Below are 57,671 nucleotides of genomic sequence, written 5' to 3'. Positions count from 1 at the left end.
ATAAGCGGGCTCGTTCCCGCAAGCATTACTGGGTCCAGTTCGAGATCAATCTGTGTTCCGCGACACAAAGACACCATGCCATCCACCTGAACGGGCGACGTAACGGGCTTAGTATGAATCGCAGCAATCGCGTCGATCATATTGCGTGTACTGGCGGAGTCTCTGAAATCGTACAAGCGCAGAATCTCTTTAAGCGCTTCTACGGAGCCTCCCCCCTGACTCAGGGACAGGTGGTTAAGATTGAGGTGAGAAATCAAACGCCAGTAACCGCGTTCCCGCAGAGGCGGGCGGATGGTCGCAGACGGAACAACCACACACTGGATACGCTCGGTCGGATATTCATCATCAACCACTTCAAAATATGGTCGCCCTTGCCCCGTGGTCAGCTTTCTCGGCACATTACGATTTGTGCACAAAAGCTTCATCTCGAGGTTCTGATTTTTCACCTGATGCGGATTAAAATTCATATCCACAAGACTGATATCGACCTCAGATGCCAGTTCATTGCGATGGTCGCCTTCAAGCACCTCGCGGCGATGCGTTAGCCAGAACGCAGGTTTAGCATCGGTGTTACGGCTGTGGTTCATGCCATAAAACGGACGGTATGGAGTGTAATAGCCATCACTGTCGGTCGCGCCAACATCCGTAATGCTATACACCTCCAGACCATCGCGACGACGGGAATCCGGAACAACGGGATAACGCGACTCGGTGTGCGTTAAGGCCACAGGGTCAGCCGTCGTCTCGAATATATTCACAATCGGCGTACAGCCAAGTGCAAACATTCCGGCATTCACCTGATGCTCCAGTTCTGAGTCACTCTCACGCAGATAAAAATAGACGTTGAGCGTATTGGTGTACGACTCGTTCATCGCCACATCAAGCTGAGTAAGATCAATAAACTGGAACTTCTCCTGAAACGCAAAAAACTCAGTTAATAGTCGATAACCCGCAAATGAATTCGGTGGGTACGGAAGCATCCCTTCGTCGGTACCAAAACCTACCTGTTCCAGACAATCAGAGTTAAGGAACACCGGGGCTACGTCTGACTCACCGTTAGCGACAACAACTTTAAAGCACTTGGTTAACAGCAAATCATAGAGTGGATGAACGTGCTGCAGCTGACCTTTAAGAAACAAACGAATCTTTGAAAAATCCATTTCATTCATAACCAGGTCTTCGCTCAGCGTTCTGAAAGAGACCTTAAGCACGGCAGCAGCCCCCTGCACCTCCAGGCTGCCTGGCGCAACAAAAGGCCGTGGCATTAACTGAGCTGTTTCTACTTTCAAGGGCAGCAGTTCAACCGGGTAAGAAGTCGTGAATCGACACTCTTCACCATCAGAATCTGTATCAAGCAAGGTACCTGCCGGTATCTGTACGGGCGCATCCAGGTCATCAAGTGGAGCAAACTGGGTGATCGCCATCGATGGCACTGGGCGCAGGTAGTGCGGATACAGAGTCTCCAGCATGGCATCCGTCAGTTCAGGAAAGTCATCACTCAACTTCTGCTGAATACGCGCATTCAGAAAGGCAAAGCCGGAAAGCAGACGCGACACCAACGGATCATCCACAGAGTCACTGCCTAGCTTAAGGCTTTCAGCGACGGAAGGATGCTGGCGTGCAAAATCACTGGCCGATTGCTTAATAAACGCCAGTTCTTTTTCGTAATGATATAAGAGCCTGTCGCTCATAATCAGAAAATCTCCGAGACATTTACCGTCTGATTGACGGGGTTTAACGCCGATTCAAATATAATCATTTCTTGTAGCGGGTTGACGTTGAGCGTTGCCTCAACCCGGAAACGGATTGTGGGGTCTTCATTATCAATCGCCACGTCCGTCTTCACTTTGACGGAGCGAATCCGTGGCTCAAAACGCTTCACAGCTTTTTCAATCCGGCGACAGAATTCATTGCGACTATCGAACGATGTCATATTGATTGTCGATAAATCAGGCAAGCCGTAGTTGAGAACGCAGTCGTCCAGATGGCTATATCCCGCAGGCGGTGACACACAGCAGTAACGGGTATTAAACAGATTCTCGAGGTCGCGACGTATGCTCTCGCGAAGGCTGCGCACAATCTGATGACTCTGGCGAAAATCTGTGCCCTTGTTCTGTTCCAGGAAACGATCAAGCAAAGGGGCAACGAGTGGTTTATCTTTCAGTTCAGACATACATCACACCTTGCCAATATCAATCTGACTTAATGACGTCGTCAGCCTGAGCTCTGACACCAGATGGTCAACCGAGTAATGCGTTTTTAAATGCACCAGGCTTGAGTAATAACCTGGCTGCGCGGGATCTTCATCCACCACAACTCTGGCCTCACGCAATGGATAACGTGCCATCATTTCCCATGAAAGGTCGTCCCGGCCGGTCGTGTATTGATCGAGCCAGTTCTGCAAAAAACGCTCACAGGATTCGGCGGTCGTATAGGAGCCCACCTTATCCCGAACAATAACCTTGATGTACTGCGCCACCCGGGAGCCACACAATATCTGCTGCAACATAGAGCTTATACGTGCGTTCGCTGTTGCTGATTTTTTCGCATACACCTTAGGGATCTGCAGCGATGGGCAGTTATTAAACACGGCATACGGCGTCTGAAAACAGTGACACAGGGCGATCATTCCATAGTCGCTCAGTTCACGTTCTAACTGATCAGTCACAGTGACAGACGTCGACATTTTCACCATCGCGCGGGATGAATCGGTGCGATAGGCCGGCGTCGGAAACTGAGTAACCAGGCCACCACCATAATGATCCCGAGGCACGCCGCGTATATGACTGAACCAACCGACCTCAGAAAATTCCCGGATCAGTACTGTCCCAAGTGCGAAACAGGCGTTACCCCACAAGTATTTGCGGTTATCTTTACCTGCGACGCTTTCATTAAATCGCAGACCACGGCGGGAACGGCGATTATCCTGATAAGGCTCACGCATCAGCACCTGAGGCAGAGTCAACGCAAGGAAACGACTGTCATCGTGTTCACGCATCGAACGCCAGCGCACGTAATCATGCGAGCGGAAAATTTCGTCGACATTGATATGCAGACCAAGGTTATCGAAATCATCCAGACCAAAAAGCTGAGGGGCCGCACTGCAGACAAACGGACAAAACGCCGCAGCTGCAGCCCGGCTGATGCCCTGCAAGGTAAACACATCATCAATGCGATGGTCTTCATAAGGCCTGTGCGCAACGTAGTAGTCACCCAGCAGAACACTGAAAGGCTCCCCACCGGGCGTACCAAACTCTTCGTTGTAGATCAGATGAAACAAGCCGCTTTGATCGAAGTCTGGCGCACGCTCCATATCACGAGCGAGATCCTTCCAGCTGACATCCAACAATCTGATTTTAGTATTTTCGGGATTAACAACGGCGTCGATCAGAAACCAGAGGCCGCGCCAGGAAGCTTCGAGCGCCTGAAAGCGCTTATTGTGCAGAACGGCATCAATCTGCTCAGAAATCAGCTCATCAATAAATGCGACTTGTTGAGCCAGCCAACGACAAGGCTCCAGACGTGACGTATCGGCGGGTGACGATAGTTCGACCCAACGGCGAAACGCCTCCACATCATCGTTTTCAGAAAGGAATGAATAAATATCCGCGAGGGGTATTTCGTCCGATGAAAGGGTTGGCGAAGGATTCTCTGACATGACAGCCATGCCTGCGGAATCGTTCAGCACGGAAAACCTCTGAAGAAGAAATTATAAAGGGGGCCTGAGGCCCCCGATATCTGCTTACTTAGGCTGCGGAATATTCGCAACCATACGCAGAGAAGTTGTCAGCTCTTCCATTTGCAGCCAAGGCTTCAGGTAAGCAACGGCGCTGTATGCACCTGGAGAACCTGGAATTTCCTTAACTTCAACGCGAGCTTCAGCCAGTGGGTACTTGGCTTTCATTTCAGCAGACGCATCTGGGTTGCCGTTGGTGTACTGGGCAATCCACTGGTTCAACCAACGCTCGCAGTTTTCTGCCTGCATGAAAGAACCTACCTTGTCACGCGCCATTACTTTCAGGTAATGAGCAATACGTGAAGTCGCCATCAGGTATGGCAGGCGAGCAGAGATAGACGCGTTTGCAGTAGCATCCGGGTCATCAAATACTTTCTGCTTCTGAGTAGACTGAGCGCCAAAGAACACAGAGTAATCTGTATTTTTGTAGTGACACAGTGGCAGGAAGCCCTGGTTAGACAGCTCAGCTTCACGACGGTCAGTGATACCCACTTCGGTAGGACACTTCTGGTCAGTATCGCCATCATCACTCTTGAAGATGTGCGTCGGCAGACCATCAACACGACCACCTTCGGCACCACGGATAGCAGTACACCAGGAGTTTTCAGAGAACGCACGCGTCAGGGTAGTACCCATCACATAAGACGCGTTCATCCAGCAGTAATCGTCGTGCTCAGTTGCTTTCGACATACCAGACTCGTCCAGATCAAACTCTTCAAAATTGAAGGCTTCAACTGGCTTAGACGCAGCGCCGTATGGTGTACGTGCAAGAACACGAGGCATAACCAGAGTGACAAAGCGTGAATCTTCGCTGTCACGGAAGCTGCGCCATTTAATGTATTCCTGAGATTCGAAAATACCGCCCAGATCACGTGGCTTAGACAGCTCAGTGAAATCGTCAAAACCGAACATGCCTGAACCAGCCGCTGAAATAAACGGACAGAAGCCAGCAGCAGCAACGTTAGACATATTGCTCAGCAGGTCGATATCTTCAGGGTGATTAGTGAACTCAAAGTCACCGATCATACAGCCGTATGGCTCACCACCAGCAGTACCGAATTCTTCTTCGTAGATTTTCTTGAAGATCTGGCTCTGATCGAACTCAACCGCTTTATCAAGGTCACGGAAAAGCTCACGCTTGCTCAGGTTAAGCATGCGGATTTTCAGAGTAGCGCCAGTTTCGCTGTTCATAACGAGGTGGTTCAGACCGCGCCATGAGCCTTCCAGCTTCTGGAATTTTTCGTCATGCAATACAGCGCTGAGCTGTTTTGACATCGCCTGATCAATCGCAGTAATTGCCTGCTTAATTGTATTGGTCAGGTTACGATCCCAGGTAACGGTACCTTTCAGAACCTGCTCGGTCAGGTTTGCCAGCAGGTCTTCAGTTTCTTCACGGCCAGTTTGCTTAGTGTAGGTAATTGCCTGTTCAAGCAGACTGACCGACTGTTCTTCCGCTTCTGCGCCTACCGCAGCTTCGACTTCAGTACTCATTACTCAGCTCCTTCTTTGCTTTCGCCAACACCCAGCTGCTGAGAAATCTCAGTGATGTTGTCAGTATTTTTCAGAATTTGTTCAAGAACCGTTTCCAGCTCTTCAGAGCGATCCGCTTTACTCAGCAGGTCACGCAGTTTGTTACGCGCGTCCAGAAGCTGCTTCAGAGGCTCAACCTGTTCTACGATAGCTTCTGGCGTAAAGTCGTCCATCTTACGGAAATCCAGATCCACAGCCATGGTGTTGCCATCGCCTGCCAGAGTGTTTTCAACCTGCAGGTTCAGCTTCGGATTAACTTTAGCCATCACTTCATTGAAGTTATCGCGATCAATCTGAACGAACTTACGCTCTTTCAGCGCTTTGCGGTTTTCAGCGTTATCACCTGAGTAGTCACCCATGACACCTGCAACAAACGGCAGTTCTTTTTTAACTTCAGCGCCATTCGTTTCAACATCATATGTGATGTGTACGCGAGGCTTACGCACGCGCTTCAGCTTATTGTGGATACTTTCGGACATGAGTAACTCCTTTTCCTTTGAGTAACGGTGTTTACCGTAATTCTGTTAATTCTTACCAGCTGGTCTCAGACTTTGGTTCAGGCTCAGCTTGCGGCGCAGGCGCGGCAGCCGGAGCAGCGGCTTCTTCGCTCGCCGCCGGTGCGGCAGGCGGCGCAACATAGGTCGACTCATCTGAGCCGTCCATTTTCACGCCTGTAAACTGCGAGAACAGACCGCGAGCATTGCTGTCTGGAATCAGCTCCATCATCAACTCGGCGACCGTCATCCGGCCCCAGCTGATCAGGCGCTCAAGACCCGGCGCCAGTGGTGTATGTGGTTCGTACTGACGGAAGTACTTAGCGACCTCTTCAAGGCGCTTAAGTGCTTCTTCGCGATTGGTAATCGGCCCTGTGGTTCCATTCACTAAACGCACAACCTGCCCTCCCTGTATGGCGCTGGCGTCTGCTGCGGCATCCTCAGCGGCTGCAGCACTTTCTTCGGCTTCTACAGCAGCGCTTGCAGCATCGGCTTCATCAAGCTTCGGCTTATAGATAAAACGGGTGGTACGTACGATTTCGGCAAGCAGTTCAGTGATTTTTGAACTTGGCGGTGCTTCAGCGCCGCACTTCTCACGCAAGGTCGAACTGATGTTTTTATAGAGTTCGGCACACTCTTCAAGTGTGGTTACAAAATTCTGGCAGGTAAGCAGGTCAGTGGCGGCTATCGTATCGGTAATTTCAGCCAGACTATAACCCAGTGACGCAATTCGCTCTGATTTCTTGTCGTCATCGTCAATCTTATCAGCGTCACGAGCCTGCAAATACTGATAGTAGCTGAATGCGCCTTTGTCACCGTAAACCGTGATTTCGATATTACGCAGCGGCGCCAGAAGAGTGCCTTCACCGCCATCACCATTAAGACCAGTCAGAGGCGCAACGCGCGTTTCAATACCGTCTTCATCAGGCAATGGATACACATCGTCCCAGAAGTTATCGATAAGCTGATTAATCACTGAGAGGCCATCACGCAGACCCGAGATACCATGGCTACGGACTAAGCTTTCGAGGTACCAGGACGCCACTTCCAGATCTTTTGAGGACTCTGTCAGGATCTTACTGGCAGTACGCTGCACAATATCCCAGGGGCCTGCCACATCCACTTCATCGTCACCACCGAACATGGCCGAGCGTTCAGCGGCGCGAGCGGCATTACGGGCGTCTTTAATGGTGTAGTAATCGGACGTTGGGGAGCGGTCTTCACGAATATCAATGCCCTGCGGAGTATCTTCATTAACAGGGGCGACGAGGCTTTCGATATCGACAACTTGACCAAATGGCATGGCAGAGTCCTTTCAATTTTGGTGTTTCTGGTCCAGTAGGAAAATGATACTACACCAGCCGTAGGGTGTTAACACCCATTAAATTATGACCACTGACCCGTCAGCATGTGGGTATATTCTTCCGGAGAGGGAAAACCAGATGCGACAAAAGATACCGACGGCGTATTTTCATTCGCACTCATTCCCCAAAGGCTGACACTGCCGGGCACGGGCTGCGTCATGCTATGCAGAGAACCAAATTCAGGATTGGCACCTCCCACAGAAACCTGGCTGCCCGAAGCGCTTACAAAGCAATGTCTCGTGCACGCAGGTATGGCGACATGACTCAGCTTTTCACAAAGGTCATCAACAGTCAGTTGCTCCTGAAGCCCGGATATGGCTACCTGTTGCAGCTCTGCAAACCAACCGTCGCCATCCGCCATCAACGCATACAGGTTTTCACCCTGAGCGAAAGGCACAGCAATCGACAAGGGGAAATAACGGCCAACGCTATCTACACTCGGCACCAGAATGCCAGCCCAGCGTTGCTGATCAACAACGCCGGCATCAAGACCAAAGCGCCAGACAGAACTGGTTAAGTAAAAGTCTAACCAGTCATCAGCAAGAATATTGCGTGAGCCTGCCACGACGCACTGCAGCCATTCATCCCAGACATCGATAAATGTCTGCGGTAGATTACGAACCAGAAAATCGCCGTGCGCGGGTAACTTACCGTAGATGCCGTAGTTCATAAAAATTCCTTACAGCGACTGTGGGCAACGGAAGTTACGAAGCAATGACAGGTCGAATGGATTTACATTCGTGCTCGCTGCCAGTCGATACTGCGCTTGATACCCAGACTCAGTAAACGTAATTACCTTTTCAGATTTATTTACGGTGGAGTGCAGCTGAGCATCATCAAGCATTCTCAGCAGCGACCAGTCACCATCGTACTGATCGTTGGACACCCGCTCTCCAAGGTCTTCGAACACAATACGAGAACGCCCACTTTCACCGGCGATCCAGTTCAGCGATTTTTCAATTCGAGGGCCATGAGAATAACTGATCCGATTCTCACCAATTTCCATCGTAAACAGACGGACATTAGAGTGGAGTTTCTCAGGCGTCGCACGGAAGTTAATCGCAGCAGCTTCACCTTCTGAGAACCAGGCGCGGCGAATATCGTCAGCACGTTGGAACTGGCGCAACGCTTCGCTGCTTAAGCCTAAAGAGAAACCACCATAACCTTTCTGCTTCCAGCGGTAGGTATCGACAAACGGAGACACATATTCATCGACGAATGCCTGCTGGATACCCCCCGGCTTGAAGAACTCATTAAATGCGACCACTGAGGCCTCTGACTGACGCCCTGCAACCAGTGGGTAGCGGTCGCCCAGCGTATTACGGAAAGTCTCATAGACCTGATAACGCCATACGGTATTAAGATGCACACCGGCTTTACCCATGACAGCGCCCCAGGTCTGATCGGCCAGTTTATTCAGCCAGTCGGCAGGTTGTTCAGGTGCGGTTGCCGCCAGGTTTTTAAGTTGCTGAATGGCGTCAGCACCGCCACCAGAGAAACGTTTTTTCGCCGCTTCAAAAGCCGCCGCATTTGAATCTGGAGCACCATCAATCTGACCGAGGTATTCAGCCAGTGCTCCGATCGCTTCAAGATAACCCGCAAACTTAGAAGGCGTGCCTTTCTCGGCCGCCAGCATGCGCTGGATATCACGGAAGCGAAGATCAACCAGCGTCGGGTCGTACACCATACCCGCCGCTTTTTCGACGAGACCGCCAGCAGCACCGGAGGCCGTAGGCATTTCAATTTCTGGCGTAAGAGTCGTGTTTTTTACAACCAGCTCTGTCACCTGAGAGAGTGGCGATGAAAGCTGATCTGCCAACTTAAGTAGGTGGGTGACAGACTGACTACCACCCGGTAAATTCGCGAGGCTGAATTTCTGGTAGAAGGCCTGCCAGCGGCGGGCATACTCAGTCAGGTATAACTTCTCGACATCGGCACTTAATTTCTCGAGATCCGCTTTGCTGTAATCTTCGCCACTGATATTACCGCCATAGATCCACTGATCCGCAGCGATCTGTTTCATCATTTCGGAGTCAGGGCCATACTCCGCCTGATCGTATCCTGCCTTAGTGAAAAGGAACGGCATCATAAATACCGGATCATTTTCACTTAAACCGAACACCTGCTGAGGATTGCCGCCGATCTCTCGATAGAGGTCAACTTCACGGGCGTTGTTGCCCATTTTCTGAAGTTGCGCAAACAGTCTTTGAGCAACCGGAATACGCTGTAAGTACTGGCGGGTGCGAGTAACGACATATTCATCAGGCTGGAGCTGTTCATCAAAGCCCAGTTCAATCAGGTGATCGAGGTGAGTCAGCAGCTGCGACTGCTTAGTCGCTTCACCGGGCAGGAGATCCTGCCAGCGAGTCTCTGCGTAAGCGCGAATCTGTTCATAATCGCGGTGCTCCTGATCAAACAGCATCAGATACACACGAAACACAGGTAAAAGCGCGCTATCGTCTGCGCCCAGCGCATTGAGGTGACGCTCGAGCATGTTAGCTACAGCCGGATAAAACACCTGATTAAGCTGCGTGTTGTACGCCTGATCTGCCGCTGCATCGACGCGGCCATCATACAGGCCAAGGTAACTGATGAAGGGGTGCTCTTCCTGATCGTAAACAAGGCTCGCCTGATAGAGCGGAGTCAGAAGTTCGAGTGCTTCTTCCGTTGTCGCCTGCTCCGGGCGAATGGTTTCACGTAATTGCAGATAATCACGATGCAGGCTATCAACCTCAGCCATGTATGCCCGGTTCTGCACCAGAGCACCAGTCCATAGAGCCGCACAGCCAATCAATAAACCGGTCAGGCCCGCAACCGCACCGCGGCGCATCCAGCGCAACAGGTTTTCAATCTTACGGTTTACACCAACAAGCTCTGATTCAGGGAAAATAACATCGCGGAAAAGGCGGGTAATAAAGAAACTCTTACCGCTGTTATGCTGTTGCTTGCCCATACTGCGTTCAAGACCAAAGTTAGCGCTCACTTGCGCCATCATGCGGTCAATCGGGCTACCTTCCTGTGTGGCGCTGGTAAAGTAGACACCACGCAACATAGGTACTGTGCTGTAATTATTCGGTGCAAACGTCTGCTGAATAAACCCATCAACGACGTTCGCCAGACTTTCAAGCGCTGGCGGGAAACCCTGAATCATGGCGCGCTTATCGGTATTACGCTCGTGCTGGACACGCCACAGCAGACGCTCGTTCAAGCGCTCCACCAGCTGATTAAACTCGTGACGGAAGCGGCTGATATCAGCACCCGTATTTTCACTCTCTTCCTGAGGGAAGCTCACACCCCAGACCTGCTCGCGCTCGGCCTGTGACAGGTTACCGAAAAATTCAGCAAAGCCAGCCACAAGGTCGCCTTTAGTAAAGGTCAGATAAACGGGGAAACGAATACCGAGTTCATCCTGCAATTCACTGATGCGGGCACGGATAATTTTTGCCTGCTGCTCACGCTGTTCTTTCGTCTGTACCATCAGATCCTGAAGACTGATAGCAATCAGAGCACCGTTAATAGGACGGCGACGACGATATTTTTTCAGCAGGGCGAGAAAAGCCTGCCAGGCATTATTGTCCACCACCCGATGACTGTCCTGGGTGGTGTACCGGCCTGCGGTATCAATCAGAACAGCGTCGTTAGTAAACCACCAGTCACAGTTACGAGTGCCACCGATGCCGCCCAGGGCTTGTTTACCATGGGTGTCAGCCAATGGAAATTCCAGCCCCGAATTCACCAGCGCGGTGGTTTTACCCGAGCCCGGCGGACCGATAATAATGTACCAGGGGAGCTGATAGAGGCTGAGTTTGCCCCGACGCGAACTGAAACGTGCCTTTTTGAGCGTGGCCAGAGCATCACGGAAGCGGGTTGCCATCTGTGCCAGCTCTTCCTGACTGCGCTCCTGATCGGGGTCAACAACGTCGTTGTCTTTCTGCTGAGATGACTCAATCTCGCCCAGCAATTCTTTATTCTGTCGACGTTCAACCAGCCATTGGCTGACATTCCAGGTCAGCCAGAACAACCAGAAAAATCCGATAATAATCGCCCGGGTCATCGGGCTAAGCGTCATATTATCTGCGCCGAACTTGATAAATTCAGCACCAAACCAGATCAGCAACGACAGAGCCGTGAGCCCGATAATTCCGACGACCCACTTATTTTGCAGAAACGCCAACAGCTTTTTCATGTGTTCTCCATGTACACAACGGGAGGCGCATCCTTACCCGATGGTCATTTTTATTCATTCAGCAGCTATCTCATCAAAGACAGCAAGACTAGGGCCTGTTAACACTAATTAAACAGGCCTGTTATCGGCTAAAACCCCCTCAGATAAGGCACTGAGAGTGTCGCCTAACGGGTTAAGCAAGCGAACAGTAACGCGATATGAGGGATTTTTAGCCATAACCCTTCGGGCTGAGGCCAGTTTTTCCCATTTACGTCGTCTTTGGTCATTCATTTAACCCGTTAATATCACTCCTCTTTCCTTGTTCTGAGAAAAACTGGCTCTCAGCAGGCACGCTTCACTTAGTGTTAACAGGCCCTAATAAAACCGCTTACCTTGTGGTGGTGATACCACCTCGGAATCTTTTGCAGGTGTACCGTCAACGCCGGATATCTCTGAGTAGATACTTTCAGCGACGGGAGTCGTCTCCTGATACATCCAATAACGGAAACCGGAATAGGTCAGCACGAGTAACGCCATCACAACACTGGCGATGACCCACAAAGGAATATAATTTTTCAGGTACTCGCTGGGCTTCACGGAACCTTCCCAGTGGGGCGACAACTCTGACTCCCACCCAGGGCGATGACTTTCAATGGTGTGATACAGGTTTTCGCGTATCTGTTCGAGCTGCTCGTTCCCCCGGGGCATAACGCGATATTTCCCCTGAAAACCCAGGCTCAGGCAGAGATAATAAAGTTCAAGCAGATCGAGGTGAGTCCCCGGCGTTTCCAGCAGCTTCTGCAGAATCAGGAAGGATTTTTCACCACCCGACGTTTCCTGATGAAACAGACTCAGAAGTGAATGTTGACTCCAGCCACTGCCCGCTCCCCATGGGGTATTCAACACCATTTCGTCAATGACAGAACATAACAGGTAACGCGCAGCGACGACGGTGTCACCGGAAATACCGGCATTTCTCGCGTTACGCTCAAAGCTCTTTATTTCTTCCGTCAGACGCTTATGCAAGTCAGGCACCTGATCGTGCTTCATGGTCGAACGCAGCTTGGTCACCAGAGTCAACAGCGTGGTTGCGCCTGTCACCAGCGGATTAAGCCCATGACGCACATCGATTTTTTCATTGCCCGCCATCGCTAGTTGAGGCGGTGCTGCCCGGCCCTGCCCTGCACCAGCAGAAGAACGCGCAGCGCCCGGCGTAGGAATCATGACCGTGCGGTCAGAAGCGCCCGGCTGTTGTCCATCATTGCCCATACATCAGCTCCTGATTGCCCAGAGTTCCATGATTAAGCCGGGATAATCGGCGCCAAGATGTACCGCGAAACCACCGGACTGCTGCATCGACTTCCACAGATCCCCGGTATTCTCAATTTCGAAATAAGTGAAACCGGCGTGGTACGGAATCTGTCGTGGCGCGACAGGCAGCGGGCGCGTTCTCAGACCCGGTAGCTGCGTCGTGATCAGCTCCCGAATAGTTTCGACCGGTGCAATTTTTGCCTGCGCAGGGAAGCGGCTACGTAACACTTCTGTTGGCATGTCCGCTTTAACCGCAACCACAAACGATGCAGTACGCGTCAATGATGGATCAGTGATCGGCGCCACATAAATACCGAACCTACGCTCGACCAGATCCAGAGAAATAGCTGACTGCTCAAGTACCATACTGAGCGACTGGCGCAGCGCCGAGAAAAGCCCAGCAAATGTCTGCTGCAAATCTGTGTGAATGTACAGGGGCATTTCCGGTGGACGTTTATCACTGGCAGTAAATGTCGACAGTTCGCCTGCCAGTTGCAACAGCTCGGTATAGAGTGTCAGAGGATGCAGAGTTGCTAACTGAGTCAGATGCTTCACCAACGGCTGCACGCGGTTAATGACCTGTAGCAGAAGGTAATCTGCAATTTCGGCAGAACCTGAACGTCCTGAATCGCTCAGGCGATGGCTCAAAGCTTCACCACGCTGACGCAGCAGGCCTGACACTTCTTCGATGTAACCTTTAATTTCACCACTGACCGAACAATCGAGCACGGGCGGTATAAATGTTTTATCGAGTTTTACCGGATTTCCCGGTAACCGTTCTGCGATGCGGGCAATGCCAATACAGGCGTAACCACCGAGGTCTTCTGAGCCCAGCTTAAAGCAAGTGGATAATTTACCGATCTGGATACGTGCCGACTGTCCTGATGCAGACGAGCTGTCACGCGCATCGAAGTTGTAAGTCTGGAAGCGTGCCTGTGGGAACTCTTCAGCATCACGAACGGATTCCTGAGCCCCAGGGCGACGCATAGGCACGCACAGGTAAACAATCTCATCCCGGGTATTTTCAGGAATCTCAATAATCGGAGGAAGTTCTTCCGCTTCAGGCGCCAGTATCGGCGTGCCGTCCGGGAAAATACCGCGGACTGAGGAAATAGAAACTTTGCCCAGTTCAAGCGCCTCGACATCGATCGTCAGCTCCTGAATACCCCAGTAATAACTACCTACGGCCCCGGTGCGAACATCAACAAGGCGCTCAACAAAACGATCCTGCTGCTGAAAATGCTGAGGGCGCAGGAACATTCCTTCCGACCAGATTACCTTGTTCTTTGAAGACATGAGTCATCCTTTCCGTGACTGCACAGACCGTACAGTGAATTCCGAATTCTGAATAGCGCGACCGTCAGAGTTGTGAAGAACGATCGCTGCGTAGTTTCTTGTGAGGCGTAGCAGCACTGTTGTCTTCTTCTATTTCAACAACGGCAATCTGATTTCCCTCGATACCGACCTGAACCACATTTTCGTTGTGTTCCAATACTGGAATGACCAGTAACGCCTCGGCGTCACGATATTGAATAAACTCAGCCATCAGCCCCAGATACTTAACTTCGGTCGCCAGCTCGATGGTTTCGATACGCTGCTCACCCGGGGTCAGTTCTTTCAGCACAATGGTATCGATCAGATCTTTACCCAGACGAGCCGGTGCGCCCTCGTACAGACTCAGGAAATCTTCCCGACTGAACTGACGATCATCAGCCAGCTTAAATACATGGATCACGACCGGTGACGGACGATCATCTGCATCCGGGTTGATCTGCGTGCCTGCCGTAAATTCGATAACGGCGCTGGTATCCATATTCAACGCTTTACGCGCCGACTGACACCCCGACATCATCGCCAGTACCAGCACCAGCGAAACCAGGTGCCATCCTTTCTTAAACTGCATTGTTTTTCCTAAAAGTAATCAGGTACGGTTAAGCGCCCGTGTATTTTTAAGCTCGGCCAACTGCTTTTCGTAGGCGCGGGCAAATTCTTCACCAAATAACTGGTTATACGTCGTCTCATAGTCCGACTTCAGAGCCTTGAAGTATTGCTCGAACGCGAGCCAGTTTTTCGCATCTTTATTACCCAGCAGCGAATCACGGGCATTAATGTGCTGCTTCAGGTTATCCGGGTCAAAATGTTTAAACATCGTATCGTACGCGGCATGCATGCCTTTCAGGACAGCCACCTGATGATCAGACAAGTCATCAAAGCTGTCACGCACCGCATCCTGAGGACGCATAAATGCAGACGCATCACGGCTGAACATCATCTTCAGAGCGTCTTCTGCGTTGGCAGAAAATTTCAGCGGGTTGTTATCCACAGTCTGAATCATGGTGTGCTGTACACGAAGTTCATTTTTGATCGCCGTACGGGCACGCAACAGATCAATCAGGCGGGTCACGGCCTCATTTACAATGCCAGAGACCTCGGGCATTAAGCTATCCAGCTGATCATCCGAGATATTATTCAGGCCCATAAGACTGGCCAGCTGTCGGACATCAACACTCGACGTGCCTGCACCAGACGCAGCCTGAGCTGATCCAGAACCAGGCTGACCAGCCCCGAACGCAGCCTGACCCTGACGGGAGGCTGCAGGTGTTGGTTCCGGGATCTGCGATTCAGGCACAGGAGGCACCTGCTGCGAATCAGGAAATGACGAAAACGCCGGTGGCGTAGTCTGTGGTTTCTCGGGAGACGCAGGTATCCCGAACAAACTATCAATATCATCAGCTCCGCCCGCAACCGCTTCAGATGCTGCAAACGGATTCGGCTCTGACGCGGGCGACGCTGACGCAAAAGAATCTGAAGCAAACGGGTCAGGAGTCTGAGAGTGCTGCGATTGAGGGGCCTGCTGCACAGGCGCCTCTGGCCGAGGAATTCTGATGTTCTGCTGTTCTACAGGGGCATGATCTGATGCTGATCCGCTTTTCCACCAATCGTCATTATCATCCCAACCGGACGACGACGGTGCAGGATCTGAAAAAGCCGGTTTATTTAACGCAGCGAGGGGATCATTGCCCGATGACGACGATCCAAACGACCCTCCGAATAAGGAATCATCCGATGACGATGAACCCCACGGGTCATCTTTAGCAGAGCCCACCGACTGAGACACGACAGCGCCCCAGTCCTGTTCTGGTTGTTTCGGTGTCTGAGCACCCGGCTCAAGCCAGGAATCTAACTGACTGGCACTGTTCGCCGACTGCTGCTTCGCGGCCGTTGCCGGGTTAAACGTCGTGCGATCTCCTTTATCAAGGAAATCTGCCGACCCTAAATCAGCCGGAATCGCGGGCTCAGCCGGAGGCGCCTTAAGAGTGACCTGCAACTGATACTCACCACAGATTAAAACATCGCCTGCGGCCAGAGGGTGCGGCTTACCGGGACCAAGAGGGTCCTGACTGTCATTCACAAATGTACCGTTGGTGCTGTGGTCCAGCAACGAAAAGCGACCATCAGCGAACACAACCTCAAGATGACGTGAAGAAAGAATGCGCTCGGTATCCGGCAATACCCAATCGTTGGAGTCGGCACGTCCGACTGAGCCACCCGCACTGCGGAAGACTTTCGTGTGATTGAGCATATTGGCGTGAGGCGGGCATTCGACGACCGTCAGAATCAAGTCCATTTCTTCACCGTAGGTTTCCTGTGGTTCAGCGGCAAAAAGAGAATAACCGCAGCGCAGACGAGCGGTCACAACAGACACCTGTCTTGAGCCGCGCGAGCAAGTCCTATAATATCGGCGCCACTTTCTGAGTTCAAGCAAACGGAAGGTCGGGCCAACGAGGAACCAGGGCTCGAAAAGGACGAAATACGTCAAGGGTATCGATACGACAGGCTCAATATGACCGATAACAGGGACGACAAGACACGTCTTGTCACCGGTGGAAAATCCACTGGAAACGCCAGCAATTCAGACCGCAAAGCAACCGGAAAGCCATCTGGCAAAGCTTCTGAAGGTCCTGCTAAAAACGACGACGCTACTGTATTAGCGGGCGGCTCAACACCGAACAAATCTCAGCGAAACCCGGACGCCACGCTGGTGACTTCGCAGACTCCCCTGTCGACGCCGACCAGCAGTCGCACTGGTAGCACCACCACTGGTGGTACTACGCCGCGCGTATCAGCCCTTAACAACAAAGTGATCAAAGGGCGTTTCGAGCTGGTTTCCATGCTCGGTGCTGGCGGTATGGGTGCGGTATATAAAGCACTCGACCGACGTAAAGTTGAAGCCAGTGACTCAGACCCTTATGTAGCCGTCAAACTGTTGAATGACGATTTCCGTCAACACCCGGATGCCTTTATTTCGCTGCAACGGGAGTCGCGCAAGTCACAGACGCTGGCTCACCCGAACATCGTAACCGTTTACGATTTTGACCGGGACCGCGACACCGTATTTATGACCATGGAGTTCCTCGAAGGCGCTCCACTCGATGAACTGTTACGGGAACATCCAAACGGCTTGCCGCCTGAGCAGGCCGAAAGTGCACTGCGTGATATTTCTAACGCACTGATTTACGCACACTCGCACAACATTATTCATTCCGACTTCAAGCCCGGAAATATCTACGTCACCAAGAACAAGGGCTCGAAGGTGTTCGACTTCGGTATCGCCCGCGCGGTATCCGAAGGCAGCGCAGCGCACGGTGCGGGAGAAAAAACCATTTTTGATGCGGGCACACTCGGAGCGCTGACTCCGGCTTACGCCAGCTACGAAATGCTCAAAGGCGCAGAGCCAGCGCAGTCTGATGACGTCTACGCCCTTGGCTGTGTGGCGTACGAACTGTATGCAGGCAAGCATCCTTTTAACAAAACCCCTGCAGATCAGGCGCTGACTAAAAAGCTCAAGCCTAAGCGCATTAAAGGCCTGACCCGTCGCCAGTGGAACGCCCTGTCAGGCGCACTGGAACTGAAGCGCGATCAGCGTACGGCAACGGTTGATGAGTTTTACAAACAGTTCTTCGGTAAAGCCCGCATGCTTATCTGGGCTCTGGCGGCATCGCTGACTGCTTTTGTCGTTGGTGGCGGTGTTTACTATCAACAGTATCAGGAACAGCTGATCGCTCAGGAACAGTTAAAAGTTCAGCTCGAAGAAGAACTCGCGCAGAAACTTGAAGATTCGGCCATCACCAACCAGACACAGAAAATCGAACAGCTGGTTCAGATTGCAGCCCTTACCCCTAAGTGGGATATGGAGCTGCGCCGTGAACTGCTGAACTATGAAAATCTGGTGTCGAATATCGATGGGCTGAATACCGATGAACTGAACGAAAGTGTTCGTCAGCGTGTTATTGCAGCCTACATAAAAGAAGCGAAGCAGCGCATCGCTGACAATAATCTCGAAAACGTTCTGAGTCTGTTGCAGTACGCCAGTCGCTGGGAAGCTCCCGCAGATCAGATCGAACTGCTGACCAATCAGGTACTGACCAATCAGGAAGCCGATCGCCTGAGACAAGAAAATGAACGTCTCGCCGCAGCGAAAAAAGAAGCCGACCTGCTTCGCCTGGAACAGGAAAAACGAGAGAAAGAACTCGAAGAAGCACGCCAGATCCGTATCCGTCAAGAAGTGGCTGCGCTCGAAAAATCCCTGCGCTGCCCGAACCAGATTGATGTCGCCGGTGACGTCGCCAGCCACCTGAAAGCACTTGAGTCGCTGGACCCGGGTCGCTCGGCTGACCTGCGTAATATCGTTGCTAACTCACTGACCAACTGCTTTAACAAACTTGCAGCCGTCAGCCCATTTGCCGCCGATACCATGCTGACCGAAGCCCGCGAACTGCTGCCATCGCAAGGCCAGCTCGATCCACTGGTTGTCGATTACTGCTCACACCTCGAGCCAGGGACCGGTGCTAAAGGTCGCCGTTACACCTGTGCAGATCCACTGCCACGTGACGCACTGGGGCCGACGATGGTGGTTGTGCCTGCTCCGGACGGTGGACGCCCGATCGCCATCAGCCAATACGAAATTACCTACGATGACGTCGCCGACTACTGCACTGTTTCACAGCTGTGTGATGCCGATAAATACGCGCGTAATTTTATGCCTATTCACAACATCAAAGTGGATTTTGCAGAGAATTTCGCAGGCTGGCTGAGTTCCGTTACCGGGCATTACTACCGTCTGCCGACGTATGATGAATGGTTAACTGCAGCGACCGCCGACGGCGCGGCTGAATTTCCGGAGCGTAACTGCTTCCTGAAATACGGAGCCATTGAGAAAGGTCTTGAGCTGCACAAAACCACCAACGGTAAGCAAAACTCCTTTGGTCTGGCATCGCATGTCGGTAACGTTCAGGAATGGGCATACCGCGATAACGAACTGGTCGCCGCCGGTGGCTCTCGCCAGACGCCTCTGAACGAATGTCGTTACAGCACAGTAACTGCTCACAACGGCACCGCTGACGAATTTACCGGCTTCCGCCTGGTACGTGAACTGGCACGTTAATCCTGCTTAATTGGCCGCCGGAGGGTTGATTACCCCAAGCGGCCAATCCATCCCGGTCCAGAGCACCAGAAGTGCTGTCCAACCAATAAGAAATGCCACACTGTACGGCAGCATCATGCTCATGATGGTACCGATGCCGATATCTTTGCGGTATTGCTGCGCGAACGCTAACACCACGCCAAAATACGGCATAAGTGGTGTAATTATATTTGTACTGCTGTCACCAATGCGGAAAGCCACCTGAGTGGTTTCCGGTGCAATGCCAACAAGCATCAGCATAGGAATAAATACCGGTGCTAACAGCGCCCATTTAGCGCCGCCACTTCCGACAAATAAATTAATGGTCGCTGCGATAAGGATAAAAGCCACCAGCATAACGGGAGCTGGGGCGTTCAATTCTGTCAGCAGTTCTGCACCATGAATTGCGAAAATAATCCCCAGATTACTCCAGGCGAAGTAGGCAACAAACTGTGCCGCAAAGAACATCAAGACAAGGTAACCGGCCATGGTCGCCATGCTCGCCTCCATCGCGTCAACCAACTTATGCGACTGACGCCAGGTACCGCTGAAGCGACCATAAATATACCCACATAAAAGTGCATAAATTGAGATAACAACCACAATGCCTTTCATAAAGGGCGAAGAAATAATGGCCATACCCTGACGCAACCAGGCATTCTCTCCCGCTAACCCACTGGCACAGATAAGAGCAAATATCAGAGTAAAAATCGCAACGGCTTTCAGCCCGCGGCTCTGATTAATTTCTTCCGGATGGTGTTTACTTTCTTCGGTGAAAACCTGTTCTTGCGGATTCTCTTTTGCAGCTACCTCGTCGTTATCTTCAACCGTTATTGAAACCAGTCGCGGTTCGACCCAGCGTGCTGTTACCAGGGTGGCCAACGCACTGACCAGAAAAACAGAAGCGACCATAAACCAGTAATTGGCGGCAATATTTACCTCGCCCCCCGGCTCAACCAGTCTCACCGCTTCGGTGCTGATACCGGCTAATACAGCATCAAATGGCCCGAGCAACAGATTGGCACTGTAGCCACCAGAGACGCCCGCAAAGGCAGCTGCAATACCGGCCAGGGGATGACGACCGGCACTTTTAAATACCAGTGCAGCGAGAGGGATAAGAACAACATAGCCTGCGTCAGCGGCAAGGCTCGACATAACGCCTGCGAAGACCACCAGAAACGTCAGTAAGGCCCCTCTCGCACCACGAACGATCGAAGACAGTAGAACAGCAATAAGACCACTGCGCTCTGCAACTCCCAGCCCCAACATGGCAATCAGTACGGTTCCTACCGGGGCAAACCCAGTGAAATTCGATACGGTCTTAGTGAGAATTTTCGCTGCCCCTTCGGCAGAGAGCAGGTTCATCGCTGTCAGTTGTTCACCATTAACAGGATGTACGGCTGATAAGCCGAGAGCAGATGCCAGCCCTGAAATCAGCAGTACCAGTCCGCACAGCCAGATAAACAACAGCGTAGGATGAGGCAGGCGGTTCCCTGCATGTTCAATACGGGAGAGAAGGCGTTCAGTAACAGAGGTCATAGGCATTTCCGGCGACAGGTGTCATCAGAATGCCTGAATATCAGCAGGGTTCAAGCTACAGGGCTTTGGTAGCAGACACTGCCGGACTAATCCGGCAATGCCAGAGGGCTGTCAGACCAGCCCCATCTCATTCAGCATCACATCATAACCTTCCTGATAGTTGCTGAATTTAAACTCGTAGCCCAGCTCACGCAGTCGTTTGTTAGAACAACGACGGTTAGCGCGGCGTGATACTTCACCCACGTCGCTGTCCGGGTCGACCTCACCGATACGATCCTTCATCCATTCGAGGACATCGAACAGAGTGGCTGGCTCGTTATCAGTGGCGAGATAGCAGTCATCGAGTGATTCGCCGTTCAGGGCGCGATTAATCAGAAATTTGAGTACTCCCAAACAATCATCACGGTGAATGCGGTTGGTCCATACAGCGGGTTCAGGGTCACAGTAACCACCCTGACGCGCCTGCTGAATCATGCGTTCACGGCCCGGACCGTAAATACCAGTGAAGCGTACGACAGTGCCGCCGAATGCCGAATCGAGCAGTACTTTCTCGGCCGCCAGCATTTCTTTGCCGGCAAAGCTGGATGGCGTAGTTTCGGAGTTTTCGTCGACCCACTCACCATCCATCTGGTGATATACCGAAGAGCTGGAAACAAAGAAAACACGCTTAGGCGTCTGCCCTTTCAGCTTCTTAAGAATATTCTTCAGGCCTTTCACATAGTAGGCGTGATAGCCTTCTTTCGAAAAAACCGGCGCTGCCACGCTGTATACGACAATATCAATGTTGTCTGGCAGGTCGGTCAGGGTGCTGGCATCTGACACGTCAGCACTGATCACCTGAACCCCTTCCCCAACGGGCTTGTCCGAACGGCGGACGCCAGTCACGTCATGCCCTTCCCGGGCGAGGTCCTGTGCCAGATGGCCGCCGATATCTCCGGTGCCCACAACCAAAATAGAAGCCATGCCTTTCCTCCACTATTTCAGGCATTTTGTACCGCATCTAGGCGGTACCTTACGTTTTATTTTATTACGGTCTTTCGCTGACGTAATGGATAGGTAGAATAAATCAGATAAGCCACCTTCATTCAAGGTAACAATCATGACCCTGACCGAACTCCGCTATATCGTCACTGTTGCACAGGAACGACATTTTGGCCGAGCCGCTGAAAAATGTTACGTCAGCCAACCGACGCTCAGCGTAGCGATAAAAAAGCTGGAAAGCGAGTTAGAGGTCGCCATTTTTGAGCGCAGCAAAAATTCCGTCACCGTTACCCCGTTAGGTGAGCGTATTGTGGCCCAGGCTCAACGTGTTTTAGAGGAGTCCCGGGCCATTAAAGATATCGCCAGCTCGGGCAAAAATCAGCTGTCGACGCCACTGCGCCTCGGCGCCATTTTCACCATCGGGCCCTATCTGTTTCCTCATCTGGTTCCGCAGATACACAGTGCCGCGCCGGGCATGCCGCTCTACCTGGAAGAAAACTACACCGGTGTCTTACGTAAGCAGCTTAGAGAAGGCGAGTTGGACGCCATCGTGATTGCGCTGCCTTTTACTGAACCCGACGTCGTGACCCGACCTCTGTACGAAGAGAAGTTCGTCGTCGTCATGCCCAAAGAACATGAGCTGACGAAGCAGAAAGATATCGACCCTGAGCAACTGATCGACCTCGACCTGCTCATGTTGGGCGAAGGTCACTGCTTCCGCGATCAGGTGTTTGAACACTGCCCCGCATTGCACCGCAAACAGCACAGCCGGGTGGGTAGCGTCCTCGAAGGCAGCTCACTGGAAACACTCAAACACATGGTCGCCACCGGCCTCGGTGTGACTGTGCTCCCTGAGTCCGCTCTCGGAAATATGGACGAAAACCTGCTGGCCACGCGTCCGTTCCGTGAGCCGGCGCCGTTTCGGACGGTGGCTCTTGCCTGGCGCGCCAGTTTCCCTCGAGGCAATGCCATCGACCTTCTGATTGAAAACGCCCAGCTGTGCTGGTCTAAGAAGTAACCTGATGGCGAACTCCGGTAAGCTAACGGATCTGAAAGGCGTCGGGCCAAAACTGGCAGAGCAGCTGGGTAAACTGAATATCCACTCTCTCACTGACCTCGCCTTTCACCTGCCTTTCCGCTACGAAGACCGGAGTAAAATCACCCCCATTGCTGGCCTGATGCCTATGCGGCCCGCGGTTATTCAGGGAGAGGTGAAGGGCTCGAGCGTGGTGTTTGGCAAGCGTCGCAGCCTGCTGGTTAAGCTTCAGGATCAGAGTGGACTGATCAATCTGCGCTTTTTTCATTTTAATGCGGCGCAAAAAAATCAGATGAGCAAAGGCACTCTGCTGCGCTGCTATGGAGAACCCCGTCGAGGAGCCAGCGGGCTCGAGCTATACCACCCTGAATACCAACGCATCGAAGACGGTCTGGATACGCCGCTCGAAGCGTCTCTTACTCCTATTTATCCGGCCACCGATGGTATTACTCAGCAGCGCCTGCGCCTGCTTCACGAACAGATGATTGAGCTGTTGAAGCAGGATGAGGTGGCTCTTCCTGATCTGCTCCCCGAACAGTGGTGCGCGCAATGGCGCCTCCCGGGCCTGCGCGAAGCACTCCTGTTTCTTCATAACCCGCCCGCAAACACGGACCTGTTACAGCTGGAGTCAGGCAGCCACCCCGCACACAAGCGCTTAATTCTGGAAGAACTGCTGGCGCACCAGTTATCTCTGTTTAAACTGCGTGCTCAGGTACAGGCCGATAAAGCACCCGCCATCCTGAGTGACCATACGTTGCGAAGCGCACTACTGGAGAAACTGCCGTTCACACCAACCGGTGCCCAGCAACGCGTCACCGATGAAATCACTGAAGATCTCAAGCAACCCTATCCGATGCTGCGCCTGGTCCAGGGCGATGTTGGTTCTGGTAAAACCTTAGTTGCGGCGCTCGCTGCCTGTGATCTGCTTCAACAAGGTTATCAGGTTGCGTTAATGGCACCGACCGAGATCCTTGCCGAGCAACACCTGCGTAATCTGGCGGGTTGGTTTGAACCGCTTGGCATTCGCATGGGCTGGCTTGCCGGCAAAGTTAAAGGAAAAGCCCGGGAACAATCCTTATATGAAATCGCCAGTGGCGAAGCGCAACTGGTCGTAGGGACTCATGCGTTATTTCAGGAGGACGTGCATTTTTCGAAGCTCGGTCTGGTCATCATCGATGAACAACACCGCTTTGGTGTTCATCAACGCCTGTCACTCAAGGAGAAAGGTGAACGCGCAGGGCTTGCTCCGCATCAGCTGATCATGACGGCAACGCCCATACCACGAACTCTGGCCATGAGTGCATACGCCGATCTCGATACCTCAGTGATTGACGAACTGCCTCCGGGGCGTAGCCCGATTACCACGGTTGCCATCAGCGATCAGCGACGCCCGGAAATCATTCAGCGCGTACAGGAAGCCTGCTCTCAGGGCGCGCAGGCCTATTGGGTCTGCACCCTGATCGAAGAAAGCGAAGCCCTGCAGTGTCAGGCAGCAGAGAATACCTTTGAAGAACTCCAGAAAGCGCTTCCGGGGCTGCGCGTCGGTCTGGTTCACGGACGCATGAAGGCCGCTGAAAAAGCAGACATCATGGCTGCCTTTAAAGATCATCAGCTGGATCTTCTCGTCGCAACCACCGTCATCGAAGTCGGCGTCGATGTGCCAAATTCGAGCCTGATGATCATTGAAAACCCAGAGCGCCTGGGCCTGGCCCAGCTGCATCAGCTGCGGGGGCGGGTTGGTCGTGGCAGCGCAAAGAGTCATTGCGTCCTGCTCTACAAATCACCCCTGTCATTGACCAGCAAACAACGCCTGCAGGTCATGCGCGATAGCCAGGATGGCTTTTACATTGCCGAACAGGATCTCGAGATCCGCGGCCCCGGTGAATTACTGGGCACGCGCCAGACCGGGCTGCAGATGCTCAGAATTGCCGACCTGCAACGCGATGCCGACCTTCTGCCTCAGGTACAGGAAATGGCCAATGATCTCTGGTACCAACACCCAGCCACCGTTGAACCCCTGATTAAACGTTGGCTTGGGGACGCCGAACGCTTCGCTAACGTCTGACCCCGAACAAAGAAATATCTCCAATTTAGTCCCAATCAACCACATTTTTCAGGATCTCTACTATATTTTCTGAAAGAACGAATTCCGGGGCGAAAACATGTCAGCCATTCCAGCCGTCGTACAGAAAATCCTTGAAGACTGGCGAATCCCCTACTCCGCCGCTGATGACAAGGAGTTGTTTGAAATCATGCAAAGTAATCCGCCCGCATCCTACTCTTCCAAGGTTGCTTATAATGTGTTCCTGAAAGATGAGCTGGGGCAGGTGCAGGTTCTGGTACCGGGCGACCGGATGCTTGATCTCACCCAATTGTCACATGCCTTTGGCAGGCAGTTCACCGCTCTGTCTGTGGACGAGCTTGATCTGCTCAAGGCCCGCTACAAAATTGACCAGTTTCCGGCGATACCGCAGATCACCGAAATGGAAACCATGATTGATCAGGCGCTGCTGCGCGAGCAGGAGCTGTTCGTATACTCTGGCGAAGAAGGCAAAAATTGGCTCAAGATTCCGATGTCGGAATTCCGCGCGCTAACGACCAGCTCGCATGTCGGCAACTACAGCACGCCTTTGCGTCCTGACCGCCCGGGACAGGGCAGCGATCAGGATCTTGATGATGTCCATTCGGCCATCCGTCAGTTTACGCCGCTCAGAATCAAACAGCGCCTCGAAGAAACCCTGGACCTCCCGCCTCTACCCGAAGTCGCGCGCAAGATTATCGAACTGAGGGTCGACCCGGAAGCCGACAGCAAATCACTGGCCACGACCATTGAGGTTGATCCAGGCATGTCGGCTCAGGTACTGAGTTGGGCGCGCTCTCCGTACTACGGCACACGTGGCGAGATCAAAAGTGTTGAAGAAGCGGTGATCCGCGTGCTCGGTTTTGATCTGGTGATCAACCTAGCACTCGGGCTGGCGCTGGGCCGGTCTCTGGCTGTGCCTAAAGAAGGGCCGCACGGTTACACCCCATTCTGGAAGCAGGCAGTGATGACCGCAGCACTGTGCGGCGAACTGGTACGTAAAATAGAGCCAGCAGGTCGCCCATCACAGGGCATGGCCTACCTGAGCGGTCTGCTGCATAACTTCGGATTTCTGATTCTGGCGCAGGTGTTTCCGCCCCAGTTTTCGCTGATCAACCGCCACATTGAGGCAAACCCGCACATTAACCGTTTCTACATTGAAAACTACTTACTCGGCATGAGCCGTGAGCAGTGCGCCGCTGCCTTGATGATGCAGTGGCAGATGCCCGGTGAACTGGTTGCTTCGCTGCGTCAGATGCACAACGCCGATTACGATGGCGACTATTCAGGCTATGCGAACCTGCTCTTCGTTGCCGTGCGTCTGCTGCGTGAACGTGGTGTGGGTGACGGACCGTCAGAAGTCATTCCAGAGCAGGTATATGCTCGTCTGGGGCTGTCCGCTGAAGACGCGGCTGAAGTGGCAGATACTCTGGTTGAGAATCAGGACAGCTTCGCTGACCTTATCAGCATTCTGAATCACTGAGGCTTTACTTAAATCAGCCCATTACCTGAAAGCCAGACTTTCACTGGATGAGACCAGGCTCAGCAAGCTCAGGCGGGGCAGGATCTGGTAACGCAGCAAAGGCTTCGGTCAGCCAACGCTGCATTACCGGGTCATTCCACAGTCGGATCAGGGCATCTATTTCTGCATTACTCACCCGGCGATACGCGTACAGCATAAAATTCAGTACAGCGTCCCGTGTATCAGCTTCATATCCTTGAGAGAGCTCAAGCTCCAGAGTATCTGACACGGATGCCTGTACGCGAATCAACCATTCTGCCATCCGCGTTGCCGATACGAAACGTTCAACCCTTTGCACCCGGGAAACGGCCGGAGGATACGTAGCTAGCCTTTGCATGTAACGTTCGTATTCTGGCGTTCCCTGTTCCTGAAGCGCAGTGTCTTCCATCAAACGTCCTCGCGCCATGAGAGAATCATCAACGATCTCCAGTAAGCCGGCGACCTCTTCGTCCGTGAATGATTCGAGTAGCTGAGTAAACGATGTCTGCAGAGCTGCAGGCGACCAGGGCAGAAGCTGACGTAAGCGGTCACGCTTCTCGCTGTCGCTCAGTTCAGTCAACTGCGCTTCGGCTAACTGCCGGACCTGTGTCGATATACCGGACACACCGCTACCAGAAATAATACGCTCAGGCGCACTCCCATCAGCAGCATAGGCAAGACCCGCCGAAGTCAACGAGGCAGCGAGTACAACAACGAACGTCGCAACTAAACACGTCAGAAAACGATAGAGAGAAAGCCGCTTCATTTGTCGTCGTTGCTATTCGTCGCAGAGAGACTCAGGTCGTTATAGCGCTCGTGATTCAGAACCCCTTCGGTCTTAGCAATCACAACCGAGACCATGGTGTCGCCAGTCACATTCACTGCGGTACGCAACATATCTAACAGGCGGTCGACGCCGATAATTAATGCAATCCCTTCTACCGGTAAACCGACCTGCTGCAGAACCATCGACAGGGTAATCAACCCAACACCCGGTACACCTGCGGTGCCGATGGAGGCCAGAGTGGCGGTGGCAATCACCAACAGGTAGTCACCCATGCTCAGATCAAGGCCAAACGCCTGAGCAATAAACACAGTCGCTACGCCCTGCATAATGGCCGTACCGTCCATATTAATGGTGGCGCCCAGCGGTAGCACAAAAGATGCAGCACGGGTACCGACACCGAGATTCTGCTCAGCGTTCTTGATGGTAACCGGCAAGGTGGCACTGCTTGATGCCGTACTGAAGGCGAAAATCTGCACCGGCCACATTTTCTTGAGGAAGGTTACCGGAGAGACCCCGGCGAACATACGGAGCATAGCGGAGTAGACAACAATACCGTGCACCAGCAGCACCGCGACCACGGTAAACATGTAGGCCAACAGTTCCTGCACTGGCCCCAGCCCTTTGGAGGCAAACAGGCTGAACAGCAAAGCAAACACACCGTAAGGCGCAAGATTCATCAGCATGGTGACGAGCGTCATCAGAATCTCGTTCCAGTCGCTGAATTGCTTACCGATACGCTCACCCGGCACACCTGAGCGACCAATAGCGAGACCAACCAGAATCGCGAACACGATCACCTGCAGCATATTGCCCTCGGCCATTGCCAGGAACGGATTCGTTGGGAATATATTCGCCAGAACATCGATAAGAGGTACCGCCTCAGGGGCCTTAAATTCCGCCTCCACCGACATATCGATTCCGACGCCGGGATTCACGATATTGGCCAGCGTCATGGCCGCAGAAATCGCAATGGCGGTCGTCACAAGGTACAGAAACACCGTCTTCAGACTCATTCGTCCGAGGCTGCTCTGATCGCTCAGATGACAAACGCCGCAGACCAGAGAAACAAACACAAGCGGTACAACGAGGACTTTCAGGCTGGAGACAAAGATTTTACCGATCAAAGCAAACAGACCGGATGCCAGCAGATCATCCAGCACATAGCGCACGCTGTCATTGAGGTCTGGCATGGCCAGGAGGTTGAACGTGATAGTGCCGAGTACGATGGCGAGCGCCATGGCCAGAAGAATTCGGGTTGTCAGCGTCACGGTACAGCCTCCTTTTTATTCTGGTTATTTCTCACTGATCGATTTGGCCCTGATGACAGGGCCCGATTTTTAGGTCTGAATCAGGGTTTCAGGTATTTGCTGATGCCCTGAAACCACATCACTTTGGACAGGTCGCCACTGATCTTAATGTCTTTTTCCTGAATGCCGCGCATAAACGCATTACGGTCTTTCGAGGTAAGCACTTTCAGACCGGTGTGTGCATCTTTGAAGCTGATCGTGAATGCAGGATTGCTGTGAGCCTTACCTTTACTGGAAATGCTTTCATCTTTAACAACAAACTGACGGACGGCTTTGCCATCGTCGGTCTGTAACTGAAACGCCATGTCCTGCCCTGCCAGTTGCTCCCGGAACTTAGGGTTCTTTTTGGCTGCTTTTTTCATCAGTTTGGACAGTACCCAAAGCAACATGCGGAATTTAAACAAGGGAGTCTCCTCAGCTGTCAGCGCCCGTTAGTCGTCGGGCGTACTTTGATCATCGTCATTAGCAAATACCGCGGTACCTGCTAGCGACGGCATAATATTGAGCAGGCCATTATGCCCCAGACGGCGCATATGGTGTCGGTTTCTTTCGGGAATTCTCTCAGGGAATCTGATCTGTGTTAAGGCTTCTTCGATATCATGCTCACGGATAATATGCAGCATCGGAAACGGAGAGCGGTTGGTGAAGTGACTCATGTCGTCTGCGTCTTCACCCTCAAACACATACTGTGGATGGAAGGTCGCCAGCTGCAGCAGCCCTTCATACCCCATCTGCACCAGCAGATCATCGCAGATCAGAGTCCAGTTCCAGTACTCATCAAAATCACGATACAGGTTCGGTACAACAAACAACGCGGTGGGTAGATCAGAGGGCAATGAATCAGCCACCTCTTGCAGCAGAGTCATAAACTCAGCGGTTGCCGTGTAATCATCAGAGGCTGGGGAAACTTCAATCCGGAGGGTGTCCATCACTGGACTGGCGAAGGGGCAAAGCCCTTCACCGACCACCAGCCGGCTGACCCACTCACGGGTCAGTTCAGCGGCGGCGGTAACATCAGGAACGCCGCTTATTGGACGGATTCCTTCAGCGCTTTACCTGGCTTAAATGCAGGAACCTTAGCGGCTGCAATGGTGATTGGCTCACCAGTCTGTGGGTTTTTACCCTGGCGCTCAGCGCGGTCACGTACTTCAAAAGTACCGAAACCGATCAGAGTCACAGATTCGCCTTCGCTCAGAGACTTAGCAATCTGGTCTGTAAAAGCAGTAACAACCTCTGCTGCTTTTTCTTTGCTCAGGTCTGCTTTTTCAGCGATGGCCGCAGCCAGTTCTGGTTTACGCATAGTAATATCCTTGTTTCTGTTGTCAGTATTGATCTGTTAAAGACCAATGATGTTACAGAGAATCAGGGCATGATTGCCGGCAATTCTTTGTTGAGTGCTACTTTATTCGCTACTTTTGCTCCGGTCAAAGCGTATCCGAGCAGATCACCTGCTTCATTGCGGTATTCTGCCTGAACGTCATTGCCTTCCTGTTCAACCATCCAACGACCTGACGCATCACCACCCGGTGGCGGAGATACTACCACAGGACACGCTGGCGTCTTCACAGTGACAGGCATAACACCGTAGCTGACTTCAGTCGGTGTGCCGGTCAGTGTCTTCGCCAGAGCACGGGCAGAAGCCATCAACGGCAGTACGTAGAGCAGCACGCGGCCTTCAACTTCAGCACAGTCACCCAGAGTGTAAACATCATCAGCACTGGTTTTCAGGTGACGGTCTGCAACGATACCGTGGTTCACTTTGATACCCGCATCGCCTGCCAGCTGAGTGCGAGGACGAAGACCAATCGCTGAAACCACGACATCGGCACGAATTTCATCACCGTTGTCCAGAGTTGCGACAACACCGTCGCCATCACGTTCAATACGGCTCACCAGAGGGCCAAGGTGGAATTTAACACCGATGCCTTCCAGACCGGCCTGTACTGCGTTGGCCGCTGATTCAGGCAGCAGAGTCGGGAACACCTGATCACACGGAGCCACGATTTCACACTCATAACCACCAGCAGTCATATCATTGGCAAACTCACAACCAATGAGACCTGCGCCCATGATCAGAACGCGCTTCTTACCTTCGGCTGCGGTACGGAATTTGGCGTAGTCTTCGAGATCATTGATCGAGAACACCAGATCTTCAGCACCACCTTCGATACGTGGACCCACCGCTTCTGCACCCCAGGCCAGAACCAGCTTGCTGTATTCAACCGTTTCATCACCCAGGCTGATGGTATGAGCATCGATATCGATCGCGGTCACCACAGTATTGGTACGGATCGTCATGTTCAGCTGTTCGGCCATACCCGCAGCAGTGTTCATCGCCAGTTCATCTGCGGTTTTATTCTTGCCGTAACCTGTCGACAGCATCGGCTTGGAGTAGCTACGGCCGTCGTCTCCAGTGATCATCAGCAAAGGCTGATCAGCAGCAAGTTTACGAAGTTCTTTTGCCAGGTTATATCCGGCCAGGCCTGAGCCAATAATTACGATAGGAGCAGATGAATTACTCATAGAAGGGTCCGTTAAGTTGTCAGATAAGGAAGGTCTGCAGAAACGCAGGGGGGGGCTACCGGGAACCGGTAGCCCGGATAATCAGATTTCTACCATCTCAAAATCTTCTTTACCTACGCCACAGTCTGGGCAGATAAAATCGTCAGGCACATCTTCCCAACGGGTACCCGGAGCGATGCCTTCTTCTGGCGCGCCTTCCGCTTCATCGTAAATCCAGCCACATACAACACATTGCCACTTCTTCATGCCAATAACCTATGATTCGGTGAGTTTTTAAAGGTCGCTAAAAGTACTTATCAAGCTCGCTAAAAGCAACGGTCAATTCCGGGCATTTTTTGACCAACAGTCTGGTCTGACTTGCCTGACCGCACGATTTAGCGCATTCTCCGCGCCATGAAGCACTCTTCTGACCTCGCTGTCATTATTCATCCTGCGCGCCCCGACTGGTCGACCCGACTCAACGTCGCTCCTCAGGCATTACCACCATTCTGGCGATCCTGGTTACTGGAGCGTGGCTCCCTTACCGCCCGCCTGAGCAGCCTTGCGCCCGGCCGTTTCAGCGTCGACTGTCAGCAGGAGGGCATTGGCTACCCGACGCCAGCGGAACAGAAAGAACTCGGTTTATCCGCCAATCAGCGTGTCTGGTTCCGCGAGGTGCTGCTCAAACTGGATGGTACTTCGGTTGTTCATGCGCGCACGGCAGTACCGGCGGCGGCTCTGACTGGCCGCCTGGCAAGACTGCGCCAACTGGGCAATCGCTCTCTAGGCTCCTTTCTCTTCAGCCAGCCGGATATGCGTCGGACTTTCGTCCGTGTCTCTCGCTGCAAAGCCAATACGGCCGGGTTAGAATGGGCGCGTCGATCTGTCTTTACCCTCGGAGGCAGTTCGCTGATGGTTACTGAGGCATTCAGCCCCTTATTGACCGATTTCGATCAAACAAAGAGAACAAACTGAGGTTCCTGTGCTGACAGCCCGACTGGATTCTTTTTGGCCGCAGTGGCGTGCCTGGATTGCCATTACCCGCTTGGATAAGCCGGTTGGATCTTATCTGCTGCTATGGCCAACCTTCTGGGCATTGTGGACGGCAGCCGAAGGAATGCCATCACTCAGTAATCTCATTATTTTTACGGCCGGCGTATTTCTGATGCGCTCTGCCGGTTGCGTGATCAATGATTATGCTGATCGCGAAGTCGACGGTCACGTTAAGCGTACCAATGACCGTCCGTTAGCCACTGGGGCCCTGTCAGCAAAGGCGGCACTGGTTGGTTTTGCGCTTCTCTGCGCCCTATCGTTCGGTCTGGTGCTTCTGACCAACAGCATGACGGTATGGCTTTCTTTCGGCGGCGTCGCTCTCGCTGCCATCTACCCCTTTATGAAGCGTCACACGCACTTACCCCAGCTCTTTCTGGGGGCAGCATTTTCCTGGGCGATTCCTATGGCGTTTGCCGCAGAGTCGGAAACTCTGCCCGCTTACCTCTGGCTTTTTTACGCGGCCAACCTGTGCTGGACCGTGGCTTACGACACCTTCTATGCCATGGTCGATCGTGATGACGACCTGAAGATTGGCGTAAAATCGACTGCGATTCTGTTTGGCGAGCTCGATTTACAGATGATCGGGCTTCTCCAGGCCATGAGTGTCGCATTTCTGTTTTTTGCAGGGCAGCAGTTTGGCTTTGGCTGGGTCTACTACCTCAGTCTCGTGATCGGCGCCACCTTTCTGGGGTGGCAGATCTGGAACGCCCGGAGCCGCAATCGCGAAGACTGCTTCCGGGTATTCCGTCAATCGCATTGGTTCGGAGCCATTGTCTGGCTCGGAATTGTCGGCCACTACCTGCTGAGTGCCTCCTGAGCAACTTAGTATCCGGATCTTTTCTGACTCTGGGGCTATTTACGAAGAGTGAATAGCCCCTTGTCACATACCTGTAACATCCCGCCTGTGTAATACGACGGTAATGATAACTAATCTGTGACCGGACTATGACTAACGCTGGAAAACGCGTACTCATCGTTGACGATGAAGCACCCATCCGTGAAATGATCGCTGTAGCGCTTGAAATGGCTGGCTACGAATGCCTCGAAGCCGAAAATGTTCAGGACGCTCACTCTCTTGTAGTGGACCTACGCCCGGATATGATCCTGCTTGACTGGATGCTGCCGGGTGTCAGTGGCATTGAGTTCGCTCGTCGCCTGAAACGCGAAGAAGCAACAGCTGAGCTGCCGATTATCATGCTTACAGCAAAGGGTGAAGAAGAAAATAAAGTTCAGGGCCTCGAGAGCGGTGCTGACGACTACATCACCAAGCCATTCTCTCCACGCGAACTGGTTGCTCGTCTGAAGGCCGTATTGCGCCGGGCAACCCCACCGGGCGTCGAGGAAACCATCGAAGTTAATGGCCTGATTCTAGACCCCGTATGCCACCGAGTGATGGCCCACGACAAAGCGGTTGATGTGGGCCCTACCGAGTACCGACTACTGCAATTTTTTATGACACACCAGGAGCGTGCTTACTCGCGCTCTCAACTTCTGGATCAGGTCTGGGGTGGCAACGTTTATGTCGAAGAACGCACGGTGGATGTGCATATCCGTCGTCTTCGCAAGGCGCTGGGCCAGTCGCATGAGCAGCTGATTCAGACAGTTCGCGGTACCGGTTACCGCTTTTCAACCAAAGCGTCCTGATCATGCCGGGCTGGCGTCAGGAGCTTAAACGGCTCCTGCTTCTGCTAGCCGTTGGCCTGAGCGGGCTCTGGTGGAGCCCCTGGCCGTTCCTGCCTCTGGCAGTAATCAGTCTGCTGATTCTGTTCTGGCATCTACGTCAGGCCATCCGCATGAAGCACTGGTTGACCCGTTACGAATCTCAGGAAGCTCCGGCCACCAGCGGTATCTGGCAGGATCTCATCAAACTCAGCTTGCGCCCAACCAAGCGTAGCCAACGCTATCGCCATAAATTACAGGCGCTGTTTGATCGGCTTCAGGATTCCACCTCCGCTCTGCAGGAAGGCATCATCATGGTGGATCGCCATGGCAATCTTGAATGGTGGAACCGCTCTGCAGGAAAGATGCTGGGACTGCGTGACCCGATCGATATCAACCAGCCCATCACCAACCTGATACGTGCACCTGAGTTCACGGCCTATTTCTCGAGGGGCGAGTTCGATACCCCACTGGAGCTGAACTCACCGATTGCCAAAGACATGTGCCTGTCTCTGAATATTACGCCGTTCGGCCGCAACGAGCGCCTGATTGTCGCTCATGACGTCAGCCGTCTGCGGCAGCTCGAGCAAATGCGCAAAGACTTCGTCGGTAACGTCAGCCATGAACTGAGAACGCCCCTTACGGTCATTCAGGGTTACCTTGAAACCTTTGAAGATATTATCCCAGAGCGGGCCCGGCGCATGCTGACACAGATGCAGGAGCAGGCTTCACGAATGGATTCATTAGTGCGCGACCTGCTCGCCTTGTCGCGCCTTGAGAATGGGGCACACGACCCCAGGACGAGTGTTGATGTCCTCACACTGCTGGAGCAGATCACAGAAGAAGCTATCGCGGTGTCCGCAGGACAACACGACATACGCCTGAACATAGAAAGCGACGACAGCCTCAGCGGCTATGAGCACGAGTTACGCAGTGCGTTCACCAACATTATCATTAATGCAGTGAAATACACTCCCTCCGGGGGTTCCATCCATATTCGCTGGTATCGGGACGGGGAGAGTCTGTGCCTGGAAGTGAAAGACTCGGGTATCGGCATTGAAGAACATCACCTCCCGCGCCTGACCGAGCGATTTTATCGCGCCGATCCAAGCCGCAGTAAAAACACCGGAGGCACGGGGTTAGGTCTCGCGATCGTAAAACATGTGCTACTACGCCACGCTGGCAACCTGCTGGTCACCAGCGACTACGGGAAAGGAAGCTGCTTTACCGCCTGCTTCGAAGCGCCTGTTCACCTTCCGGCATCAGCGGACTTTCGCAATGAAACGCGAAAGCACGGCTAATTTATCTTCGTCGTCATCCACAAACCGGATAAGCATCTGAATTGTCTCGGCTTCTGGGTGCGGCTCCTGAGCCTGCATCATGCGGACATAGCCATTGATACGCGCCACATCGCCTGAATCCTGATCAACAATATCGGCAACCGCAGGTTCCAACAGCGCAGGCAGGGCGCCATCTCTGCGGAATACGCCGATCATTTCCTGCAGATTAATGTCCTTCAGTACCAACTTGGCAGAGCTACCCGAACCGAAACGAACACTCGCTACCCCCCTTGCCTTGGACTTAGGCTTAGAAGCCGGGGCAGCTTCTGGAGAGGAGGAACCTCCCATAAGTACGCTCGCACCGCCCATATCCTGAGCTACCGGTTTGCCCGCACCTTTACCACCAGAGGCATCGCCACCAGCAGGTTTACCCATCAGAACATCTGCTGATTGCTGTCCGGGCATTCCCTTGAACGCAGGTCCCTCACCCGGCTTCACGCCAAGATGCTTGGCAACAACTTTAGAAACCTTGGCGACGAAATTTTCCCGTGTGAAAGGCTTGCCGATGTAGTCCGAAACTCCAGACTGCACAGCCTTAACGACGTGATCACGATCACCACGACTGGTGATCATCATAAAAGGGGTTTTCTTGTAACGCTCATCAGATCTCATCCACTCGAGAACCTCGATGCCCGACATCTCAGGCATCTCCCAGTCACACAGGACGAGATTAATTTCACGTTGATTCATCACAGTCACGGCCTTACGACCATCGACCGCTTCATTAATCTCACAGCCGGGATAGGTATCCCTGACTGCTTTTTTTACCAGGTCGCGGACGAACGCTGCGTCATCAACGACCAGAACCCTCAGTTTCATCGTGCGTCAGCCTTGGAGTAACGTCTTCTGTTAACTCAGCATAGCTGCTTTTGCCAGAATCGCTGCCAAAGGGCATACGTTCCAGTCGCATCAGAGTCGCTCCAATCACGGCTGCAGGCATAATAAACAGGTTAACCACGGGCACAGTCAGCAGAAGCGCCACCAGCAAGCCAAACCCCATTACCGTCCATAAATCCTCAGCCAATCTCTCACGAACTTCTGCAAACGGCTTAGCATGGTTATCAAACGAAAGATCCATGTACTGAATCGCCATCATCCAGCCGCCAAACCAGAACCACAAGGGAGGAGCGACAAGCTGCCCGATACCGGGAATCCAGCCAAGTAGAAAAATACCGAGATAACGCGGCAGGTAGTACCCCACTTTAGTCAGTTCCCGCCCGAGGGTACGGATCGTCATTGCCGGAATGGATTCATCCGGAATCGAGTGCCCCTGCAAAGTTTCAACACGCTCAGCCAACAGGCCATTCAGCGGCCCCGCAATAATCATCAGGACGGCACTGAAGAAGTACACCAGTGACAACACCAGAAAGATGACGACCAGCGGCATCAGTATCCAATACAGAAAAGATAGCCATCCGGGTAACAGGTCAACCAACTGACCAATCCAGGCATCCAGCTGGCTGATGCCCCAGACGCTGGCGAAACCCATCACAATGATGTTCAGGAGTAATGGAAAAGCAACATAACGACGCAGCCCGGGGGTTTTTAAGTTCTGAAAACCACGCCAGACATACTGCATACCGGTGAAAGGATTACCGCTCATGATTCCCTCGTGCATCTACGAAAAGCCTTTTATACAATCCTCGCCCTTTGTTGACCACCCAGGAGTGCCGGACATGACCCCGGAACGCTACGACCGCATCCGTAAAACCCTTGAGATGCGCCAGCCGGACCTTACCGTCATTACGGACGAAGTGTATAAACCTCATAATCTGGCAGCCATAGCGCGCACCTGCGATGCCGTCGGTATTCCTAAGATTCACTGCGTTTGGCCACGTGATCGTTACCGCCTGAAAACAGCGGCAACCGCCGGCTCATCCGACTGGATTGAAGTTCAGACTCACGCCGATATCGAAACCGGGATTCGTGAGTTACAGGACAACGGCGTAAAAGTCGTAGCAGCCCATCTTACCGATCGCGCTATTGACTACCGCGACTATGACTTTACCCAGCCGACGGCCCTACTCATGGGCACTGAAAAGGAAGGCGTCAGCGATGCGGCTTCTGACATGGCCGACGAGCACCTGATTATTCCGATGCGCGGCATGGTGCAATCGTTCAATGTTTCCGTGGCCGCAGCCATCATTCTCAATGAAGCTCATTACCAGCGTCAGGCCGCCGGCATGTATGACTCACAGCGCCTGCCAGATGAATGGTTTGACCGCCTGTTGTTCGAATGGTGCCAACCCAAGATTGCGCGCCTGTGTCGGGAAAATAATCTCAGCTATCCTGAGTTACGGGAAGATGGAGAGTTGGCAGACCCGCAAGGTTTTTCTGATCTGTACAATGCGCATAGGGCAGCCAAAAAGAAGGGGTGAAAGCCCTGACTTGAACAGATTGTTACAAAACAAAAAGTGCAACAAAGCGTACAGATCAGTAATATCGAACAATAGTGTTACTCAGCGTTTCTGAGTCAAAGTAACACTGTAAGTTATTCGCCCACCTATTTGTGCGATATATCTCACAAGCAGGTGGGAGATTTAGGCATAACACTGCCTTAACCTCCGCGCCTCCCTCCCCAGAAAAACCTAACTCATTGTTTTAAAAAGATTTTTCAAAAACCACTGGCATTCGACGACATAGTCTGTCGCAATAGTCACGTAACATGAACTCACAGTTTTGCTATCTTTAATTCCGCAGGACGCAAGGCGCTGATGGGATCAGCAAGCAGGACGCAGGATTCGGCAGGATCGCCGGGCAGGATGCGCAAGGACGATACAGGAAGCGAAGGATTATTGTGGCCAGGAGGCCAACCAGGACGGTAGAGAGGATCTCGCTCAAGGACGATATACCAGGAAGGTATAGGGTGCTGTGGCGGTGAGGACAGGATGTCCTGGCCGCCCATTTAGCTCCCGGCCCATCGTAATGGCATCCCCCCATTTTCAGTTACCCCAAGCTAGTTACTTCAAGCACTCTCACGACCGATACTCTTGGATAACACGTTATGCGTTCAGTAACCCTGAAGTCAGCTTAGTAACAGCATTTTTCCACTCATTAATTCCGCCTCTGGAACACCGGCCATATAGTGACACATATATCACTTAAAGCTCGTCAAATTTCCATCAACGACAGTACAAAAGGCAACCATCAGCATACTCACTGTTGTGGTGCTTACCCGATGCTGTGCCATCCTGTATCTGTACAAAGATCACACCGGAAGAACAGTATGCCATCACCATCACTTAAGCTACGCCTCGGGCAGCTTCTTCTGAACCGACGCGCAATTACTCGTAAGCAGTTGGATGATGCACTTCAATACCAGAAAGAACACGCAGGAGCCAAACTCGGTGAAGCACTGATCGCTCTGGGCGCTATTGATGAAGGGTTACTCAAGCGCGTACTGCGCCAGCAGCGCTGGTTGCGCCCGTGCGCCACCTGCTTTGCACTTCTTTCACCTATGTCAGTGACCTACGCCTACGATCCCGAAGAGCACATGCTTTCTGCTCAGGACGAAGCTGCAACCTACTGGTACCTGCAGGGAGAAGAACAGCAAAGCTACAACGAGTCAGAACAGGCTATGCGAATTCTTTCGACCGCGTACGATCTGTACAAAGGTGAACCACAAGCCGGTGAATGGCGCTACAGTCTGAGTGAGACAGATAACAGCGAGGGCTATCAGGTCGAAGTGAAGGTTTTTTTCTGAGAGCCGAACAATCCGGAAAACAGAATGCTGGAAAAGAAAAAAGCCCGTACATCCGTACGGGCTTTTTTGTATGGTGCCGGCACCAAGAGTCGAACTCGGGACCTACTGATTACAAGTCAGTTGCTCTACCAACTGAGCTATACCGGCTAAGTGGGCGGGAATATTACTGATCAGCCCGGGGGTCGTCAACCATTTTTCGAAAAGAATTTACTATTTTTCAATAAGTTAACAACACCCACTCAGGGACAGGCTAAGCAGCACGAAAAACGGTCCAAAATCGTAATAAAAATGTCACAATACATCCCCCTGAAATGAATACACTAGGTGCCGACATGAACGCCGGATTTATCCTCGTTGCCGACGATGAACCAGCCATCTGCGAAATGATCTGTACCGGTCTTGAGCTTGCGGGATACAAAACCCGGAAAGCTGCCAATGGCCAGATAGCCCTCCAGATGATCATCAACGAACAACCGGATCTTGTAGTACTGGATTGGATGATGCCGATGATGAGCGGACCGGAGCTGACAGCCCGGCTGAAGCGCGAAGAACGCACAAAAGACATCCCTGTCATTCTGCTTACGGCGCGCGCCGAAGAAGATGACAAAATCAAAGGGCTGGAGTGCGGTGCTGACGACTATATTACTAAGCCGTTTTCACCCAGAGAGCTGAATGCGCGTATTAAGGCGGTTCTCCGTCGCAGCCAAACCACATCGTCTGAAGCGCTGACCGTTCTCGATATGACGTGCCACCCAGATGAGCAGCAATGCCGTATCAAGGGTGAACTGGTATCGCTCGGCCCGAAAGAATACAAGCTACTCGAATTCTTTATGCGCCACCCGAACCGGGTGTTTTCCCGCGAACAACTGCTCGACAAGGTCTGGGGCGGCAACGTCTACATCGATGAACGCACCGTTGATGTTCATATCCGGCGTTTACGCAAAGCGATTTCTATCGATAACCACGAACGTCTGATTCAAACAGTCAGGGGAAGTGGGTATCGTTTTTCTCCCGATCAGTAAGGTGAGGTAACGCAGGTTTGTATCAGGATGCACTGCAGCGAGAGCTGTTTCGGGTTGGCATTATAGTGCTTGCAGGTTTCGCTGCCGGCTGGTCAGTCGGATATTCCCTGTATGGCTTACTGATCGGATTGGTCGTTTCACAGATCATCAGTATCCGCCACGCGGCCACTATTTTTAAATGGAGTTATCGCCAGGGCCCGGCCCCACAGGACAGCGGATTGATAGGTTACTCTGCCGACCGCATCATCCGACGAGAAAAGACACTTAAAGATCGCCTGCTGAATCAGGCGAAAATGCTGCAACGCTATAATCAGGGGATTGAAGCACTGAAAGATGGTGTCGTTGTACTCGACAGCGCCGGCCACATTACGACATTCAACAGCGCAGCAACGCGTATGCTGTACCTGCGTAAAGATGATAATGGTCAGCACATAACTCATCTTATCCGCACCCCTCAATTTGTCCGCTATTTCCGCAGCAGCGACTTCAGCGAGCCTCTGCAGTTCGATCTCAGAAATGTCAGTCTGCAGGTTCAGATCACTGAATTTGGTATCGATCAGAAAATCATGCTCGTCAGAGATGTCACTGAACGCAAACGCGTAGAAACCATGCGCCAGGACTTTATTGCCGATGTCTCCCATGAATTGCGCACACCACTAACCGTCATTAATGGTTATCTGGAAATGCTCTCTGATATGGATACGCCAGCTCCACTGTCTAAAGCACTGGCACAAATGGATAGCCAGGCGAACCGTATGACAAATCTGGTAAACGACCTTATTCAGCTATCCAAACTGGAAAGTGCGAGCAGGGAGCGGGATGGTGTGTCCTTTGACCTGACAGCGCTGTGCCATCAGGTTGCCGGAGAAATGAAAGGCTACTCAGGCGATGCTGAAGTCAGAATTAACACCGAGCGCAGCCTGATTGTCGATGGCTTCAAAGAAGAGATGCATTCTGCTCTGACCAACCTTGTCACTAACGCGATTAAATATGGTGATGGAAAACAAGTGGATATCGACATTGCCCCAAGTGATCGCGGTATCGAGGTTGCCGTGACAGACCAGGGGCCAGGTATTCCACCGGAACACCTGTCTCGGGTAACCGAGCGTTTCTATCGTGTGGATGAGTCGCGGGAGTCTACCGTTGGGGGCTCAGGCCTCGGGCTGTCGATTGTTAAACACGCACTGGAACATCACGATGCCGAGCTTAAAATTGAATCGGCGCTGGGGCAAGGTAGTACCTTTTCTTTTGTGATCCCGTCTTTTCGAAGAGAAAACAACGCCTGAATGCTCTTCTCGCACATCCGGATCGTCAGAATTCAGGACGTTAATCTTTTATTAATAAAGGAGTCAGGTTCTTTTCAGTGTTCCTCCGTATCGTAGTGGCTTCACCTAGGAGGAACAAAAATGTCCATAATTAAGTACGCCGTTGTCGCAAGTTCTTTACTGATGCCTGCTGCCGTATTGGCGGGTAATTATTCTTCATCCGAAACTGTGTCTGATAAGGTGATCGCTGAACAGCGCGAACGCCTTGCGGAAAACACCCAGGGTCAGGGTTTTGGACCTCAATCGCCACGCGATATCGATCAGGTTTCGGGCGAGAACAGCAACATGTTCCAGCCAGCCCCTGCACATACTCAAATGAATCTTTGCAATATTCACTTCCACGTTGGTGCCGAACACAAAGGCGGAGAGTTCACGACTTATGCCGGAAATGGTAATGGTCAGGGCGCTGATACAGGTTATCTGTACGACGGCAAACTGACTAAAAAACAGCTTAAACCGTTTAAAGGAGAAGTCTGTGCAGCAAAAGGCAGAAACCTGGTTCCGGGGGATACCATCGAGGTGCACTTCGTACATACCACCGCTCAGATTCAACCAGGCCCGACACTTGGCGCCTGTCTGTCAGACAACATCATGAACCCTCAACTGCGCGTCGAAGCCCAGGTGATTGTTCTGGCCAATGACGATGACGCCCTCGACTTTGGTGAGATGGCAAACGTTGAACAGGTAAACGGCTATTACCAGGCGCCAAATATTCCATCCGATACGGGTACACCGGTCCAGTACGCAGGATCAACAACAGGCCCGTCATACAATGAAAAAGGCTCCCCGTTGCAGGTGAGCTGGAGCGTGCGCCCGGAAGTCGCTGTCGTTGATATTGAAACAGTGGCCGACTGGTGTGAAGAAAATGAATTCAATGAAGATCACGCTCACGGTGTACGCAATCTTGTACTGAACCCACAGCTACTGTCTGAAATACACTGACCAGACACACGGGTTAACAAAGAACCCTAAGCAGCACCCTAGCAGCGATGGATACTACCGGCTGGCAGTCGTCAGCCGGTAACCATTTCCGCGCAGTGTTTCAATAATCAGCGCATCAGTAAAAGCGAGCTTATGGCGAACCCTGCTGATGTATACATCCACAATATTAGTCATCGGATCTTTCTCTGATTGCCATACCCGCTGAAGAATTCTCTCGCGGCTCAGTACTTTGCCCCTATTCTCAACAAAGAACTCCAACAGGTCATACTCCAGCCGGGTTAACGATAGTTCGACCCCTGCATGCCGGACAATACGTTCATCGCGATAGAGTATTAACGGCCCACACTGAAGCGTTTCTTCAATGTGTTGATTTGAGGGCACTGCGCGTCGTGTCATCGCCTGGATACGCGCTAACAATTCTTCGAAGTCGAACGGTTTACAGAGGTAATCATCGGCGCCCTGACGCAGTCCATCCACCCGGTCACTGACGTCGTCCATCGCCGTCAGCAACAGCACCATAGGCGGCGAAGGCAGTCGCTTAATACTCTGTATCAATACCAGGCTGTCCACATCACCGAACATACGATCCAGAACTGCTACGACAGGACGCTCACTGCTTATGGTCACGATCAGGTTGTGAACGTCACTTTCCGATATGACGTCATACCCTTCAGACTCCAGTCCTCGCTGCAGAAAGCTGAGCAATGGCAGTTCATCATCCGCAATCAGAATCTTCATTCTGCGGCCTGCCTTGGTAGAACGACGGTAAACACTGATCCTTGCCCCTGTTCTGATTCTGCATAGATTTCACCCTCATGCGCTTCTACCAGGGTGCGAGCAATTGATAAACCCAGACCGGCGCCATCTGTCCGTGGCTTAAAGCGTACGAAGCGCTCAAAAATATACTGTAAGTCGGCAGGTGAGATTCCATCGCCATGGTCGCGGACACTAATCATTACCTGATCCTCTGTCGCTTTGAGTGATATTTCGACAGGGTCATCCGGATCAGAATAACGAGTCGCATTATCTATCAGGATGGTCATAACCTGACGTAGCCTCTGCTCGTCAGCGCGTATAACAATGCGTGATTTCTCAGCGTCTGCGGTATTTAATCGGAAAGATCGCAATGGCATTTTTCTCTGCCACTGCTCCACTTGGTGTTCAAGAATATCAACGACCTGGAGATCATCAGGAAATAACCGTAATTGGTTAATTTCAGCACGAGCCAGCAGTAGCAGATCATCGACCAGGACGCTCAGGCCAACAACCTGATCAAGTACTGTCTGTAATGCAGCTCTGTAGTCTCTGGTATCCGCATGATTCTGACGCAAGGTTACCTGCGCCTCTCCACGAATAATGGTCAACGGTGTTCTGAGTTCATGCGATATATCCGCAATAAACTGCTTACGTCTGGTATCAATCAGAGTGAGCTGTCTATTAGCCTCGGTCAGTTCTGATGTACGCTGGTCTACCTCATACTGAAGCTGATCACGCATCGTTTCTGCCTGCTTCTCATGCTCAGCCATCTGGCCTGCTAGCTGATTGAGAGACTGAACGAGTGAGTGAAACTCCTGATCAAGGTTTTCTGGTAAACGGAAGTTATAGTTCCCGGACGCAATGACCTGAGTACCACTCCCTATCACAGTCAGGGGCTGATAAAGCTGATTAAACAGCCACACACACCCGAAGACAATAAAGGGGCCAACCAGTACGCAAAGAATGATACTGAACCATACGATAGCTGAGTTTAACGCTTCGATACGAGCATTCGTCGCAGAAACTACTTTACTCTGGCGTGATACAGCCGCATTAATTGCTTCGCGGAATTTATTATCAATAGTGAACTCCAGCAAGCGCTGGACACGCTCCTGCTGACTGAGCGGAGTTGTATCGTTCATGGCAATAACCGCATTGAACTCGTCAATAATTTCAGCGATTAAAAATTGCAATTCGTCAGTATCTTCAACACTTCCCTGAGTAATGTCGGGACCAAGCTCATTTCTCTGACGCACTTCAAGGTCCCGGATGACCATTAATGACTGCTCAATGAGAGCCTGTTTATTGCGTACTTCGGCCTGGTTGGCATTGCGTCCAAAGATCAGTTCATCGGTGAGTTGTTTAAACAAGCGGTAGGAGATACTCGACAGCATCTGATGTTCAGAAAGCAAGGATTGTGCAGTGGCACTCTGACGAAGATTTTCCTTGGTTATGTATGCAGAAACGGCAACACCACTTAGCGCAACGAAAAGAACAGCTGCTGAAATAAAACCGAAGAGGAACAACTTTCTTTTATACATGCCAGGCTCCCGGCGCCCTTATTTAGCAATTATCATAAAAGAAAAAAGGCGCCACCGAAACAACCGGAGGCGCCCTCACGTCTTACGAGATTAGTTAAACAGAATCAGAATACGAACTGAGCACGCGCACGGAATTCCTGCCCTTCATCAGAGGTAGCATCACCTTCAGCCACAGAGTACGACATCCCCAGACGAACGTTGTTGTTTGCATAGTAATTCAGACCAATACCGATTTCAGAGGCCTCGGTAGCCCCAAGCTCAGTATCTGAGTAGTTACCATCCCCCTGAGTAGCACGGACCACAACCTCGTAGGCGCCCTTGCTACTGGCAGGCTTGATACGCTTAAACTTACCAGCTTTGTATGGACGGGTCTCGCCGGTCAATACGTAACCGACCTGAACGTAGGAGCCCGCAAGATCGTCTGCATCATCGATACTACGCTGCATATATTCAGCTTGCGCATGTAGTGGACCAAAAACGCCAGCAAGTTCCAAGCCCGCAGTTAAGGTGTCTTCACCCTGGTTGTGACTACCAAGGCCAACGTGGACCAGTCCGCCATCAATATCGGCAGCGTAAGCCACACGAGCGGCCAGAAACATTTCGCTGGCTTCCGTTTTATCTTCACCATCTTCAAACAAGCCTACGCCATAATGCAGACCATCAATATCGCCTTTCACCTGGATGCCAGCAAGACGACCAACAGAGTATGCCTCGGTCACGGCGCTACGCTCAAGGAAAGTATTATCATTGGAAGAGGTGTAGTCTTCCAGGCTGAACTCAACCCGTTGATGACCGACAGAAATCTTAGCTGGCTTACCAAAACCTTCGTAAGTGATGTATAGGTCTTCCACAGTACCACCGGAATCTTCCCGTGCACCGTCATCGGTTTCTGACGCCTGATCAATATTGAACTGCGACTTGAGACTCCAGTCACCCACTGTACTTTTCACGTATATACGAGCACGACGAACATGGATGTCAGACTCGTCTGTTTCACCATTCTTTTTCGCCAGATTGTAGTCCCACTGCAAGCGTCCTCCCGTCTGGAATTTAATTTCTTTTTCCTGAGCCATCAGGCCGCCGCCGACTTTTATAATCAGATCATCTTTTTCATCTGCCTGAGCAAAACCTGCCGCGCAAGCGATAGCGATAAAGAGTGCTGTTTTTTTCATGCTTCTCATCCAGAGTTAGTTATGTGCAAGATGGTCTTGCTTAATAGTTACTGCAACGCACTGTGTTACAGGATGATGTCTACTCTATGGCACTTTTATTACAGCAATATGACAAATCAGTCATATTTGTGAAATCAAACTGTCATATTCAGAGAAAGCCATGCAGGAGCAAACAAGATATTGCGCTGCTTAGTATAGGCCAGTTTCAGGAAAGCAAAGGGAAAGTTCGCGCCTCAGGGGAGGTTGAGGCGCAAAAAGCGGGGGATCAGATCAATCTTCTTTCTGAGCGGTTTCTTCCATTTCTGTGAGAGAGCTGTGACGAACGTCTGTGCCACTCACAAGGTAGATAACCTGTTCAGAGATGTTGCGTGCATGGTCACCGATACGCTCAATAGCACGAAGAATCCAGAGGATATTGATCGCCTGGCCAATAGAGCGTGGGTCTTCCATCATGTAGGTGATCAGCTCACGCAACGCAGAAGCGTATTGCTTGTCGACCAGCTTATCGGTACGCACCACCTCAATCGCACCTTCAACGTCGTGACGGGCGAAGGCATCCAGAGCGCCAGAAATCATTTTCACCACTTCTTCACCCATGTAACGGATGGCTTGCTGGCAGAATTGTGGGTTCTTCGAGTCTTTTACTTCCAGCGTGTGAATTGCAATTTTACTTGCCTCATCACCGATACGCTCAAGGTCGCGAACCACACGTGACACAGCCAGAACCATACGCAGGTCTGACGCGGCTGGTTGACGACGAACCAGAATCTGAGTGCACTCGTTATCAATTGCGACTTCTGCTTTATCAACGTCATCTTCACGGCGGATAACATCATCGGCTAATTGAGTATCACCTGAACAGATCGCCTGAACCGCATGGTTTACCTGGCGCTCGACCAGTCCGCCCATGCTCATCATGTGGTTACGGATCGCTTCCAGATCGGCATTAAACTGACCAGAAATATGCTGGTTAAAATTCATTTCCATCGTACTGCTCCTTAGCCAAAGCGGCCGGTGATATAGGCTTCAGTCAACTGATGCTCAGGCGTTGTAAATACCTTATCTGTTGCATTCACTTCGATCAACTGGCCCAGGTGGAAGTACGCAGTGCGCTGTGACACACGGGCAGCCTGCTGCATCGAGTGAGTAACGATCGCGATCGTATAGTTCTCACGCAGCTCGTCGATCAGTTCTTCAATTTTAGCAGTTGCAATCGGGTCCAGTGCAGAACACGGCTCATCCATCAGAATCACTTCAGGATCAACCGCAATGGTACGCGCAATGCAAAGACGCTGCTGCTGACCGCCAGAAAGACCGGTGCCCGGTGCATGCAGACGATCTTTCACTTCATTCCAGAGGCCCGCACGCTGCAGACTTTTTTCAACGATTTCGTCCAGTTCAACACGTGACGATGCGAGACCATGAATACGCGGGCCATAAGCGATGTTGTCGTAAATCGACTTAGGGAAAGGGTTAGGCTTCTGGAAAACCATGCCTACCGTCGCGCGGAGTGGCACCACATCGACGCGTGGATCGTAGATGTTATCGCCATCCAGCAGGATTTCACCCGTGACATTACAGATGTCGATGGTGTCATTCATGCGGTTGAGGCAGCGCAGAAAGGTTGATTTACCACAACCTGAAGGGCCGATTAAGGCGATCACTTCATTCTGGCGAATATCCAGACTGACGTTGTAAATGGCCTGCTTCTCACCGTAAAACACACAGACGTCGCGAGCGCGAAGTTTCGCACCTTCGCTGAGAGGAGAGCCGACCGTTTCGTGATTTTCAATAATACTCATAACGTTATCCGATAATTTCTGTTTCAGGCCTGTTACCAGCGACGCTCAAGACGACGACGAAGCATAACGGCGGCAGTGTTCATAATGATCAGGAAGCCCAGCAGAACCATAATGGCGCCCGATGTACGTTCTGTGAAAGCGCGCTCAGGACTGTCTGACCACAGGAAAATCTGCACTGGCAATACGGTGGATGGGTCATTGATGAAGCCAGGAACATCCACGACAAAGGCAATCATACCGATCATCAGCAGAGGCGCCGTTTCACCCAGTGCTTGCGCCATACCGATAATGGTACCGGTCAGCATGCCCGGCATGGCCAGCGGCAGTACATGATGGAACACGGTCTGCATCTTGGATGCCCCCAGACCAAGCGCCGCTTCACGAATAGAAGGAGGTACCGCTTTAATGGCTGCACGACCAGAAATAATAATCGTCGGCAGTGTCATCAGTGTCAGAACGAGACCACCTACCAACGGCGTTGAACGTGACACACCAAAGATATTAATAAAGATGGCCAGGCCTAGCAGGCCGAAGGTGATCGATGGCACCGCCGCGAGGTTATTAATGTTGATTTCAACAATCTCTGTCAGGCGATTTTTAGGGGCGAACTCTTCCAGATAAATCGCTGCGGCCACACCGATCGGAAAAGACAGCAGGAAGGTCACGAGCAGAGTCAGCAGGGTACCGGTAATTGCACCACGAATACCCGCCAGCTCAGGCTCACGGGAATCCCCGTTCACGAAGAACGTGGTATTAAACTGAGTTTTAAGCGCATCACTTTCGATCCAGCCGGTAATCCACTCGAGCTGTTTTTCACTCAGGCGGACGCTACCGCTGTCATTACCGTACTCGTGCTTAAACCATTGGTCGACATCGTCATCGACGAGCAGGTCCACCGTCACGGTTTTACCGATAATAGAAGGGTCTTCAAGAACCTGACTCTGAATCTGCCAGCCGGCACCAGAAGAAATCAGGCTGAACAGGCTACGTGCTTCTGAACGACCTTTTGGCTGAACGTCATTTTTAAAATGACGCTTAATCAGGCCGTCGTAGTTCGCACTCATGATGTCACTCTCGGATGAATCCGGGGTGATATCCAGGTAATCCCCATCGATCTCGATAGTGGTAGTCAGTACTGTCTGCGAGAAGGCCGATGTGCCTTTTGAAAAAATATCGCCAAACAGGACTACCAGACACAGCAGACCAAATAATACAGAGGCCATGCCGTACAGGCGGAAGCGAGTTTCAGCCGCACGGCGGCGACGCATACTGGCTTCGACTTTCTGACGCGTTGTCATGGTTGAATCAGTCATATTGTTCCCGGTACTTCTGTACGATCTTAATAGCTACAAAGTTCAGCACCAACGTCACAATAAAGAGCACGAGGCCCAGCGCGAAGGCAGCAAGTGTTTTCGGCGAATCAAACTCCTGGTCACCGACCAGCAGGGTCACGATCTGCACCGTCACGGTGGTGACACTGTCGAGCGGATTCGCAGTCAGGTTTGCCGCCAGGCCCGCGGCCATCGCAACAATCATGGTTTCACCAATCGCACGCGAAACGGCCAGCATCACAGCACCGACAATACCTGGCAGAGCAGCCGGTATAACGACCTGACGTACTGTTTCGCTGCGGGTCGCACCGAGGCCATAGCTACCGTCACGCAGTGACTGAGGTACGGCGTTGATCACGTCATCTGACAGCGATGACACGAAAGGAATGATCATAATGCCCATGACCAGACCAGCCGCCAGAGCACTCTCGGACGAGACATCCAGCCCCACCGACTCACCGACTCCACGAATAAACGGCGCGACAGTCAGAGCAGCAAAGAAGCCATAGACAACGGTCGGGATACCCGCCAGAACTTCGAGCGCCGGCTTCGCTAACTGACGTACACGTGAAGTTGCATATTCAGAAAGGTAAATGGCCGCCATAAGGCCGACCGGAACCGCAATAAACATGGCGATGGCAGAGATCAGCAGCGTACCTGCAAACAGCGGTACTGCCCCGAAGCTACCAGACGAACCTGACTGATCCGCACGTAATGCCACCTGGGGTGACCACGTTGTGCCAAACAGGAACTCAATGGGTGAAACTTTCTGGAAAAAGAGCACCGCTTCAAACAGAACACTGACGAGAATACCCAGCGTAGTCAGTACAGCAATGGCGGAGCTGGCGAACAGCATCACACGAACGATGCGTTCAACTTCACCACGGGCGCGAAGATCTGGTTGAATACGTCGCCAGGTCACGGCAACGCCAAGAAGAATCAATGACAGAATAACGCCGCCCTTAAGAATCGCAGCGCGCTGTTCAAGGTCGACCAGATGCGCGGCAACAGAGCCGAGTTCACTCTGCCCCATCATCGATGGGTCGCTGGCGATATTGTGAACCTTTGAGAGCGCCAGACGTACTTCTGCTTCACTGGCCGTACGGATGGCTTCAGGAAGTTGCATCGTCAGCAGCGCATCAACGATGCGAGGTTCCAGCATGACCCACATTATCAAAATGAGGAGCGGCGGCAGAGTAGTCCAGAGCGCAGTCAGTGCGCCGTAATGGGTTGGAAGTGAGTGCATACTCTCTCCCTGGCCAGCAAGAGACCGGGCGCGATTACGTCCGAGAAAGTATGCTGCCCCCAGCGCGATCAACAACGCGATTAGCAAGGTACTGTAGTTCATGGGTTACTTCTGTCAGTAAGTGTTTTGAATGCACAAAAACCGGGAGTGCATTCGCACGCCCGGCTTTCAACAGACAACTGTCTGTCTTATTTAGCGGAGATTGTCTTCAGATTCTCGACAGTATCAACCACTTTTTCATATTCCTCTTCAGTCATTGGGATCATGCCCTTGTCTGCGAGGTAGCCATATTCGCCCATTGCTTTGTCAGATACGAACTCAGCCAGGTACTCTTCAATGCCAGGAATCACGCCAACGTGTGCTTTCTTAACATAGAAGTACAGTGAACGGCTTACTGGGTAAGAACCGTCAGAGATTGCGTCGAACTCTGGCGCCTGACCTTCAACGATAGAACCGTGTACTTTGTCAGCGTTCTGCTCCAGGAAGCTGTAACCGAAGATGCCAAGCGCGTCTGGGTTTGCTACCAGTTTCTGAACGATCAGGTTGTCGTTCTCACCTGCTTCTACGTACGCACCGTCCTCACGGATACCGTGACACAGAGCTTTGTACTTGCTCTTATCTGTTTTCTTCATCTCTTTGATGAACGGGAATTTCTTACAACCGCCTTCCATAGCGAGTTCAACAAACGCGTCGCGGGTACCAGACGTTGGTGGCGGGCCAAGCACTTCAATTTTCTTCGCTGGAAGTGTTGGGTTAACGTCTTTCCAGGTCTTGTATGGGTTGTCGATCAGAGTTTCAGAACCGTCTTGCGCTGGAACGACTTTCGCCAGAGCCAGGAAGATGTCTTTACGAGTCAGTTCGTACTGTGGTGCTTCGTTGCTGCCGGCCAGTACAATACCGTCGTAACCGACCATCACTTCAACGATGTCTTTAACGCCGTTTTCTGCACACAGATCGATTTCAGACTGCTTAATCGCACGAGAAGCGTTAGTGATATCAGGCGTGTTCGCGCCAACGCCCTGACAGAACAGCTTCATACCACCGCCTGAACCGGTAGACTCAACTTTTGGTGTAGGGAAGCTTGAGGACTTACCGAAGCGCTCAGCAACAACAGTAGAGAACGGGTAAACAGTAGAAGAGCCTACGATGCTGATGTAATCACGCTCAGCGTAAGCGTTTGAGCCAGTCATGGTTGCCAGCAGAGCGGCACCAGTCAGAAGTACTTTTTTCATGAGAGTGTCCTTCATGTTGTGTGGCATGTTGTATGCCTGAGTCACTTGATTTCGGATGCTGGCCATTATCAGGATGGTATATTACAGAAATGTGACAAAGCGGCAATTTGTTACACCCACATGACAGTTATATTACACCCGACCTCGACACTGCTGCGCCCAGCCCCCACAGAGTTCTCGCTACTGAGTTCTCGCTACTGAGGGGCCGCCGACCCTGATATACTCCCGCCCCGTCTACTATCCGGGTTCCATTACCCTGCTCCACAGCGATATCACAAGGGATGTCATAAGGGATGTCACAGTTAATACGCCTGATTGATCGTTTTACATCGGCCACCGGCCGGGTAACCCGCTGGTTGTCACTCTTTATGGTGCTGGCTACCTGTTCTGTTGTTGTTCTGCGCTACCTGTTTGATATGCCATCCATTGCCCTGCAGGAAGGCGTGATGTACCTGCACGCATCTTTGTTCATGCTGGGCGCCGCCTACACCTGGCAACAAGGCGGACATGTACGCGTTGACGTATTTTACCGGGGCTGGACAGAAGAGCGCCGTCGATGGGTTGAACGACTTGGCATTCTTCTTCTGGTATTGCCGACCAGTCTGTTTCTACTTTGGGCGAGTTGGGAATACGTCGGCAATGCCTGGGCGATCCGCGAACGCTCTCAGGAGGCCGCAGGCCTGCCTTTTATATATCTTCTGAAAACCTTAATTGTGGTCTTACCTGTCACCCTGATTCTGCAAGCCATCGCTGAACTACTGCGCACTTTTACTGGGCTGAACACTGATTCCGACATAAATACCAACGACAGCAGCGAGGCAAATCACCATGGCTGAGTTTATGCCTCTTGTGCTGTTTGCCGTTGTCTGTCTGGTCCTTATGTGTGGTTTCCCGGTGGCCTTCACGCTGGCAGGGACTTCACTGCTCTTCGCGGGTATTGGTTTATTAACCGGCACCTTTGACCCGGCCTTTCTTAATGCCATGCCGAACCGCATGTTCGGTATTCTGTCTAACCAGATACTCGTCGCTGTGCCCCTATTCGTTTTTATGGGGGTAATGCTGGAGAAGTCGAAGATCGCGGAGCAGTTGCTCCGCAATTTAGGCCTGTTATTTGGCCCGGTACGGGGTGGTCTGGGTTTCTCCGTGATCATTGTCGGCATGCTGCTGGCGGCCAGCACAGGTATCGTCGGCGCAACCGTGGTCACCATGGGGCTGATCTCATTACCCGCGATGCTGCGCAATGGTTATAGCCCATCACTGGCGAGCGGCACTATATGTGCCACAGGGACACTCGGTCAGATCATTCCACCATCGACTGCGCTCATTATTCTCGGCGATGTGTTATCCAGTGCCTATCAGCAGGCGCAGCTCAAGATGGGCATATTTTCGCCAGAAACTGTCTCCGTTGCCGACCTGTTTGTGGGTGCTCTTATCCCCGGATTAATACTGGTACTCGGCTATTTTATTTACACCAGCATTGTGGCCATATTTAAGCCCGAAGCTGCTCCAGCGGTTCAGGACCGCGAGCCCCTGGCGCCAGCCTTTATATTCGAATTACTCAAAGGCCTTCTGCCTCCACTGCTGCTGATTGTCGCTGTTCTCGGCTCCATTTTGACCGGTAAAGCGACGCCAACAGAAGCTGCAGGGATCGGTGCTTTTGGCTCACTCGTTCTGGCCATCGCATACGGTCAGTTCAGCCTGCAGCGCCTGCGCGAAGTCATGGATGCAACCCTGCAGGTCACCAGCATGATCTTCCTGATCTTTATTGGCGCAGCTCTGTTCTCGCTGGTGTTCCGTGGCTTTGGCGGCGAAGAGCTGGTCCATGAAGTATTTAATGATCTGCCCGGCGGTGTTTTCTCTGCCATGTTGCTGGTGATGCTGGTGATCTTTCTGCTGGGCTTTATTCTCGACTTTATCGAAATTACCTTCGTAGTCGTGCCGATTGTCGCCCCGGTATTACTCGTCATGGGCATTGACCCGGTATGGCTTGGCATTATGATCGCCATCAACCTGCAGACGTCATTCCTCACGCCACCGTTTGGTTTCGCGCTCTTCTATTTACGCGGCGTCGCGCCGCCCGAGCTGCCCACCCGGACGCTCTACAAAGGCGTTATTCCGTTTATTGTTATTCAGGTGGCTGTTCTGGGATTACTGGCCGTGTTCCCTGAACTGGCAACATGGTTACCCGATCAGATATACGGTTAGACGAAAGAGGCCCCGCACCCTATACATTGGCACGCCATGCGGTACAATTTGCAACCAACAGAATAATAAAAGCCGATGTCCGCATGGAAAAGACCGAAGACAACCAACCGTCACCTGAAGGCAGCCTGACCTTAAAGCTGCTGCCAACCCGTGCCGACTGCAATATCCACGGTGATATCAGCGGTGGCTGGGTCGTTGCTCAGATGGACCATGCCGCAGAGTCAGACGCCAGCCGGATCGCCCAGGGGCGCATCGCCAACGTCGCGATGGAATCCGTTGTGTTTATGTCGCCAATCCGTCTTGGCGCCGAAGTATGCATCTACACCCGCCTGTTAGAGATTGGCACCTCATCCATCCGCATCGCCGTTGAAGCCTGGACCCGCAACCCGACAGAATCCGCCGAGCGCAAGGTTGTGGATGCAGTGTTTGTGTACGTGGCAATTGATGGGACGGGACGAATCAGAGAAGTACCCAGATAAGAGTACCGCGGTAAGAGTGCTCCTCTTGGAGCAAGTCAGCTAATAAGTCTCTGAGGGAGCAAATCAGCCTTAAGTTATCTGTGGGAGTAAATCAGCTAATAAGTATCTGTGGGAGCGAATCAGCCGGAGGCTATTCGCGATCAACTGGCGTTAACCGCCAAGCGGGGAGAAGCTCCGCGCCTACATAGCCCCCCAAAAATGCTGACTAGGCGCTTGCGTTTGCAGCACTGCATTATGAATCAATTGTGGTCGGGGAATTTTTGTTTCTGATGTAAGACACGAAGAACGTGGATGGTGTTCTCTTTCAGGAAATACAAAACAATCATTGATACCTCTGGGATGATCAAGAATCTGCCCGGTAACCCTTCCTTTTCCACTCCCATCAATGGTTGCTGCATCAGGTTTTCGACCTTCGACTCAATTATCGCATCCGTCTTATCTGCGGCTAATGGATTAAACGCATAGAGATATTCAAAAATGCGCTCACGATCGTCCAGTGAGTTTTTTTCCCAAACGATCATATCTATCCCTTATTTTAATTAGCCTATATTCCTGATTCGGTTCTTCCGGACTTCCATTTCCAGACGTGCCTCATCATGGCTGACAAACTCAGCCTGATCACTTTCTAGCTTACTGAAGGCAGCATTAACCTGCTCTGTCAGCCACTGGTCGTGAGTCATTACCTTGCGTTGCTGTTCAGCCAGCTGCTCAGTGAGCTCCCTGCAAGCATCACTTAGCGTACGCCCCTGACTTTCGGCCATTAACTGGGCCAGACGTTTTGTCTCTTCATCAACTCGGAACTGTATACGGGTGTCCATCCTGAGCTTCTCTTCTATACATACAAATCGAAAATGTACACACAGACGTTAGCACAGGATCAAAGATCATCACAAGGCAAGGGCCATCAGCCGGCTAACCCAAGCCGCATCGCTATCGAATTTCAGGCTTAGCTTCTCTACAAGTTCAACTCATTCTTAACTTTGATAAGTTTGAATTCCTGATCAACCTTGTCCAGCCCTGCAACGGCGGTAGTGATAAGAGTCTCTGACGTCAGTAACTTCTTAGCCTGGCAATCATCAGGAAGCGCAGCAAGAATCGGCTGATACCACTCAGGCGAAAACTGCATGGCTTTCTTTTTATTAAAATACAGCTGCACACCACCATCATCGATCTCATTAAGCCCGATGATTAACGTCATCGTCTGGCCGTCTTCATCCTGAGATGTCATTAACAAATCAAAACCCCGCGCATCTTTGATTTCCGGGAAAGGTACCCATTCCCACCCCCGGCTCGATAGCATACTTTTGGTCAGTGCGTACTGAGCTTCATGGAGCTTGCGGGCATGTTTAGCTTCATCAGAGTTATTCTCTGTACGCGTGTATAGGCGAATTCGCTCTGCTTGTTGATGAATCGTCAGCGGTGGCTCGCCGGGTTTGGCGGGCGACAACTGATCGACATTAGCGATGTACATGGCTGTGTCACGATTAATCGGCTTCCAAATATCAAAGTCATCCATGCACTTAAAGTCATGAGTGTGTGCTTCCGCAGGAAGTGACCCAAGCCTGATAAGCTCCATCGGAACGTAGTCGCACTCGGGGTCGATCTCAAAACCATTCAGATGAGCAAGCTTGGTATAAATGAAACCCCAGCCATAGATGACGTCTTTTATGGCTGAAAATGTCAGTTCACCATTTCGTTTCTTAAGGTGCTTATTCTTGCATAGCTCTTTTAAGGCACTTTCCATTCTCTCTGGGTCTTGAGAGGCCAGCGCCAGATAGAACTCGTAATCAATCCCCATAGACGCATATTCGAACTTTCCATGCTCAATGGCCGCCTCAGCCTCCTGAGCGACACGCTCCCAATCTTTAAGAAGTGCGTAATGCAACACCATGTACAGATGTTGATAGGTCCCCGGGATAAAACACTTCGAGATGCCCTTACTGACAAGCACCAATTCATTGGCAAAATATTGAGTGATCCAATGAAGGATTTCATGATGTCCACTCAGCAGCGCCCAGAATACCTCACTGGCATAACCAGGACGCTGCTCGGGGTGAAAATGGAATGCTGCGGTATTCAAGTAACAATGTCTAAAAGCATAAACCCGTGCGAGATGGCTATCCTTTTTCAAGAGCAGTGCATGCAGAGAGCACCCTCGATACACATTACCGAAATGTACCAGTCTTGCTCCGCCATTTTCTCCCATATACGAGATCGTTGAATCAGCATATCCGTCAACATATCTTGATAAATCCTGTACTGCCAGATTCATCTTGACAATAACGTTATTTGACAAATTCATTATTAAAAAATCTCATCGAGCTTAACAACAGAAAATTCACCAGTCTTCTTATCCAAGCCTGCGACACCTTTGAGTAAAGTTCCATTGGTTTTAGCAGAATCGATCTTGCTCTTCAGTAACAAATTAGCCTGTGCCATATCTCCGTCATAATCGAGATTTTCCAGGACGTTATCGACCCACTGACGGGACATCTGCACACCATTATTCGTATTCGCAAGAGCAGCAGAACCGTTCTTAAGCTGTTTGGTATCAACAATCATGACATGCTCAACGCCGTCGATTTCTGTAATAAATACATGATCAAATCCATTGACGGTATTGTACTTACCACCATCCAACTGAGTAAATCCTCGGGATTCAAGCAAATTCCTAGTCAGCAGTTCAGACTTTTCACCCAACTCCTGATTAATAGCATTAATCACATCTGCGGGCTCACCATTCGCACGGACTTCTTCACCAGCACGATAAAAATAAACCCGGACTATTCCGGGTTTATTTGATAAGAGATGACAAAGTTACGAGCAATCAATCTCTGGCGTTAATATACGCCTGCTCGCTCACTGCATGGTAAGCCTTCACTTGATCACGGTAGGCTTTGTAGGAGTCGTATACTTTCTGAGAAAGTGGGTCAGCGCCTGCAACCTCAGCAACGACTTCATCAGATAATGTCTGAAGTTTGTCGAGCACATCCGCCGGGAATTCACGCACGTCTACACCGTGTTTTTCTTTCAGTTCGATCAATGCCGCCTGATTACGGGTAGTGTATTCCGCGAGCATGTCTTCGTTAATCGCTTTGGCGGTGATACGGACGATGGCCTGAAGGTCAGCTGGCAATTCAGCAAAAGCATCTTTATTGATGGTGAATTCCATCATGGAACCAGGCTCGTGCCAGCCCGGGTAGTAGTAATGCTCAGCCACCTTATAAAGTCCAAAGGCCAGATCATTGTATGGGCCAACCCACTCGGTTGCGTCGATGGTGCCCGTCTGCAGGGAGGTGAAGATTTCACCGCCTGGAAGAGTCACTGGCGTACCACCAGCGCGTGCCAGTACTTCTCCGCCTAAGCCCGGAATTCGCATTTTCAGGCCTTTCAGATCATCCACGCTGTTGATTTCTTTGTTAAACCAGCCGCCCATCTGCACACCGGTATTACCGCCCGGTAATGGCAGCAGGTTAAACGGCGCATAGACTTCTTCCCACAGGGCCTGACCGCCACCGTATTGAATCCAGCCGTTCATTTCCTGTGCAGTTAAACCAAACGGAACAGAGGTGAAAAATTGCGCAGCAGACGCTTTGCCCTTCCAGTAGTAAGCGCCACTATGACCCATTTCCGCAGTGCCCTGCGATACAGCATCAAACACCTGCAACGCAGGCACGAGTTCACCAGCGCCATACACTTTAATGGTTAAACGGCCACCCGACAGTTGCTCGACCTGCTCGGCAAAACGTTCTGGTGCTGTACCCAGACCCGGAAAGTTCTTAGGCCAGGAGGTCACCAGTTTCCATTTGAACGTTTTTGCTGGCTCGGCGCCCGAGGCTCCTGCCTGAGGTTCACAGTCCTTATTACATGCGCTCAGCACGAGTGCTGCCGCCACCATCACTAACAGTCGTTTCATTGGGATCTCCTGCCTTTATTATTTTGTGCGCGTTTAACACGCTTCTAGTTTTGCAAAACTGGCTACTAACCACTTGCTGCCAGCATCATCAAAATTCACCTGAACCCGTAATCCCGCACCCTGCCCTTCAAACTGCATCACCGTGCCTTCA

The 57,671-nt window shown here is 51.8% G+C and carries 53 protein-coding genes and 1 tRNA gene (2 of these 54 cut by a window edge); 16 read left to right on the top strand and 38 right to left on the bottom strand.

Going from position 1 to position 57,671, the window contains the following annotated elements:
• The 12 genes from tssF to tagH all read right to left on the bottom strand — a co-directional run.
• Positions 1 to 1,691, bottom strand: the 5' portion of a protein-coding gene (gene tssF, locus B3007_RS14725) for a type VI secretion system baseplate subunit TssF (RefSeq protein WP_301376878.1). It extends 139 nt beyond the left edge of the window; 1,691 of the gene's 1,830 nt are visible here — the first part of the coding sequence; the start codon lies at positions 1,689 to 1,691; its stop codon lies beyond the left edge, outside the window.
• A gap of 2 nt (positions 1,692 to 1,693) precedes the next feature.
• Positions 1,694 to 2,173 carry a type VI secretion system baseplate subunit TssE gene (gene tssE, locus B3007_RS14720; RefSeq protein WP_068439116.1) on the bottom strand — a complete coding sequence of 160 codons (480 nt, stop codon included), beginning with the start codon at positions 2,171 to 2,173 and terminating at the stop codon, positions 1,694 to 1,696.
• A 3-nt stretch (positions 2,174 to 2,176) separates the two neighbouring features.
• Positions 2,177 to 3,658: a type VI secretion system contractile sheath large subunit gene (gene tssC / locus B3007_RS14715; RefSeq protein WP_301392233.1), complete on the bottom strand. Its 1,482-nt coding sequence runs from the start codon at positions 3,656 to 3,658 to the stop codon at positions 2,177 to 2,179.
• Between the two features lie 84 nt (positions 3,659 to 3,742).
• Positions 3,743 to 5,227 carry a type VI secretion system contractile sheath large subunit gene (gene tssC, locus B3007_RS14710; protein ID WP_068439115.1) on the bottom strand — a complete coding sequence of 495 codons (1,485 nt, stop codon included), beginning with the start codon at positions 5,225 to 5,227 and terminating at the stop codon, positions 3,743 to 3,745.
• A complete protein-coding gene (tssB, locus tag B3007_RS14705) occupies positions 5,227 to 5,745 on the bottom strand; it encodes a type VI secretion system contractile sheath small subunit (protein ID WP_068439112.1) in 519 nt (172 codons plus the stop codon). The genes tssC (B3007_RS14710) and tssB overlap by 1 nt, the downstream gene beginning before the upstream one ends.
• Before the next feature lie 52 nt (positions 5,746 to 5,797).
• Positions 5,798 to 7,063 (bottom strand): type VI secretion system protein TssA, encoded by a 1,266-nt coding sequence (gene tssA / locus B3007_RS14700; protein WP_068439110.1) that lies wholly within the window; start codon positions 7,061 to 7,063, stop codon positions 5,798 to 5,800.
• A gap of 83 nt (positions 7,064 to 7,146) precedes the next feature.
• Positions 7,147 to 7,794 (bottom strand): type VI secretion system-associated protein TagF, encoded by a 648-nt coding sequence (gene tagF, locus B3007_RS14695; RefSeq protein WP_297531617.1) that lies wholly within the window; start codon positions 7,792 to 7,794, stop codon positions 7,147 to 7,149.
• Positions 7,795 to 7,803: 9 nt separating this feature from the next.
• On the bottom strand, positions 7,804 to 11,310 hold the full coding sequence (gene tssM, locus B3007_RS14690; RefSeq protein ID WP_301376880.1) for a type VI secretion system membrane subunit TssM: 3,507 nt from the start codon (positions 11,308 to 11,310) through the stop codon (positions 7,804 to 7,806).
• 354 nt (positions 11,311 to 11,664) lie between these two features.
• Positions 11,665 to 12,558: a type IVB secretion system protein IcmH/DotU gene (icmH, locus tag B3007_RS14685; RefSeq protein WP_301376882.1), complete on the bottom strand. Its 894-nt coding sequence runs from the start codon at positions 12,556 to 12,558 to the stop codon at positions 11,665 to 11,667.
• 3 nt (positions 12,559 to 12,561) lie between these two features.
• Positions 12,562 to 13,896 carry a type VI secretion system baseplate subunit TssK gene (gene tssK, locus B3007_RS14680; RefSeq protein WP_301376884.1) on the bottom strand — a complete coding sequence of 445 codons (1,335 nt, stop codon included), beginning with the start codon at positions 13,894 to 13,896 and terminating at the stop codon, positions 12,562 to 12,564.
• 64 nt (positions 13,897 to 13,960) lie between these two features.
• Positions 13,961 to 14,503 (bottom strand): type VI secretion system lipoprotein TssJ, encoded by a 543-nt coding sequence (gene tssJ / locus B3007_RS14675; protein ID WP_301376886.1) that lies wholly within the window; start codon positions 14,501 to 14,503, stop codon positions 13,961 to 13,963.
• A gap of 18 nt (positions 14,504 to 14,521) precedes the next feature.
• Positions 14,522 to 16,297 (bottom strand): type VI secretion system-associated FHA domain protein TagH, encoded by a 1,776-nt coding sequence (tagH, locus tag B3007_RS14670; RefSeq protein WP_301376888.1) that lies wholly within the window; start codon positions 16,295 to 16,297, stop codon positions 14,522 to 14,524.
• Between the two features lie 147 nt (positions 16,298 to 16,444).
• On the opposite strand from tagH, the gene B3007_RS14665 reads away from it, so the two are divergent.
• Positions 16,445 to 19,045: a protein kinase domain-containing protein gene (locus B3007_RS14665; RefSeq protein ID WP_301376890.1), complete on the top strand. Its 2,601-nt coding sequence runs from the start codon at positions 16,445 to 16,447 to the stop codon at positions 19,043 to 19,045.
• A 6-nt stretch (positions 19,046 to 19,051) separates the two neighbouring features.
• Here B3007_RS14665 and B3007_RS14660 read toward each other — a convergent pair whose 3' ends face one another.
• Both B3007_RS14660 and B3007_RS14655 read right to left on the bottom strand, forming a co-directional pair.
• Positions 19,052 to 20,602, bottom strand: coding sequence for an AbgT family transporter (locus B3007_RS14660; RefSeq protein ID WP_301376892.1), 1,551 nt, complete (start codon positions 20,600 to 20,602; stop codon positions 19,052 to 19,054).
• A gap of 111 nt (positions 20,603 to 20,713) precedes the next feature.
• Positions 20,714 to 21,565, bottom strand: a complete 852-nt coding sequence (locus B3007_RS14655; RefSeq protein ID WP_301376894.1) for an SDR family oxidoreductase — start codon at positions 21,563 to 21,565, stop codon at positions 20,714 to 20,716.
• A gap of 136 nt (positions 21,566 to 21,701) precedes the next feature.
• Between B3007_RS14655 and B3007_RS14650 the strand changes: the two genes are divergently transcribed.
• The 3 genes from B3007_RS14650 to B3007_RS14640 all read left to right on the top strand — a co-directional run bounded on the left by B3007_RS14650 (position 21,702) and on the right by B3007_RS14640 (position 26,182).
• On the top strand, positions 21,702 to 22,601 hold the full coding sequence (locus tag B3007_RS14650; protein WP_301376896.1) for a hydrogen peroxide-inducible genes activator: 900 nt from the start codon (positions 21,702 to 21,704) through the stop codon (positions 22,599 to 22,601).
• 4 nt (positions 22,602 to 22,605) lie between these two features.
• Positions 22,606 to 24,684, top strand: a complete 2,079-nt coding sequence (gene recG / locus B3007_RS14645; protein WP_301376897.1) for an ATP-dependent DNA helicase RecG — start codon at positions 22,606 to 22,608, stop codon at positions 24,682 to 24,684.
• Positions 24,685 to 24,781: 97 nt separating this feature from the next.
• The gene (locus B3007_RS14640) at positions 24,782 to 26,182 is read left to right on the top strand and encodes an aminoacyl-tRNA deacylase and HDOD domain-containing protein (protein WP_297531599.1); all 1,401 of its coding nucleotides are present in this window, start codon (positions 24,782 to 24,784) and stop codon (positions 26,180 to 26,182) included.
• A gap of 40 nt (positions 26,183 to 26,222) precedes the next feature.
• On the opposite strand, the gene B3007_RS14635 is transcribed toward B3007_RS14640, so the two are convergent.
• From B3007_RS14635 to B3007_RS14605, 7 genes are all read right to left on the bottom strand, one after another.
• Positions 26,223 to 26,966: a hypothetical protein gene (locus tag B3007_RS14635; RefSeq protein WP_068441824.1), complete on the bottom strand. Its 744-nt coding sequence runs from the start codon at positions 26,964 to 26,966 to the stop codon at positions 26,223 to 26,225.
• On the bottom strand, positions 26,963 to 28,255 hold the full coding sequence (locus B3007_RS14630; RefSeq protein WP_301376900.1) for a dicarboxylate/amino acid:cation symporter: 1,293 nt from the start codon (positions 28,253 to 28,255) through the stop codon (positions 26,963 to 26,965). The genes B3007_RS14635 and B3007_RS14630 overlap by 4 nt, the downstream gene beginning before the upstream one ends.
• A gap of 80 nt (positions 28,256 to 28,335) precedes the next feature.
• The gene (locus B3007_RS14625; protein ID WP_301376902.1) at positions 28,336 to 28,698 is read right to left on the bottom strand and encodes an SCP2 sterol-binding domain-containing protein; all 363 of its coding nucleotides are present in this window, start codon (positions 28,696 to 28,698) and stop codon (positions 28,336 to 28,338) included.
• 27 nt (positions 28,699 to 28,725) lie between these two features.
• Positions 28,726 to 29,289 (bottom strand): DUF1415 domain-containing protein, encoded by a 564-nt coding sequence (locus tag B3007_RS14620; protein WP_301376976.1) that lies wholly within the window; start codon positions 29,287 to 29,289, stop codon positions 28,726 to 28,728.
• A gap of 32 nt (positions 29,290 to 29,321) precedes the next feature.
• Positions 29,322 to 29,594: an HU family DNA-binding protein gene (locus B3007_RS14615; RefSeq protein ID WP_068435111.1), complete on the bottom strand. Its 273-nt coding sequence runs from the start codon at positions 29,592 to 29,594 to the stop codon at positions 29,322 to 29,324.
• A gap of 62 nt (positions 29,595 to 29,656) precedes the next feature.
• Positions 29,657 to 30,817 (bottom strand): FAD-dependent oxidoreductase, encoded by a 1,161-nt coding sequence (locus B3007_RS14610; RefSeq protein WP_068435109.1) that lies wholly within the window; start codon positions 30,815 to 30,817, stop codon positions 29,657 to 29,659.
• Positions 30,818 to 30,898: 81 nt separating this feature from the next.
• The gene (locus tag B3007_RS14605; protein WP_068441816.1) at positions 30,899 to 31,063 is read right to left on the bottom strand and encodes a rubredoxin; all 165 of its coding nucleotides are present in this window, start codon (positions 31,061 to 31,063) and stop codon (positions 30,899 to 30,901) included.
• A gap of 147 nt (positions 31,064 to 31,210) precedes the next feature.
• Here B3007_RS14605 and B3007_RS14600 point away from each other — a divergent pair, with 147 nt between their 5' ends.
• The 4 genes from B3007_RS14600 to phoR (B3007_RS14585) all read left to right on the top strand — a co-directional run bounded on the left by B3007_RS14600 (position 31,211) and on the right by phoR (B3007_RS14585) (position 34,809).
• Entirely contained in the window at positions 31,211 to 31,771 is a 561-nt protein-coding gene (locus B3007_RS14600; protein ID WP_301376905.1) for a chorismate--pyruvate lyase family protein, read from the top strand.
• A 10-nt stretch (positions 31,772 to 31,781) separates the two neighbouring features.
• Positions 31,782 to 32,666 (top strand): 4-hydroxybenzoate octaprenyltransferase, encoded by an 885-nt coding sequence (ubiA, locus tag B3007_RS14595; RefSeq protein ID WP_068441829.1) that lies wholly within the window; start codon positions 31,782 to 31,784, stop codon positions 32,664 to 32,666.
• 128 nt (positions 32,667 to 32,794) lie between these two features.
• Positions 32,795 to 33,493, top strand: a complete 699-nt coding sequence (phoB, locus tag B3007_RS14590) for a phosphate regulon transcriptional regulator PhoB (protein WP_068441814.1) — start codon at positions 32,795 to 32,797, stop codon at positions 33,491 to 33,493.
• Between the two features lie 2 nt (positions 33,494 to 33,495).
• Positions 33,496 to 34,809, top strand: coding sequence for a phosphate regulon sensor histidine kinase PhoR (gene phoR, locus B3007_RS14585; protein ID WP_068439054.1), 1,314 nt, complete (start codon positions 33,496 to 33,498; stop codon positions 34,807 to 34,809).
• Here the strand turns inward: phoR (B3007_RS14585) and B3007_RS14580 are convergent.
• Together B3007_RS14580 and cysZ are read right to left on the bottom strand one after the other, a co-directional pair.
• A complete protein-coding gene (locus tag B3007_RS14580; protein WP_068441812.1) occupies positions 34,771 to 35,667 on the bottom strand; it encodes a response regulator in 897 nt (298 codons plus the stop codon). The genes phoR (B3007_RS14585) and B3007_RS14580 overlap by 39 nt on opposite strands.
• Positions 35,642 to 36,466, bottom strand: a complete 825-nt coding sequence (gene cysZ, locus B3007_RS14575) for a sulfate transporter CysZ (protein WP_068441809.1) — start codon at positions 36,464 to 36,466, stop codon at positions 35,642 to 35,644. The genes B3007_RS14580 and cysZ overlap by 26 nt, the downstream gene beginning before the upstream one ends.
• A gap of 58 nt (positions 36,467 to 36,524) precedes the next feature.
• On the opposite strand from cysZ, the gene trmH reads away from it, so the two are divergent.
• Positions 36,525 to 37,226 carry a tRNA (guanosine(18)-2'-O)-methyltransferase TrmH gene (gene trmH / locus B3007_RS14570; RefSeq protein WP_068441805.1) on the top strand — a complete coding sequence of 234 codons (702 nt, stop codon included), beginning with the start codon at positions 36,525 to 36,527 and terminating at the stop codon, positions 37,224 to 37,226.
• Between the two features lie 848 nt (positions 37,227 to 38,074).
• Positions 38,075 to 38,551: a hypothetical protein gene (locus tag B3007_RS14565; protein WP_297531578.1), complete on the top strand. Its 477-nt coding sequence runs from the start codon at positions 38,075 to 38,077 to the stop codon at positions 38,549 to 38,551.
• Between the two features lie 71 nt (positions 38,552 to 38,622).
• Here the strand turns inward: B3007_RS14565 and B3007_RS14560 are convergent.
• Positions 38,623 to 38,698 (bottom strand) — tRNA-Thr (locus B3007_RS14560).
• A gap of 185 nt (positions 38,699 to 38,883) precedes the next feature.
• Between B3007_RS14560 and phoB (B3007_RS14555) the strand changes: the two genes are divergently transcribed.
• The 3 genes from phoB (B3007_RS14555) (at position 38,884) to B3007_RS14545 (ending at position 41,840) form a co-directional block, all read left to right on the top strand.
• The gene (phoB, locus tag B3007_RS14555) at positions 38,884 to 39,573 is read left to right on the top strand and encodes a phosphate regulon transcriptional regulator PhoB (protein ID WP_297531576.1); all 690 of its coding nucleotides are present in this window, start codon (positions 38,884 to 38,886) and stop codon (positions 39,571 to 39,573) included.
• A 17-nt stretch (positions 39,574 to 39,590) separates the two neighbouring features.
• Positions 39,591 to 40,859 (top strand): phosphate regulon sensor histidine kinase PhoR, encoded by a 1,269-nt coding sequence (gene phoR, locus B3007_RS14550; protein ID WP_297531575.1) that lies wholly within the window; start codon positions 39,591 to 39,593, stop codon positions 40,857 to 40,859.
• A gap of 120 nt (positions 40,860 to 40,979) precedes the next feature.
• A complete protein-coding gene (locus B3007_RS14545; protein ID WP_301376915.1) occupies positions 40,980 to 41,840 on the top strand; it encodes a delta-class carbonic anhydrase in 861 nt (286 codons plus the stop codon).
• Positions 41,841 to 41,894: 54 nt separating this feature from the next.
• Here the strand turns inward: B3007_RS14545 and B3007_RS14540 are convergent, their stop codons facing one another.
• From B3007_RS14540 to B3007_RS14505, 8 genes are all read right to left on the bottom strand, one after another.
• A complete protein-coding gene (locus B3007_RS14540; protein ID WP_297531571.1) occupies positions 41,895 to 42,578 on the bottom strand; it encodes a response regulator transcription factor in 684 nt (227 codons plus the stop codon).
• Complete coding sequence (locus tag B3007_RS14535) at positions 42,575 to 44,137, bottom strand: HAMP domain-containing sensor histidine kinase (RefSeq protein WP_297531569.1); 1,563 nt, start codon at positions 44,135 to 44,137, stop codon at positions 42,575 to 42,577. The genes B3007_RS14540 and B3007_RS14535 overlap by 4 nt, the downstream gene beginning before the upstream one ends.
• Before the next feature lie 104 nt (positions 44,138 to 44,241).
• Positions 44,242 to 45,309, bottom strand: a complete 1,068-nt coding sequence (locus tag B3007_RS14530; RefSeq protein WP_068434669.1) for an OprO/OprP family phosphate-selective porin — start codon at positions 45,307 to 45,309, stop codon at positions 44,242 to 44,244.
• Between the two features lie 270 nt (positions 45,310 to 45,579).
• Entirely contained in the window at positions 45,580 to 46,296 is a 717-nt protein-coding gene (phoU, locus tag B3007_RS14525; protein WP_068434673.1) for a phosphate signaling complex protein PhoU, read from the bottom strand.
• Between the two features lie 11 nt (positions 46,297 to 46,307).
• Positions 46,308 to 47,111, bottom strand: a complete 804-nt coding sequence (gene pstB / locus B3007_RS14520; RefSeq protein WP_301181234.1) for a phosphate ABC transporter ATP-binding protein PstB — start codon at positions 47,109 to 47,111, stop codon at positions 46,308 to 46,310.
• Positions 47,112 to 47,143: 32 nt separating this feature from the next.
• Entirely contained in the window at positions 47,144 to 48,424 is a 1,281-nt protein-coding gene (pstA, locus tag B3007_RS14515) for a phosphate ABC transporter permease PstA (protein ID WP_068434677.1), read from the bottom strand.
• Positions 48,417 to 49,790 (bottom strand): phosphate ABC transporter permease subunit PstC, encoded by a 1,374-nt coding sequence (gene pstC, locus B3007_RS14510; protein ID WP_301181236.1) that lies wholly within the window; start codon positions 49,788 to 49,790, stop codon positions 48,417 to 48,419. The genes pstA and pstC overlap by 8 nt, the downstream gene beginning before the upstream one ends.
• An 86-nt stretch (positions 49,791 to 49,876) precedes the next feature.
• Positions 49,877 to 50,920 carry a PstS family phosphate ABC transporter substrate-binding protein gene (locus B3007_RS14505; RefSeq protein ID WP_301376919.1) on the bottom strand — a complete coding sequence of 348 codons (1,044 nt, stop codon included), beginning with the start codon at positions 50,918 to 50,920 and terminating at the stop codon, positions 49,877 to 49,879.
• A 293-nt stretch (positions 50,921 to 51,213) separates the two neighbouring features.
• Between B3007_RS14505 and B3007_RS14500 the strand changes: the two genes are divergently transcribed.
• The 3 genes from B3007_RS14500 (at position 51,214) to B3007_RS14490 (ending at position 53,604) form a co-directional block, all read left to right on the top strand.
• Complete coding sequence (locus B3007_RS14500; protein WP_068434681.1) at positions 51,214 to 51,756, top strand: TRAP transporter small permease subunit; 543 nt, start codon at positions 51,214 to 51,216, stop codon at positions 51,754 to 51,756.
• Positions 51,749 to 53,125 carry a TRAP transporter large permease gene (locus tag B3007_RS14495; protein WP_301181237.1) on the top strand — a complete coding sequence of 459 codons (1,377 nt, stop codon included), beginning with the start codon at positions 51,749 to 51,751 and terminating at the stop codon, positions 53,123 to 53,125. The genes B3007_RS14500 and B3007_RS14495 overlap by 8 nt, the downstream gene beginning before the upstream one ends.
• A gap of 83 nt (positions 53,126 to 53,208) precedes the next feature.
• Positions 53,209 to 53,604 (top strand): acyl-CoA thioesterase, encoded by a 396-nt coding sequence (locus tag B3007_RS14490; RefSeq protein WP_076514218.1) that lies wholly within the window; start codon positions 53,209 to 53,211, stop codon positions 53,602 to 53,604.
• A gap of 239 nt (positions 53,605 to 53,843) precedes the next feature.
• On the opposite strand, the gene B3007_RS14485 is transcribed toward B3007_RS14490, so the two are convergent.
• The 6 genes from B3007_RS14485 to uvrD form a co-directional block, all read right to left on the bottom strand.
• Positions 53,844 to 54,125: a type II toxin-antitoxin system RelE/ParE family toxin gene (locus tag B3007_RS14485; RefSeq protein WP_301376922.1), complete on the bottom strand. Its 282-nt coding sequence runs from the start codon at positions 54,123 to 54,125 to the stop codon at positions 53,844 to 53,846.
• 18 nt (positions 54,126 to 54,143) lie between these two features.
• Positions 54,144 to 54,422: a damage-inducible protein J gene (locus B3007_RS14480; RefSeq protein ID WP_297531551.1), complete on the bottom strand. Its 279-nt coding sequence runs from the start codon at positions 54,420 to 54,422 to the stop codon at positions 54,144 to 54,146.
• A 137-nt stretch (positions 54,423 to 54,559) separates the two neighbouring features.
• Positions 54,560 to 55,906 carry an Imm49 family immunity protein gene (locus tag B3007_RS14475; RefSeq protein ID WP_301376925.1) on the bottom strand — a complete coding sequence of 449 codons (1,347 nt, stop codon included), beginning with the start codon at positions 55,904 to 55,906 and terminating at the stop codon, positions 54,560 to 54,562.
• A gap of 2 nt (positions 55,907 to 55,908) precedes the next feature.
• A complete protein-coding gene (locus B3007_RS14470; protein WP_297531547.1) occupies positions 55,909 to 56,328 on the bottom strand; it encodes a hypothetical protein in 420 nt (139 codons plus the stop codon).
• 103 nt (positions 56,329 to 56,431) lie between these two features.
• Positions 56,432 to 57,520: a TRAP transporter substrate-binding protein gene (locus B3007_RS14465; RefSeq protein WP_301376926.1), complete on the bottom strand. Its 1,089-nt coding sequence runs from the start codon at positions 57,518 to 57,520 to the stop codon at positions 56,432 to 56,434.
• Between the two features lie 33 nt (positions 57,521 to 57,553).
• Positions 57,554 to 57,671, bottom strand: partial view of a DNA helicase II gene (uvrD, locus tag B3007_RS14460; protein WP_297531543.1) — the final stretch only. The gene runs 2,072 nt beyond the window's last position; only the last 118 of its 2,190 coding nucleotides appear in the window; its start codon lies beyond the right edge, outside the window — the gene reads right to left on this strand; the stop codon is at positions 57,554 to 57,556.

It is taken from the genome of Thalassolituus sp. UBA675 (assembly GCF_002297765.1).
GTDB lineage: Bacteria > Pseudomonadota > Gammaproteobacteria > Pseudomonadales > Oceanobacteraceae > Thalassolituus.
This window is presented reverse-complemented; position numbering and strand designations above follow the sequence as displayed.

What these genes read in the sequence shown, in the direction of transcription:
- tssE (WP_068439116.1), bottom strand. Translation starts at nt 2,173, where the DNA reads ATGTCTGAACTGAAAGATAAACCACTCGTTGCCCCTTTGCTTGATCGT.
- tssC (WP_301392233.1), bottom strand. Translation starts at nt 3,658, where the DNA reads ATGTCAGAGAATCCTTCGCCAACCCTTTCATCGGACGAAATACCCCTC.
- tssC (WP_068439115.1), bottom strand. Translation starts at nt 5,227, where the DNA reads ATGAGTACTGAAGTCGAAGCTGCGGTAGGCGCAGAAGCGGAAGAACAG.
- tssB (WP_068439112.1), bottom strand. Translation starts at nt 5,745, where the DNA reads ATGTCCGAAAGTATCCACAATAAGCTGAAGCGCGTGCGTAAGCCTCGC.
- tssA (WP_068439110.1), bottom strand. Translation starts at nt 7,063, where the DNA reads ATGCCATTTGGTCAAGTTGTCGATATCGAAAGCCTCGTCGCCCCTGTT.
- tagF (WP_297531617.1), bottom strand. Translation starts at nt 7,794, where the DNA reads ATGAACTACGGCATCTACGGTAAGTTACCCGCGCACGGCGATTTTCTG.
- tssM (WP_301376880.1), bottom strand. Translation starts at nt 11,310, where the DNA reads ATGAAAAAGCTGTTGGCGTTTCTGCAAAATAAGTGGGTCGTCGGAATT.
- icmH (WP_301376882.1), bottom strand. Translation starts at nt 12,558, where the DNA reads ATGGGCAATGATGGACAACAGCCGGGCGCTTCTGACCGCACGGTCATG.
- tssK (WP_301376884.1), bottom strand. Translation starts at nt 13,896, where the DNA reads ATGTCTTCAAAGAACAAGGTAATCTGGTCGGAAGGAATGTTCCTGCGC.
- tssJ (WP_301376886.1), bottom strand. Translation starts at nt 14,503, where the DNA reads ATGCAGTTTAAGAAAGGATGGCACCTGGTTTCGCTGGTGCTGGTACTG.
- B3007_RS14665 (WP_301376890.1), top strand. Translation starts at nt 16,445, where the DNA reads ATGACCGATAACAGGGACGACAAGACACGTCTTGTCACCGGTGGAAAA.
- B3007_RS14660 (WP_301376892.1), bottom strand. Translation starts at nt 20,602, where the DNA reads ATGACCTCTGTTACTGAACGCCTTCTCTCCCGTATTGAACATGCAGGG.
- B3007_RS14655 (WP_301376894.1), bottom strand. Translation starts at nt 21,565, where the DNA reads ATGGCTTCTATTTTGGTTGTGGGCACCGGAGATATCGGCGGCCATCTG.
- B3007_RS14650 (WP_301376896.1), top strand. Translation starts at nt 21,702, where the DNA reads ATGACCCTGACCGAACTCCGCTATATCGTCACTGTTGCACAGGAACGA.
- recG (WP_301376897.1), top strand. Translation starts at nt 22,606, where the DNA reads ATGGCGAACTCCGGTAAGCTAACGGATCTGAAAGGCGTCGGGCCAAAA.
- B3007_RS14640 (WP_297531599.1), top strand. Translation starts at nt 24,782, where the DNA reads ATGTCAGCCATTCCAGCCGTCGTACAGAAAATCCTTGAAGACTGGCGA.
- B3007_RS14635 (WP_068441824.1), bottom strand. Translation starts at nt 26,966, where the DNA reads ATGAAGCGGCTTTCTCTCTATCGTTTTCTGACGTGTTTAGTTGCGACG.
- B3007_RS14615 (WP_068435111.1), bottom strand. Translation starts at nt 29,594, where the DNA reads ATGCGTAAACCAGAACTGGCTGCGGCCATCGCTGAAAAAGCAGACCTG.
- B3007_RS14610 (WP_068435109.1), bottom strand. Translation starts at nt 30,817, where the DNA reads ATGAGTAATTCATCTGCTCCTATCGTAATTATTGGCTCAGGCCTGGCC.
- B3007_RS14605 (WP_068441816.1), bottom strand. Translation starts at nt 31,063, where the DNA reads ATGAAGAAGTGGCAATGTGTTGTATGTGGCTGGATTTACGATGAAGCG.
- B3007_RS14600 (WP_301376905.1), top strand. Translation starts at nt 31,211, where the DNA reads ATGAAGCACTCTTCTGACCTCGCTGTCATTATTCATCCTGCGCGCCCC.
- phoB (WP_068441814.1), top strand. Translation starts at nt 32,795, where the DNA reads ATGACTAACGCTGGAAAACGCGTACTCATCGTTGACGATGAAGCACCC.
- phoR (WP_068439054.1), top strand. Translation starts at nt 33,496, where the DNA reads ATGCCGGGCTGGCGTCAGGAGCTTAAACGGCTCCTGCTTCTGCTAGCC.
- B3007_RS14580 (WP_068441812.1), bottom strand. Translation starts at nt 35,667, where the DNA reads ATGAAACTGAGGGTTCTGGTCGTTGATGACGCAGCGTTCGTCCGCGAC.
- cysZ (WP_068441809.1), bottom strand. Translation starts at nt 36,466, where the DNA reads ATGCACGAGGGAATCATGAGCGGTAATCCTTTCACCGGTATGCAGTAT.
- trmH (WP_068441805.1), top strand. Translation starts at nt 36,525, where the DNA reads ATGACCCCGGAACGCTACGACCGCATCCGTAAAACCCTTGAGATGCGC.
- B3007_RS14565 (WP_297531578.1), top strand. Translation starts at nt 38,075, where the DNA reads ATGCCATCACCATCACTTAAGCTACGCCTCGGGCAGCTTCTTCTGAAC.
- phoB (WP_297531576.1), top strand. Translation starts at nt 38,884, where the DNA reads ATGAACGCCGGATTTATCCTCGTTGCCGACGATGAACCAGCCATCTGC.
- B3007_RS14545 (WP_301376915.1), top strand. Translation starts at nt 40,980, where the DNA reads ATGTCCATAATTAAGTACGCCGTTGTCGCAAGTTCTTTACTGATGCCT.
- B3007_RS14540 (WP_297531571.1), bottom strand. Translation starts at nt 42,578, where the DNA reads ATGAAGATTCTGATTGCGGATGATGAACTGCCATTGCTCAGCTTTCTG.
- B3007_RS14535 (WP_297531569.1), bottom strand. Translation starts at nt 44,137, where the DNA reads ATGTATAAAAGAAAGTTGTTCCTCTTCGGTTTTATTTCAGCAGCTGTT.
- B3007_RS14530 (WP_068434669.1), bottom strand. Translation starts at nt 45,309, where the DNA reads ATGAAAAAAACAGCACTCTTTATCGCTATCGCTTGCGCGGCAGGTTTT.
- phoU (WP_068434673.1), bottom strand. Translation starts at nt 46,296, where the DNA reads ATGGAAATGAATTTTAACCAGCATATTTCTGGTCAGTTTAATGCCGAT.
- pstB (WP_301181234.1), bottom strand. Translation starts at nt 47,111, where the DNA reads ATGAGTATTATTGAAAATCACGAAACGGTCGGCTCTCCTCTCAGCGAA.
- pstA (WP_068434677.1), bottom strand. Translation starts at nt 48,424, where the DNA reads ATGACTGATTCAACCATGACAACGCGTCAGAAAGTCGAAGCCAGTATG.
- pstC (WP_301181236.1), bottom strand. Translation starts at nt 49,790, where the DNA reads ATGAACTACAGTACCTTGCTAATCGCGTTGTTGATCGCGCTGGGGGCA.
- B3007_RS14505 (WP_301376919.1), bottom strand. Translation starts at nt 50,920, where the DNA reads ATGAAAAAAGTACTTCTGACTGGTGCCGCTCTGCTGGCAACCATGACT.
- B3007_RS14500 (WP_068434681.1), top strand. Translation starts at nt 51,214, where the DNA reads ATGTCACAGTTAATACGCCTGATTGATCGTTTTACATCGGCCACCGGC.
- B3007_RS14495 (WP_301181237.1), top strand. Translation starts at nt 51,749, where the DNA reads ATGGCTGAGTTTATGCCTCTTGTGCTGTTTGCCGTTGTCTGTCTGGTC.
- B3007_RS14490 (WP_076514218.1), top strand. Translation starts at nt 53,209, where the DNA reads ATGGAAAAGACCGAAGACAACCAACCGTCACCTGAAGGCAGCCTGACC.
- B3007_RS14485 (WP_301376922.1), bottom strand. Translation starts at nt 54,125, where the DNA reads ATGATCGTTTGGGAAAAAAACTCACTGGACGATCGTGAGCGCATTTTT.
- B3007_RS14480 (WP_297531551.1), bottom strand. Translation starts at nt 54,422, where the DNA reads ATGGACACCCGTATACAGTTCCGAGTTGATGAAGAGACAAAACGTCTG.
- B3007_RS14475 (WP_301376925.1), bottom strand. Translation starts at nt 55,906, where the DNA reads ATGAATTTGTCAAATAACGTTATTGTCAAGATGAATCTGGCAGTACAG.
- B3007_RS14465 (WP_301376926.1), bottom strand. Translation starts at nt 57,520, where the DNA reads ATGAAACGACTGTTAGTGATGGTGGCGGCAGCACTCGTGCTGAGCGCA.